Origin of the sequence: Primorskyibacter flagellatus (genome assembly GCF_900176485.1) — a bacterium.
Lineage (GTDB): Bacteria > Pseudomonadota > Alphaproteobacteria > Rhodobacterales > Rhodobacteraceae > Primorskyibacter > Primorskyibacter flagellatus.
On sequence record NZ_FWYD01000004.1, the window covers coordinates 227,749 to 285,419 of the forward strand.

Consider the following 57,671-nt stretch of genomic DNA (forward strand, 5'->3'; position numbering starts at 1 on the left):
AGCCGCCATCAATCTGATGTATGCAGGCTCTGTCGACGAGGCGCTTGGCGTATCCGAGGATTTCATCGCACCGGCGCAGAACCTGACTTTGGCGGATCAGAACAACGTGGCGTTGGTGATGGTCGGCGCGATGCCAAATCGGAACGAAGGCCATCAAAGCAAGGGACGGCTGCCCACGCAAGGATGGCGACCTGAAAACCGCTGGAACGGACGGCTGCCCTTTTCCGACAACCCGCGCTTTATCTCGCCCGCTGGCGGCATCGTCGGCAATACCAACAACAAGATCGTGGACCGGCCGTTTCCACAGCATGTCAGCTATGACTGGGGCGACAGTCAGCGCATCCAGCGTTGGGAACGCCTGATGCAGGGACGCGAGGTGCACACCCGCGACAGCTTTATCGAGGCGCAGCTTGACACGGTCAGCACCACGGCCCGCACGCTTTTGCCGCTGATAGGTGCCGATCTGTGGTTCACGACCGAAGCCGCCCCCGAAGGCACACCGGAACGCCGCCGGCAGGACGCGCTGAACCTGCTGGCCGGGTGGAACGGAGAAATGAACGAACACCTGCCGGAACCGTTATTGTATGCCGCGTGGCTGCGGGCGCTTCAGGAACGGCTGATCCGCGACGACCTTGGCCCGCTGGCGGACGAATACGACCATGTCGAACCGTTGTTCATCGAGCGTGTGTTTCGCGATGTAGACGGCGCGTCTGCCTGGTGCGACATCATCCGCAGCGCCGCGATCGAGACCTGCACGGATATTTCGCGGCTGGCGCTTGACGATGCGCTGGTCTGGGTCGCCGAGACCTATGGCACCGCGCTTGAATCCCTGCGCTGGGGCGACGCCCACGAGGCCACCCACGACCATCCGGTGCTGGGCAAAGTCGCGGTGCTGAACTATTTCGTGAACATTCGCCAATCGACCAGCGGTGGCGACAACACGCTGATGCGCGGCCGCACGCGCGGCACCGGACCGGACCCGTTTCAAAACACGCATGGCGCGGGCTATCGCGGGGTCTATGATTTTGCCGATCCCGACAGTTCGGTCTTTGTCACGGCCACCGGGCAATCGGGCCATTTCCTGTCACGCCATTACGACGATCTTGGGCAACTCTGGCGACGTGGAGAATATACCCCGATGTCACTGGACACCGATCTTGCGCGCGCGGCGGCTGTCGGCATCACGCGTTTGACGCCCTGAAATTCCGGGATTTCAGGCGTCCGCATGCCGGCCCTGACACAGCCAAATCGCGTCGCGCTCAAAGCTGGCGGTATTCTCCGGCTTGCTTGGCGCTCCAGTTGACGGTGATCTCGAACCCGTCTTCGGTCTGAAGCTCCTGGGTGACGACGCCGCGTTCATGCAGCCAAGCCCGCTGTTTGCCCGCGTCAAAGCCCAGAACAAGGTCCTCGGTCTGTTTCTGAGCGTCCAATGCCGCGCGCATCGCTTCCAGCAATGCGTCCATGCCTTCGCCCGTGATCGCCGAGACCGTGAGCACATTTTCGTCGCGTTCGGCGCGCGCGCGCAAGGCCTCGGCGTCTTCATCTGCCACCAGATCAAGCTTGTTCCAGACCTCCAGCATCGGCGTCGCATCGGTGATGCCCAACCCTTCGAGGATTTCGCGCACGTCTGCCGCCTGCTCTTCGCTGCCATCATGGCTGATGTCGCGGACATGGCAGATCAGATCGGCGGCCAGCACTTCCTCCAGCGTGGCGCGGAACGCGGCGACCAGTTCCGTCGGCAGATCAGAGATGAACCCCACAGTGTCGGACAGGATTACGTCCAGCCCGTTCTCCAGCCGCACCGCCCGCATGGTCGGGTCCAGCGTGGCAAACAGCATGTCCTTCGCCATCACCTCTGCCCCGGTCAACCGGTTGAACAGGGTGGATTTTCCGGCGTTGGTATAGCCCACAAGTGCCACAATCGGATAAGGCACCTTGGCCCGTGCGGCACGATGCAGCGCGCGGGTCCTGACGACTTTCTCAAGCTGTCGGCGCAGCCGCACAAGCTGGTCGTCAATCGCGCGGCGGTCCGCCTCGATCTGCGTCTCACCGGGGCCGCCGACAAAGCCCAGCCCGCCGCGCTGGCGCTCCAGGTGGGTCCAGGCGCGGACCAGACGGGTTCGTTGATAGGACAGCGCGGCCATCTCGACCTGCAACACACCCTCGCGCGTCGCGGCACGGTCACTGAAAATCTCCAGAATCAAGCCGGTCCGGTCGAGGATCTTGACGTCCCAGGCCTTTTCCAGATTGCGCTGCTGAACGGGGCTGAGCGGACCATCGACCAGCACAAGCTCTACCTCGGCCTCCTCGAAGACGCGCCTCAGCTCTTCTATCTTTCCGGTGCCGAACAGGCCCGCCGGTTGCGGTTTGGGCAGACGAATGACATCGGCGCCCACAACCTCCAGATCCGGCAGGGCCGCGGCCAGGGCGACTCCCTCTTGCAGCGCAGGACCGGGCTCGCGCCTCTGCCGATCAGACAGGATATCAGGATGCAGAACCCATGCGCGGGTTACATGCGTGTCATGTTCTCTCAACTGTTCTCTTCGCCATCATACAGGTTGATCGGCTGCGAGGGCATGATCGTCGAAATGGCATGTTTATAGACCAGTTGAGATTGTCCATCGCGACGCAACAACACGCAGAAATTGTCAAACCAGGTAATCACCCCCTGCAACTTTACACCGTTGATAAGGAATACGGTGACCGGAACCTTGGTCTTTCGAACATGGTTCAGGAACGCGTCTTGCAGGTTTTGCCTATCGGAAGCCATTGAAATCGCCTTTATTCTTGTCGTGTCGCGCAGTTCGGAACGCCCTCGATGCACGATTATGTATTGCTGCTTTCAGAGTTACCAGCAGAAATCCATGCTCTTTTCGCATGCGCGGCATCCTGATGCTATTCACGCCACAGATCCGGCGTGATCATCGCAATGATTGCCAGCGTTTCGAACCGCCCCAAAATCATCGCCGCGCACAGGAAAATCTTGGCCTCAGCCCCCAGCCGAACCAGATCTATCGGGGTCTCGGACGCCGAGGTAATCAACGGGCCGGTGGTGGACAGAGTCGCGATCGCCAACACCATAGCGTTTTCAAACGGCACATGCACGGCAGTCAGCGCCATTGTCACCATGGTGAAGGATAGCGCGAACAGCATGAAGAAGATCCAGGCGATGAAGGCACCGGACCGTCGGACGCGCCGGGTAAAGGCACTCGCCCGCCCCACGGAATGCGGATGCACCAGCCGCTCGATCTCTCGCATACCGTTGAGATAAAGCGCAAAAACCCGCAGCAGCTTGACCCCGCCCGCCGTCGTGGCCACGCCGCCGCCGATCAGCGAAAGACCAAGCAGGATCAGGCCCGGCGTTTGCAACCCTGACCAGTTCTGCGCCTCGTTCCACTCGGCACTTTCAAACCCCGTTGTGGTCAGAAAGGACAGCACGGTAAAGGTCGCCCCCCAATAGGCGCGCAGTCCCGCCATCAGGTTTTCTTCTTCGTTGAACTCGAACGAGGCAATCCAGTGACGCAGAAACAGCAACAGCGGCACGCCGATGACAAAGATCAGGCCAAGCCGAAACTCGGGGTCATGGCGCAGACCGGGTTGGGCGCGGTTGATCGTATCGCTGGAAAAGGTCAGCCGGGACAGCGCGAAGGCGAGAAAGAAAAACACCACCACCTCTCCGGCGAACCCGCTGGACGCATTGTCCAGCCCGCCGATCGAGGAAATGCCGCTGGTGGCCATCACCGACATGGCGTGGATCACCGCCACCAAGGGACGGTCCCCCGCCACCATCAGTGACAGCCAAAGCACTAGCGTCAGCCCCGCATAGATCGGCACCAGATAATGCGCACTGCGCCACAGCCGTCGTGTCGGGTCGGCCATATCCAGACGCGCCGCCCCTGCCGCCGAGATCTGGCCGGGCTCGCCGCCCGCCGTCACCTCGAACCCGCCCAGGGTCAGGGGCGCGAGAATGGCGGCCGCCGCGATCCACATCAGCAGCCCGCCCAGCCAGCCGACCTCGGCGCGCCACAGGTGCTGCGTTCGGGTCAGGCGGTCAGGCTCAAACAGCGTGGCACCCGTGGTGGTCAGGCTGGAAACCATCTCGAAATAGGCATTGAGAAACGTGGTCGTGCGCACCGCCTCGAAGAACGGTACAGCCAAAAGCGCGGGGATCAGCACGAACCCGGCCAAAAGCGCCGCAAGCTGGCGCAGCGCGCTCAGGCTGATGGTCCGCCCCGACATCGCTGTGGCCACCAGCCCCGACAGAACCAGCCCGACAACGCTGGTATAGAAGAAGCTGCGCGCTTCGTGAAAGCTTTGTTGGGCAAGCGCATAGGCGGCCGGAACCAGCATCGCGGCGCAGGCCAGCACTGTAAGCAACAGAAGGAACGGCAGAAGCTTCAGGCGATTAAGCAGCATGGCGTCAGAAGAAGTCGATAGAGACCTGCAACAGCCGCTCTACCTCGGGCACGTCGCTGGTCATGGCAAAGATCACGATCATATCGCCTTCGTCGATCCGCAGGCCGCCCACAGGCTTTACCACCTTGCCCTCTTTCATCACAGCGCCCACCAGCACGCCTTCGGGAAAGTCGATATCGCGTATTTTCTGCCCCGAGATCGGCGATGTGGACAGCACCTCTGCCTCGATCACCTCTGCTTCGGCATCGCCGATGGAATAAACGGCGCGCACCCGGCCATGGCGGATATGGCGCAGGATCGAACTGACGGTGGTGGCGCGCGGGTTGATATAGGCGTCAATGCCAAGCGGCCCCATCAGAGGCACCAATGTCGGATCGTTGATCAGTACAATGGCCATTGGACAGCCCGCAGCCTTGGCACGCACGGCGGCCAGCATGTTGGTCTTGTCATCATCCGTAACGCAGAGAACGGCATCTGCACGATCGATATTGGCCTCGGCCAGCAAGGTTGCATCCAGCCCGTCGCCGTGCAGAACAATGGTTTTTTCCAGCACATCGGCGGCGCGTTCGGCCACGCCGCGATTTTTCTCGATCACCTTGGCGCGGACGCGTTCGGCACGAGCCTCAAGCTGTCGGGCGACGGTCAGGCCGACATTGCCGCCGCCGATCAGAACGACCCGTTCCTGCTTCTTGACCGATTTGCCGAAAATTTCCATGGTGCGGCGGATGTCGTCCGCATGTGACATGACATAGCAATCATCGCCGACAAACAGCTGATCCCCCGGATCGGGTGCCCAAAGCGTGCCATCGCGCCTGATGCCCACCACGATCGAGCGCAGGGTGGAAAAGAGATCCGTCAACTGCCGAAGCGGCGTGTTCACGACCGGACAGCCTTCCTCGATCGTGAGACCAAGAAGATGCGCCTTGCCGTCAAGGAAGGTTTCCGTGTCAAAGGCCGAGGGTGCCGCCAGCCGTTGCAGGGCAGCATCCGCGACCTCACGTTCAGGACTGATGACCACGTCAATTGGCATGTGGTCGCGGCGATACAGGTCGGAATAGATCGCCGTCAGATAGCTTTGTGACCGCAGCCGCGCCACTTTTCGCGGGATCGCAAAGATCGAATGCGCCACTTGACAGGTCACCATGTTGACCTCGTCCGAATGGGTGGCGGCGATGATCATGTCCGCATCGCGCGCGCCTGCACGGTCAAGGATGTCAGGATAGGACGCGAACCCCGCGATACCCTGCACATCCAGCGTATCGGTGGCGCGCCGCACGAGATCGGGATTGTTGTCCACGACCGTCACATCGTTGCGTTCGCCAGACAGATGCCGTGCGATCTGCCAGCCAACCTGGCCTGCCCCGCAGATGATGACCTTCATTCCAAGCCCTTCCGGCGAAACGTTCTACGCCGGATTTGCATGACAGAAGCCCCCGCAAGGGTCAATCCGGCAGCGCCGGGGCAAGAGATTGGGTTTCGCATGCGCTGGCCGTGTCGTCACTCGACCTCGGCGTCGTCTTCGACATGGGCGATGCGCGCACCTGCCTTGGAGGACGTCACCACACCCAGGGATTTCAGTTTGCGATGCAGCGCCGAGCGTTCCATGCCGACAAAGCTGGCCGTTCGGCTGATATTGCCCCCGAACCGGTTGATCTGGGTCAGCAGATATTCACGCTCGAACGCTTCGCGCGCCTCGCGCAGCGGCAAGGTCGCCAGCGTGCCCGAAAGCACCACGCGGTTTTCATCGCCGTCCGGCACGCCACTATCCTGCGGCAACTCGCGCGCCGTGATCTCGTCATGGCCTTCGCCAAGGATCAGCACGCGTTCCACCAGATTCTTCAACTGACGCACATTGCCGGGCCAGACCATCGTCTGCATCAGCGCCACCGCCTCATCGCTGAGGGCGCGCTGCGGCAGGCCTTGGGTCTTGTGGCATTGCTCGATGAAATGCGCGGCCAGCAGCGGAATATCCTCGCGCCGCTCCTCGAGGCTGGGCACGGCAATCGGCACGACGTTGAGCCGGTGATACAGTTCCTGCCGGAACGTCCCCGCCGCAATCTCTGCCTCCAAATTGCGCGCGGTGGACGAGATCACCCGCAAATCGACGCGCACCTTGTCGGCACCGCCCACCCGTGTGAACTGCTGATCGACCATCACCCGCAGGATCTTGGATTGGGTGCCAAGCGGCATGTCGGCGACCTCATCGAAATAGATCACGCCACCATGGGCCTGTTCCAGAAGACCCGGCTCCACCCCACGATCAGACCCTTCGCGCCCGAACAGCACCTCTTCCATGCCTTCGGGCGACACGCCTGCACAATTCACGGTGATGAACGGACCCGCGGCGCGATTGGAATGGGCGTGGATATAGCGCGCGGCGACCTCCTTGCCCGATCCCGGCGGCCCGGACAGCATCACGCGGCCGTTGGATTTGGTGACTTTGTCGAGCTGGCCAATCAGTCCGCGAAACGCGGCGCTTTCGCCGATGACCTCGGTCGGGTGGCTGTCCTTGCGTTTCAGTTTCTGATTCTCGCGGCGCAGGCGGCTGGTTTCCATCGCGCGTCGGATCACCACCAGCAACTGGTCGATATTGAAGGGCTTTTCGATGAAATCATAGGCCCCCTGCTTGATCGCCGCGACGGCAATCTCGATATTGCCGTGGCCCGAGATTATGACCACGGGAACATCCGGGTTGTCACGCTTGACGGTCTTGAGGATGTCGATCCCGTCCATCTTGCTGTCTTTCAGCCAGATATCCAGGATCAGCAGCGCGGGCGGCTCGGCGTTGATCTCGGCCATCGCCTCGTTGGAATTGCCCGCCAGCCGCGTGGTATAGCCTTCGTCTTCAAGAATATCCCCGATCAACTCGCGGATATCGCGTTCGTCATCGACGATCAAAATGTCACTCATACGACCCTCGTTCCTGTTGTGGACGGCTCTGCCATCGCGGCCGCCCCCGTTTCACCAAGCGGCAGACGGATGACCGCCATTGCGCCGCGATGCGATGCGCCGTCAAACACCGGCGCATCTTCGAGGACGAGGCTGCCGCCATGCTCCTCGATGATTTTCTTGACGATCGGCAGGCCAAGCCCGGTGCCCTTGTCACGGGTGGTGACATAGGGTTCGAACAGACTGGCCCGGTCCTCGGGCAAGCCGACGCCATTGTCCATGATCCGGATCTCGGCCCGGTCACCGTCGCGTTTCAGCGTGACGTGGATCTGCGGGACAAACCCGCTTTCGACACCCTCTTCGATCCGGCCTTCAATCGCTTCACCGGCGTTCTTGATCAGGTTCGTCAAAGCCTGGCCGATCATGGTGGCGTCCAGCTCTGCCGGCATTTCGCCGCCTTCAAAATCGGTGACAAAGCGCACATCGGGTTGGCCTGCCTCCTGCAACAGCACGGCACCGCGCAACAGATCCCTCACGTCCTCGGGGCGGCGCTCTGGTTCTGGCATGCGGGCGAATTTGGAAAATTCATCGACAATGCGCCGCAGGTCGTTGGTCTGCCGCACGATGACGCCGGTCAACTGATCAAGGCTTTCGCCTGATTCCTCGTCCAACTGACGGCGGAACTTGCGCTTGATGCGTTCGGCGGACAGCTGGATCGGGGTGAGCGGGTTCTTGATTTCATGCGCGATACGGCGCGCCACATCCCCCCATGCCGCCATCCGCTGCGCGCTGACCAGCGTTGTCACATCATCAAAGGCCACCACGAAGCCTTCAAGACTGCCATTCGCGCGGCGGCGGTTGGACATGCGCACCAGCAGATGTTCCAGACGTCCTTCGCGGCTGACCTTAACCTCTTCCTGAACGGTCTCGTTTCCACCATCCCGCAGCTTCTCAAAGACCGGCCCGAACTCTGGGACCGACACGGAAATGGGCATCGACTGCTGGTCCGCGCTCCAGGCAAGCAAGCGTTCGGCGGAGCGGTTGACGAAGGTCACCCGCCCGCCTTCGTCCAGCCCCACGACACCAGATGTGACAGAGGTCAGCACGGAATCGAACAGCCGCTGACGACGCTCGATCTGGCGGGTATTGTCCAGCAACGTGTTGCGCTGGCCCTTCAATTGCCGGGTCATCTGGTTGAAGTAACGTCCCAGCATGGCGATCTCGTCATCGCCGTCCTCCTCGACAACCTGCACGTCCAGATCACCGGAGCCCACCTGCTGTGCCGCACCGGCCAAACGCCCGACCGGACGCGACAGCCGTTCGGCAAACCACATGCCCAACCAGACGGCGGCAAGGATCAGCAACATCGCAAAACCAAGATACAGCATAGCAAAATCAAACAGACGCCGTCCGCGCTCGCTTTCCTGTTGCTGGTAGAAGCGTGCGGTTTGCTGTGTTTCGTCCAACAGGTTGAGAATGGCGCCATCGACCTCGCGGCTGACATAAAGAAACCTGTCGACAAAAGCGTTCAGCGGCACCAAGGCGCGAAACTCGTTATTGTCCCAATCCGGGATCAGCGCGACGCCTTGCTCTAGCGCCTCTGCGATACGGCCAGAGGTCGGTTGTTCGTAGTCGAAAAGGTAGGACCGTTCGCCGCGTGCGCGGATTTCGCCGGCACTGTCGATCACATAAGCCTCGCGCAGCCCGCGCTGGATCTGGCTTTGCCCCGTTCCCAAGACCTGCCGGACTTCGCCATCATTCATCGCGAATGTCGCGCGCCGGTTGGCGTCAATGAAAGCCGCCAGTGCCTGGGCATCCTGGGCCAGCCCCTCGCGATGTTCCGCCTCATAGGATTCCGCCGCCTCAAGCGAGGCGCCTACAACGGCGCGCACACGGTCCGAAAACCATGCCTCCAGCCCGATATTGATGGTCAGCACCGCAAAGACAGCGACAGTCACCGTCGGCAACAACGCCATCAGCGCAAACACACCGGTCAGCCTGAGGTGAAGCCGCGAGCCCGCCGATTTGGCCCGCCGCGCCGACACCATGCGCGCCACGCGCTGTAGAACCAATGCCGCAACAAGCAGGACATAGACAAAATCCGCGAGCAGGATCAGCCGCAACGGCATTGAGGCCGCCCCCTGATCCAGCGGACCGAGAATCGCGAATGTCGCCGCCGCCAGCACCGGCCCCAGCAAGACCAGCCCCAACGTCGCCGCATTCTGGAAACGGCGTTGTCGCCGCAGCCGGTTGAACCGGGTCCAGGTCAAGGCTCGTGCCTTTAAGGCCACAGGTCGCCCTCTTCTTGATGTGCCCCGCAAGGCAGCCAACCGCCATATCTAGTGGTCCGTTCCGGAACCGAAGCACCGGGGCCACTGTTATGTTGCCCTTTTACATCAATTTGCGGCGCCGTGTCACGCTAATATCCAGATCGGTGATTTTCTTGCGCAACGTATTGCGGTTGATCCCCAGAAGATCGGCACATTTGGCCTGATTTCCGCCCGTTGCATCCAGCGCAATCTCTATCAGGGGGGCCTCTACTTCACGCAGGATTCGCGAATACAGTCCCGGCGGCGGCAACATGTTGTCGTGCAGATCAAAATAGCGCCGCAAGTGCCGCGCCACGCTGGCCGAAAGCTTTTCGACATCGCTGCCGCCGCGCAGAACAGGGCCCATTTCGGGCTGATTGCCCAGCACCATCTCTACCTCTGTCCGGCTGATTTCGTCCGAGCGGCTGGTCAGTCCCAACCGACGCACGGCGTTTTCCAACTGCCGCACATTGCCCGGCCAGCTATAGGCGCGGAACAGCTCTTCGGCTTCGCGCGACAGCCATCGCTTCGGGGCACCGTCGCGTTCTTCACGGGACAGGAAATGTTCGGTCAATAGCGCAATATCGTCCACACGCTCGCGCAACGCGGGCACTGTCAGCGTTGCACCGCACAGACGGTAATACAGATCGGGACGCACGCGGCCCTCTTCCATCGCGACCGCCAGATCGCTTTGACTGGTGGCCATGAAGCGCGGGACATGATCGCCGGGGACATCCATCATGCGGACAAGCCGCGCCTGCATCTCATCGTCGAGATTGGCGATCTCGTCGATCAGAAGCGTGCCGCCCTTGACCCGCGCCAGAACGCGCATCGGGCCTTCAAGCTCTTGCAAATCGGCCGCAGCCACCGTCACGAAAGGCAATGTGCGGCGGTCGGAGAAGTCGTGAACCGCCCGCGCGATCAGGCTTTTGCCGGTGCCGCTTTCCCCGCAGATCAGAACTGACAGATCGGTGTTCACCACCCGCGCGACCAACCGGTAAAGCGCCTGCATTGCCGCGGTCTTGCCAACCAGCGGAAGATCATCCGGCGCGTCCGTCAGATCATCAGACCGCGGTGACTGCGGCACATGGCGTCTGCTTTCCAGCGCCCGGGCGGTGCGCTTCATCAGATCCGGCAGGTCAAACGGTTTGGGCAGGTAATCATAGGCCTCGGCCTCGGCCGCCTGAATCGCCGTCATGATGGTGTTTTGCGCCGAGATCACGATCACCGGCAATCCGGGCCGGTCCTGCGCAATCCGGGGCAGCATCTCCAGCCCGTTCCCGTCAGGCATCATCACATCCGAGATCACCACGTCGCCCTTGCCCTCTGCCACCCATCGCATCAGCGTGGTCAGCGAGCTGGTCGCGTGGACCTTGCATCCGGCACGCGTCAGCGCCTGGGTCAGAACCGTTCGGATCGTGCGGTCGTCATCGGCGACCAGAACCGTGCCATCCATCAATCTTTCTCCTTGAGTTCCCGCGCCGCTCGCGGAAGCGAGATTTGAAAAACGGTGCGGCCAGGCACAGAGGTGACCGAAATCCACCCGTCATGGTCAGAGATAATCTTGTTCACCAGCGCCAATCCCAGCCCGGTGCCATTTTCGCGGCCCGAAACGAAGGGATCGAAAATATCGCCCTTGATGTTCTCCGGCAGGCCGGGACCGTCATCCGTGATTTCGATTTGCAGCGGCAGCGCCTGCCCTGACCCATCCGACCGGCGCAGACGAAAGCTGTGTTCATAGAAACTGCGAAGACGGATCGTGCCGCCCTTCGGCCCTGCTGCTTGCGCTGCGTTTTTCAGCAGGTTCAATATGACTTGCAACAATTGGTCCGGATCGCCGCAGGCCATCGGCAGGGACGGGTCGTAATCCTCGACGATCCGCATCTGCGCGCCAAACCCCAGCAAGGCAGAACGACGGGCGCGATCCAGAACATCGTGGATATTCACATCGCGGCGTTCCGGCGGCGACAGGTTTCCGAATTGCTCGACCTGTTCAAGCAGCTTTACGATCCTTCGACTTTCTTCGACAATAAGGTCTGTAAGTTCAAGGTCTTCCGTCGCGAGGTTCATGCTGAGAAGTTGCGCGGCACCGGTGATGCCCGCCAGCGGGTTCTTGATTTCATGGGCCAGCATCTCGGCCATGCCGATGGCGGATTTCGCTGCGGATTTCACCGAATGACTTTGCGTCATTCGTCCGGCCAACTCGCGCGGCGAAATCAGCATTATCATCCAGCCCGGCCTGCCCGCCACGGGCGCAAGCGACAGATTACACTGCAAGGGCGCACGGTTGCCCGGTCCCACATCGACATCATTGACGAAAAGCGGGGTGCCGTTCCTGCGCGCCCGTTCGATGCTGTCTTCCAGCGGCGCGTCGATCATCAAGCGGTCCCAGATCGGCTGTCCGGCCAGCGATTTGGACGAATTGTTCATAAACCCTTCGGCGGCGGGGTTGAGATCGGCAATATTCTCATCCTCGTCGATCAGGATTGCCGGAACGGGCAACGAGGACCAGATCGCATTGCTCAACTCGGGGGTCATGCTGCCGCGACCCCCTGCCCGTACAGCAAGGCCGGCTCCAGCCCGTCCAGCACCTCTGCGGGGGTTTTGGCGGTCAGGATGCAACGCCGCATCGGTGCCGCGGTTCCGGCCACATCCATGTACCAGGCCAGATGCTTGCGAGAGACACGCAGACCAAGATCTACGCCGTAGAAGGAGAGCATTGCCTCGTAATGCCCCGCGACCAAGGCAACCAGCGCCGACCCATGCGGGATTTGCGGCGCGGGATGCCCGTGCAGCGCAGATGCGACATGAGCCAGCAACCATGGCTGACCCTGCGCGCCGCGTCCGATCATCACCCCGTCAGCGCCCGATTGCGCCCTTGCCTGCCGGGCAGTTGCCAGATCCACAATATCGCCATTTGCGATCACCGGGATTGCCACGGCCTGCTTGACCGCGCGGATCGCAGCCCAATCGGCGCGGCCCTTGTAAAACTGACAGCGTGTCCGGCCATGCACGGTAATCATCTGCACACCCGCACCCTCTGCCCTTCGGGCAATATCCGGCGCATTCAGACAGTCGCTGTCCCAGCCCAACCGCATTTTCAGCGTCACCGGAAGGTTAACGGCCTCCACCACCGCCTCGATCAAGCGCAGCGCTTGATCCGGGTCGCGCATCAGCGCCGAACCGGAATAGCCGCCCACCACCTTCTTTGCGGGGCAGCCCATATTGATGTCGATGACCCGCGCGCCGTTGGCGGCGACCATCCGGGCAGCCTCTGCCATCCAATAGGCATCGCGGCCCGCCAGTTGCACAGAGGTATTGGCCCGGCCGAAACCAAGCTCTGCCTTCTCCCGAACGCCGGTCTTCGCCTGCACCATTTCCTGACTCGCCACCATCTCGCTGACCACCAGACCCGCCCCAAAACCTGAAACCAGCTCGCGGAACGGCAGATCCGTGATCCCCGCCATCGGCGCGAGCAATATCGGGGGATCGACAGTAATATCTGCCAGTTCGATGGCCACTTGCTTAATCCTTGTGCAGTCACCTTTGAAGTATCGCAGCGATGCCAATACTGCAATCTCGGCGGTCCCGCCTCCGCCAAACCGGCGCGCCACTGCTCATTTTTTGTGCAGTGTGACCTGAATGATTGCACAGTGCAGGGTCAGAGCCTAGACAGGCGCGACTTGGCAAAGAGGTCCGTCATGCGCACAGCCGCAATCATCGTAGCCGCCGGCCGCGGCGTCCGGGCGGGTGGCCCGCTGCCCAAGCAATGGCAGACCATTGCCGGGCGCAGCGTCGCGGGTTGGACTCTTCGAGCTTTTGAAAATGCCCCCGATATAGATGAGATCGTGCTGGTCGTGCATGAGGACGATATGACCCGCGCCCGCAGCCTGCCCGAGGCGGAGGGCGTGATGCTGGTCGTCGGCGGTGCCGACCGGGCCGCGTCGGTGCGTGCCGGGCTGGAGGCTCTTGCGCCCACGCCTCCGGACCGCGTGCTTATTCACGATGTGGCGCGCCCATGTGTGCGACAAACCCTGATTGCCGAGGTCTGTCGCGCGCTGAAGTCAGCCCCCGGCGCGGCCCCGGCATTGGCGGTCAGCGATGCGCTTTGGACCGGCACAGAGGGCTTCGTCACCGGGGCACAGTCGCGCGACGGACTCTTCCGGGCGCAAACGCCGCAAGGCTTTCACTATGTCGCGATCCGGGACGCCCATGCCGCACGGAAAACGCCCGCCGCCGATGATGTCGAGATTGCCCGCGCCGCCGGATTGCAGGTTGCCATCCTCCCCGGCTCGGACGACAATCTGAAGATCACAACCCCCGGAGATTTCGTCCGGGCCGAAAAACTGTTGGCAGGTCAAATGGATATCAGACTGGGGAACGGGTTCGACGTGCATCGCTTCGGCGCGGGCGATCACGTCACGCTTTGCGGGGTGCAAGTGCCCCATGATCGCGGCCTTCTGGGTCATTCCGATGCCGATGTGGGCATGCATGCAGTCACCGACGCAATTTATGGTGCGCTGGCGATGGGCGATATCGGCCGTCACTTCCCGCCATCGGATGAGCAATGGAAAGGCGCAGACAGTGCCATTTTCCTGCGCCATGCGGTTCATCTTGCGGGCGAACACGGTTTTGCAATCGCGAATGTCGATTGCACGTTGATCTGCGAGCGGCCAAAGATTGGCCCACACGCGCCTACCATGCAGACGGCGATGGCCGATCTCTTGCGGATCGAGGCATCACGCGTTTCGGTCAAGGCCACGACAAGCGAGCAACTTGGCTTTACCGGACGCGAAGAAGGCATTGCCGCCCTTGCAACCGCAACACTGGTGAAAACATGAACCATATGATCGCCACCTTCTTCGGCATCGGCCACATGCGCCCTGCCCCCGGTACATGGGGCTCGCTTGCGGCGCTGCCGGTTGCATGGGCCATCATTCAGCTGACGGGGTTCTGGGGATTGGCTTTGGCCACGGCGTTGGTTTTCTGGGCCGGATACCGCGCGACCGAGGTCGAGACGCGCGGTGCCGCCAATCATGACCCGTCAGAGATCGTGATCGACGAGGTCGCGGGTCAGTGGATCGCCCTGATGCCCGTTGCCTACGGCGCGGGCATGATGGGGGTGGACGTCTTGCGGCTTTGGCCGGGATGGATCGCCGCGTTTGTGCTGTTTCGCTTGTTCGACATCTGGAAGCCCGGCCCCATTGGGTGGGCCGACCGGCGCAACGACGCGATGGGCGTCATGCTGGACGATGTGGTTGCCGGGGTCTTCGCTGCAGTCATCACTATCGTGCTGGCAGCCGTGGCGCATGGGTTTCTGATGTGACCCTTGCCGAAAAAATCCTGCAAGAAGCGGTTGCCAAAGGCCTGACAATCACCACCGCAGAAAGCTGTACCGGCGGCATGGTTGCCGCCGCGATCACCGATATCGCCGGATCATCGGCGATATTCGAGCGTGGCTTCGTGACCTATTCCAACCTTGCAAAGCAAGACATGTTGGCTGTGCGGATGCAAACGCTGGAGAGCTTTGGTGCGGTTTCAGAACCCGTGGCGCAGGAAATGGCGCTTGGTGCCCGCAACGCCGCACATGCGGATATAGCGGTCGCCATCTCGGGCATTGCCGGGCCGGGCGGGTCAGAGTTCAAGCCTGAAGGGCGCGTGTGCTTTGCCACCGTGACCGCAACGGATAGCTTCGTCGAAACCATCGAATACGGTGCGCCTGGCCGGAGTGAGGTCCGCGCAGCCGCGCGCGATCACGCGCTGTCGCTGATCCTCAAAGCCATTCAGGCAGCCTAGGCCGGAACGGTGCTTTGGCGGCGATGAACGCCCTTGCATGCTTGACCTCCATGACAAGTCAGGCATTACCGACTGACCCGGAGCGGCGCTCCATCTTGCCCGATAAGCGTCAGGTCCATGCTTCGAATCGCTGTTCGGCTTGTGGCTGATCCTGCTGGATCTGGGCATAGCCACGCTCTGCCGCAGCGCTCAGTTCTGATGTGCCGTGATTCGACTGATCCTCTTCAGTGGGGGTGAGAACGATCGTCTTTGGTGCATTGCCGATGGATTCGATCATTGCCTGCTGCTGCGAATCGACCCGCGCCTGCGCGCGTGTCCGGATGAGTTGTGCCTCATCGGCGGAACGCTCGTCCGGTTGCACAATCTCCAGCCCGGTTGATTGCAGTTCGGACCTGTCTGTCCTCGAACTGATTACGAGGCCGTTGCCCGTTGCCTCGTCGCCATTTGACCCGCCGGGAACGGGCGGCGTGGCAGTCGGCCCTGCGTAGCCGTTGGTCGTTCCTGTCCCTCCGCCCCTCGTGCTTGCATCCGTGTTATCGCTATCAGAGCTTTCGCTGATGGCGGGTGGTCCGCCGGATTGAGCCGTTTCTTCGGCTGGCGGTGCCGCGCCACCTGGCCCGATGGACGGGTTCAAACCCGTTCCCGAGCCAAATAGAATCTGCGTAAGTTGCATCTGCCTCTGTCTCCTGAAATCGTTTCGAACACGTTTATTTTTGCGTCGAAATGAGACGATATCGGGGCAGATAGCCAAGTTCCGCACATCAAGGTTAACAGAACAGGTTGTTGTGACCGCGGCAAACGGAACAGGCGTCAGCCGTACAGTGCCGCGGCGCGTCGCTCAAAGGCGCGGACGATGCGCTGCATCGCTTCGTTGAAAACCACACCGATTATTTTCTGAAGCACCGCGTTCTTGAACTCGAAATCCACATGGAATGTCACGTCGCAGCCGCCTTCGGCATCGGCAAAGGCCCAGTTGGATTTCATATAGCGGAACGGCCCGTCCAGATATTCGGTGTCGATCTTCATGTCGTGGGGATAAAGGACCACACGGCTTCCAAAGCGTTCGCGGAACACCTTGAAGCTGATCACCAGATCGGCCAGCATCTCTTCGGCACCACCGCCGATGTCGTTTCGCGACCGGATGCGCGCCGCGGCACACCATGGCAGAAATTCAGGATAGGACGCCACATCGGCCACCAGATCGTACATCTGTTGGGCGGTATAAGGCAGCCTGCGGGTTTCACTATGGGTCGGCATGTCGCTCCGGTTTGGGTCGTGACAGTGGCGGTGCATGTCGTATTGTGGCGCGGAAAAATCAAGGGGATATCATGCCAGAGCGTCCATATGTCATCGACGAGATGATCTCTGCCAAGGCGATTGCCGCGCGGATCGAGGAATTGGCGGGTGAGATTCGTCACGAATTCGCCGATACCGACAAGCTGGTTGTGGTGGGTCTTCTGCGTGGATCGTTCGTCTTTATCGCCGACCTCGTGCGCGAATTGAACCTGCCCATCGAGGTCGACTTCCTTGAAGCATCCTCTTACGGAAACGCCATGCAATCCAGCCGGGAAGTGCGCATTCTCAAAGACTTGCGCGGTGCTATTGAAGGCCGCGACGTGCTGGTGGTCGAAGACATCGTCGATACAGGGCACACGCTTAACCACGTTTCTGGGATGTTGCGATCCCGAAACCCCGCCAGGTTGCGCACCATCGCGCTTCTGGACAAACCCTCGCGGCGCGAGGTCGATTTCAGGTCCGACTGGATCGGTTTCGAGATCCCAGATGAATTTGTCGTGGGTTACGGAATTGATTTTGCGCAACGCAATCGCAACCTGCCCTTCATTGGCAAGGTTCGTTTTACCGACGCCGAGGGCTGAGATGAACCCGATCTGGCTGCTGCGGTTGACCCGATGGGCGCGCAGACCTCCGGGGCGGCGGCTTCGGATCATCGTGGGCACCGTGCTTGTCGCCGCAATCTTGCTTTGGGGAATCGAGCATTTCTTCGGCTGGCCAGAGGCCCTGACCCCGGAACGCATCCCCCGGCGCATCATGCGTTAAGCGCCGGGCCCCGCGCAGAACGGTCGCTTGAATTTCATCCCTACCGTCCGCCCTGCCGACACTCCGCGCAAAGCGTCGAAGGTCACGAATTTGTGCACGCATCAGTGGCGGTTCCATCTGGATCTTTGCAAGAATATTGTTGCGGTCGTGTGAAACTACATTAGCCTCAAGCCATAGTTCGCAGTTTCAAGGAGCCCGACATATGAAGAATATTGTTACCGCTACAGTGATTGCAGGCGTTCTTGCGGGATCGGCCGCGCTTGCCCAGAATGACGGATCGGCTCAGGTCAAGGCACGACAGGGTCAGATGCGTGTCATTGCGCTGAACCTGGGTGTTCTGGGTGGCATGGCGCAGGGCAAAATCGACTACGATGCCGAAGCTGCGCAAAACGCCGCTGACTCATTGGCAGGGGTTGCGATGATCCACCAGCCGACCTTGTGGATCGAAGGCACGTCGAACGCTGATCGCGAGGGCACCAAGGCGCTGCCGGCGATCTGGGAAGACAATGCCGACTTCATGACCAAGTGGGATGCCTTTGTCACCGCTGCGAACGACATGCAGTCCGCCGCAGGCACCGGCAAGGATGCGCTTGGCCCGGCGATGGGCGGGCTTGGCGATGCCTGCAAGGCCTGCCATGAAAAGTACCAGCAATCCGACGATTAGGATACGATTTGATACGTCGATTCATTAGGCTTTTGCTGCTGGCCGCGCTTGTCGCGGCCGGTTTCGCGTTCTGGATGACCCGAGCCGTTCCGCTGGACGAAGATGCGCTGGCGGGTGTCGAAGGAGATGTGGAAAACGGCCAACGCGTATTTACGGCGGCAGGCTGCGCCTCTTGTCACGCCGCCCCGGACACCAAGGGCGATGACAAGCTGGTGCTCGCGGGCGGACAGAAATTCCCGTCGAATTTCGGCACGTTCATTGCGCCCAACATCTCGCCCGATCCGACCGAGGGTATCGGCGACTGGACAGCGGCTGAGTTCGCCAGTGCGGTGATGCAAGGCGTTTCGCCCGAGGGCCAGCATTACTACCCCGCCTTCCCTTACGGCGCTTATACCAAGATGAAAAAGCAGGATCTTGCCGATCTCTGGGCCTATATGCAGACCCTGCCCGCCTCGGACACAGCAAGTCAGCCGCATGATGTGGGCTTTCCGTTCAATATACGGCGCGCTTTGGGTGGTTGGAAACTGCTGTTTATGGATGACAATTGGGTGCTGAAAAATGCCCCGTCAGAGCAGGTCACGCGCGGCCGTTATCTGGTCGAGGCGCTGGCCCATTGCGGCGAATGCCACACCCCGCGCAACATGCTGGGTGGGATGGACACATCCCGCTGGTTGGCCGGGGCCCCCAATCCGTCCGGCAAAGGCCGCATTCCCGGAATCGCCCCCGGTGCCTTCAAGTGGACCGAAGGTGAAATCACCTATTACCTTGAAACCGGCTTCACCCCCGATTTCGACAGTGTCGGCGGGCATATGGTGGCCGTGGTCGAGAACATGGCGGAACTGACCGAAGGCGACAGACAGGCAATTGCTGCCTATCTCAAATCCGTGCCCGAGCAACCGTCAGAGTAATCTGGCATCGCAAAACAAAAAACGGCGCCGCGATCATCGCAGGCACCGTTTTTGTTGCAACCGTGCGTAACTCAGGCGCGGTTCAGCTTTGCATTGCGCGCCGTTTGAAGCCGCGCAAAATCATCGCCCGCATGATAGGACGACCGCGTCAGAGGCGTCGCGGACACCATCAGGAAGCCTTTGCCATAGGCGGATTTCTCGTAGGCGGCAAATTCGTCCGGATGCACGAACCGGTCAACCGCGTGGTGTTTCGGTGTTGGTTGCAAATATTGCCCGATAGTCAGAAAATCGATGTCTGCCGCGCGCATGTCGTCCATCACCTGCAAGACGGCCTGACGGTCCTCGCCCAGTCCAACCATGATGCCCGACTTGGTGAACATCGCCGGATCAAGCTCTTTGACCCGTTGCAACAGCCGCAGTGAATGGAAGTACCGCGCACCGGGGCGGACTTCGGGATAAAGGCCCGGTACGGTTTCAAGGTTGTGGTTGAACACATCAGGCTTGGCGGCAACGACCGTTTCCAGAACCGACGGCGCGCATTTCAGGAAATCCGGCGTCAGAATTTCAATCGTGGTGCCGGGGCTGCGGTGCCGAATGGCGCGAATCGTCTGGGCGAAATGCTCTGCCCCGCCATCCTTCAGATCGTCGCGATCGACCGAGGTGATGACAACGTGATTCAGTCCCAGCTTCTGCACGGCATCCGCGACCTTGCCCGGCTCGAACGCATCAAGCGTATCGGGACGCCCGGTGGCAATATTGCAGAACGTGCAGCCTCGGGTACAGATCTCGCCCATGATCATCATCGTGGCGTGACCTTGCGACCAGCATTCGCCTACGTTCGGACATCCGGCCTCTTCACAGACGGTGACAAGCCCATGCTCGCGCATGATCTTCTGAGTGTCGGCATAGCCTTTGCCGCCCGGAGCCTTGACCCGGATCCAGGAAGGCTTCTTCGGCTGGGCATTATCCGGACGATGCGCTTTTTCCGGATGCCGTTCGGCTGGGATATTGAGATCTCGCACGTTTTATTCCCCGCGAAGCTGTTTCGGGCTTCGCTTAGCATATGTATTTGCAGGGGGTAGTACCAGTCCCGCATGGCTGCCATGCAGTCGCGCCTTTGTTTTAACGAGTGCCCCCTGCATTTTCACGATGGAAATTAAGGAAAAAGCGCTTGCACACCGTTTTGGATGCGTCTTGGGCAAGGCATCTCAACGCTTTTCCGTAGGTCTGACGGCCATGCTATCCCGCTATGCTGCAATTGCAGCATTTCCCGATTGAGGTCGGCCCTCGATCCGCGTTAGTCCTTGTCTGATTCTTTACTTAGACGATCAGGAGAGTTCCGATGAAAGCAGGCCTTCCCCTTCCGCAAGTGACCTTCCGGACACGCATTCGGGATGAGTCGGTTGACGGTCCTAACCCGTTTCGCTGGCAGGACATGACCACTGCCGACTATTTCGCAGGCAAGCGCGTTGTGCTTTTCTCGTTGCCTGGCGCGTTCACGCCGACATGTTCGACCTATCAACTGCCCGGCTTCGAGAACAACGCCGAAACTTTCGCCAATTTCGGCATTGACGAGATTTACTGTCTTTCGGTGAACGACAGTTTCGTGATGAATAAATGGGCCGAAAACCAGGGGTTGAAAACCGTGAAGGTCATCCCGGACGGATCCGGCGAATTCACCCGCAAGATGGGCATGCTTGTCGAAAAGTCCAACCTGGGCTTCGGCATGCGCAGCTGGCGCTATGCCGCGATTGTCAAGGACGGCAAGGTCGAAACCTGGTTCGAAGAGCCCGGCATATCCGACAATCACGCCGAAGACCCCTATGGTGTGTCCAGCCCGGAAAACCTGCTGGAGTATCTTCAAAAGGAAGCGGCGGGAATCGCTGCCGAATAATCCGCAATACCCGGATAGAAAAACGCCGCTGCTCTGATCGGGGCAGCGGCGTTTGCATGTTTGGCGCTTACCCGATCAGGCCACCCCCTGCCCCCAGCACTTCGTCATAGTGCCGACGCAGCCGTTGCAGCGCTATTCGCAGTACGATCTTGCCGGACCGCGCCGACCAGCCCATCCTCTTTTCGGCCGATTCCATACCTTCCAGATAGCAGCAGCAGCGCAGAACGACATCGCCAAGCCCCGGCCCAAGATCGGACAGGGCGGTCGCGACACGATCCCGCGCCGCAGTCGGGCCATAGCCCCGCAGATCTGCGCCCTCGCCGCCTCCCCGCGCGCCTGCTGTCAAAAATCTGTCCCAGTTCTGTGCGACCCGAGGCCCCATCTGGGCAAGCTCAAAATCCTCGCGCAACCTTTCCCCGGCCGAGACCAGTTTTTCCGACAGGAAGGGCTGCCCGTCATGGTCTCGCCGTCGCGCAAGAGCGGTCAGTGGCGATTCCGCCAGTGAATATCGCATGCGCTTGCTGCGGCGGTCCCCTTCGGCCTCTTGCGAAACAGGTGCGCCGTCAAACCCCGCCTGCGCTTCGGCAAACCCCCTCGCCGAATTTTCGCTGGCCGCGATCAACCGGTTCAGCTCTGCCCGCCCCGCAGCCGTGATCTGGTAGCGCGAGATCCGTGCAGGCTCTCTGCACATGATCCAGTCCTTGAGCGCCATCGCCTGAGCGATCCCGCTATCCACAACCGCAGTCCGGGTCGATGTGCCATCGCCGGTGTCGCGGACGACAACGGCCTTGTCCATCTCGGCCGCAACCGCAAGAACCGCCCCGGTTTCACAGAGCCTGCGCAGAATGCGCATGGCTTCGCGCTCCAGCGTCTTGTCGTCGGGCGCCATGTGGGGCTCTGTCGGTAAATTGCTCATGTTTGGACGGTCCTTGTCTGACGAGATGGCCGATTTCGGGATGTGATGCCGGCCAAGCTTTCGCAAGGCGGCATCGACCAACGGGTCGTCGCGCAGCGTCTCGACCTTGCGGACCTGCCGCAGAACCGTCGAGGCATGACACCCTGTTTCCCGAGCCAGCTGTCTGATGCTTATGCCCTCTTCGATATGGTGCAGATAGTTGCGTGCGGCATCAGGAACCCATCCGGGATACCCGCCCGCAGTGCTTGTCTCTACGTTCAACCGCATGACTTTCCTCGCATTGCCGTTACCCGTCTGGATTTCCGTGGCTGGTATCCAGATCATTTGAGTCAAATTTTTCACAACCTATGCGGGTATTTATTTCTGCTTCGTTAACATGGTCATGAATTCACCATCATTGTTTCCAAAGTATAAATGCCGCTGAACCAAGCGTTCGGTGAAGGCGCGCCCTTCGCAACACCCGAAAAACTTGTGTCATGGTTTCCGTGGATTTGGAGAAAAGGACCCGACGCCATGCAAGACATTCTCAGCCTTCTGCACACGCTCAAACGCCCTCGCTTGTTGATCCGGGCAGCGCGAATCGGTGCGCAGGATTACCAACGCACCGCGCATCTTCCACGACTTCTGGGGTATGGCGCGCTGCCGCGCACCGGGCCTGCCCTCATGCGTCTGATGGAGATAGAGGCAGAGCTGAACGCCCGCCGCGAGGCAAGCGATGCAGGCTATTCCATCGCCCGCCATGTCGAATTACTGGTGGCGATGATGGGCGAGGCCCGCGTGCTGCGCAGCGCGGGCCAGACCTGAGGAAACTTACATGAAGGCGTCCGGCATCGACGCCTTCTTTTCGACGACATAGGCGTTCAGCGCCTCGTTGATCGCGGGGTCAAGCGCGGGCTGCTGATAATCGTTCAGCAGCTTTTCGACCCGCAAGGCGGCCAGCGCTTCGGAATCGCGTGCGCCTTCTTCGTCCCATGTCTCGAACGGTTTGTAATCGAAGGTCTCGGACCGCCAGAAGGCGGTCTTGAAATGCGCCTGCGTATGCGCGCAACCAAGGTAATGTCCGCCCGGCCCGACCTCGCGGATCGCATCCAGCGCCTGCGCTTCCTCGTCAACATTGACGCCCTGCGCGAACTTGTGCAGCGCGCCCAGCTGATCGGCATCCATCACGAATTTCTCGAAGCTCGACACCAATCCGCCTTCGAGCCAGCCGCAGGCATGCAGCATGAAGTTCACGCCCGACAGAAGCCCCATGTTCAGGCTGTTCGCCGTCTCGTATGCGGCCTGCGCATCCGGCAGTTTCGATCCGCAGAACGATCCGGCAGACCGGAATGGCAGCCCCAGTCGCCGCGCAAGCTGACCGGCACCATAGGTGATGTGGCTGGCCTCGGGTGTGCCGAATGTGGGCGCGCCCGAATTCATGTCAATCGACGTCACGAAAGCGCCGAAAATCACCGGCGCGCCTTTGCGGACCAACTGCGAATAGGCGATGCCCGCCAGCACTTCGGCCAGCACTTGCGTCAGCGTGCCCGCCACCGACACCGGTGCCATCGCGCCGCCCACGATGAATGGCGAGATGATCGCCGCCTGATTGTTGCGCGCATAAACCTCCAGCGCGCCCATCATCACATCGTCGAAAGTCAGCGGCGAGTTGATGTTGATGAGCGAGGTCATCACCGTGTTTTGCTGCACGAACTCCTTGCCGAACAGAATTTCGCACATGTCCACCGAATCCTGCGCGCGGCTGGGTTCGGTGACGGACCCCATGAAGGGCTTGTCCGACAGGGTCATGTGGGCTTGCAGCATGTCCAGATGGCGCTTGTTGACCGGAATGTCCGTCGGTTCGCAAACAGTGCCGCCGGAATGGTGCAGCCATTTCGACATGTAGCCCAGCTTCACGAACTTGCGGAAATCCTCCATCGTGGCGTAACGGCGGCCACCGGCAACATCGCGCACGAAGGGCGGGCCGTAAACCGGCGCCAGCACCAGCGACTTGCCCCCGATCTCGACATTGCGCTCCGGGTTGCGGGCGTGCTGGGTGTAGCTTTTCGGCGCGGTGCTGCAAAGCTGCCGGGCAAGGCCACGCGGAATGCGCACACGTTCGCCATCAATATCGGCGCCCGCCTCGCGCCAAAGCTCCAGCGCTGCGGGGTTGTTGACGAAGTTGACCCCGATTTCTTCCAGCACTGTTTCGGCGTTATGTTCGATGATCTCCAGGGCTTCGGTGGTCAGAACCTCGAAATTTGGGATGTTCCGCTCGATATAGCGGGCGGTTTCGACGCTGACTGCGGTGCGTTCTGCCCTGCGCGCGGCACCGCCACCGCCCCGTGCGCGCCTGCGACCTGCTGCTTCAACCATATCCCGCCCTCGCAAATTGCCGTTCCGGCCCATCATGGACCCACCTGTCCAAGCGTCTTACCGCGCGGACTCAGAAGTGTTTTTCCGGTTTCCGGCAGTTGTGGGGCGAAAACGACATCCATCCCCTTTCCTGACACGACCCCAAGCTTCGCCCGGTTTTCTTTGACCTCGCGACAGGCAGACTGCATCATGCCTGAAAAAGCGGCGGAACGCCTTGAATTCGGGAGGACGCGGCAATTTCTGAACCCGCACACGAACGCAAAACCCTGACATCGTCAGAAATTACCGCCGTCGCACATCTTTATCGTGGCGAGGTTTACCGCAGCACGATCTGGCGCACCCGGCTGGACACCACGACCAACTGGGCCGTCGTCACGTTGGGCGTTGCGCTGTCAATCTCTTATGCCGCGCCCGAAGCATCGCCGCTGCCGCTTGTTCTGGTCGGTGTTCTGATCATCCTGTTCCTGATGCTGGAGGCGCGGCGCTATCGCTATTTCAACGTCTGGCGCGCCCGCGCCCGCTGGATGGAGGTGCATTTTTACGCGCCCATGCTGGCCGATGGCGACCTGCACCTTGAGGAAGACTGGCAGAAGGTACTGGCAAATGATTATCTGCGCCCGCGCTACCATGTCTCGTCGATGGTTGCTGTCGGCCGACGGATCCGGCGCAACTATCTGTGGATCCTGTTGATCCAGGCGCTGGCCTATACGGGCAAACTCGTCGTGCACCCGACGCCAGCACAATCCGTGTCACAGGTCATTCAACGCGCCGATGTCGGTCCATTACCCGGCGAAGTGGTGATCGCGATCGGCGTTGTCTATGTCATCTCCTGGGCCGCCATCGCGATTTGGAGCGCCCGGCTGGACAGTCGTCGGGGCGCGATCCGCGGCACCGAACAAGCCAGTTCCATGGGTTAAGCGCGCCGTTCTGAACGCAATCACACGATCCGCGATCCACGCTCTTGCCTCGCTTGCGCCAAAGGGCTACGAGCTTGGCGCATGAGCCAGATATCGCATGACCGCCTCCTTATCATCGACTTCGGATCCCAGGTAACGCAGCTGATTGCGCGCCGCCTGCGAGAGCTGAATGTCTATTGCGAAATCCACCCCTATCAGAATGTCACCGATGCCTTTCTGCGCGACTTTGCGCCCAAGGCCGTGATTTTCTCGGGCGGGCCGGATTCGGTCACCCGCGAAGGCAGCCCGCGCCCGCCCAAATCGGTCTATGACCTTGGCGTGCCGATCCTTGGCATTTGCTACGGCCAGCAGGTCATGATGCAGGATCTTGGCGGTCGCGTTATCGGCGGCGAAGGCACCAGTGAATTCGGCCGCGCCTATGTCACGCCGGAACCGGACCGGATCGACCTGTTGCAAGGCTGGTTCATGGACGGATCGGGCCGCGAACAAGTCTGGATGAGCCACGGCGATCACGTCGCCGATCTTGCCCCCGGCTTTCAGGTCTACGCCACCTCGCCCGGCGCGCCCTATGCGATCACCGCCGATCTGGACCGCCGGTTTTATGCCGCGCAGTTCCACCCCGAGGTGCATCACACGCCCAACGGCAAGACGCTTTACGAGAATTTCGTCAAGGACGCTGGCTTTACCGGCGACTGGACAATGGGTGCCTATCGCGAGGAAGCGATCCGCAAGATCCAGCAGCAGGTAGGCGATGCGAAAGTCATCTGCGCGCTGTCCGGCGGCGTTGACAGTTCGGTGGCCGCCGTTCTGCTTCACGAAGCAATCGGCGACCAGCTTACCTGCGTCTTTGTCGATCACGGGCTATTGCGGATGAACGAGGCGACCGAGGTCGTCACCATGTTCCGCGAGCATTACAACTTGCCGCTGATCCATGCGGATGAAAGCGAATTGTTCCTTGGCAAGCTGGACGGCGTTTCCGATCCCGAGACCAAGCGCAAGATCATCGGCGGGCTTTTCATCGACGTGTTCCAGAAATACGCCGATGGGATCGAGGGTGCAGAGTTCCTGGCCCAAGGCACGCTGTATCCTGACGTCATCGAATCAGTATCGTTCAGCGGGGGCCCCTCGGTCACCATCAAGAGCCACCACAATGTCGGCGGCCTGCCTGAAAAGATGGGTCTGAAGCTGGTCGAGCCGCTGCGCGAGTTGTTCAAGGACGAGGTGCGCGCGTTGGGGCACGAGCTTGGCCTGCCAGCCAGCTTCATCGGCCGCCACCCCTTCCCCGGCCCCGGCCTGGCAATCCGCTGCCCCGGAGAGATCACCCGCGAAAAGCTGGAGATCCTGCGCAAGGCCGACGCGGTTTATATCGACCAGATCCGCAAGCACGGCCTGTATGACGAAATCTGGCAGGCTTTCGTGGCTATCCTTCCGGTCCGCACCGTCGGCGTGATGGGCGACGGGCGGACCTATGATTTCGCCTGCGCGCTGCGTGCCGTGAACTCTGTCGACGGGATGACCGCCGATTATTATCCCTTCACCCACGAATTTCTGGGCGAGACGGCGACACGGATCATCAACGAGGTCAAAGGCATCAACCGCGTCACCTATGACGTGACCTCGAAACCTCCGGGCACGATCGAGTGGGAATGAACCATGTATGCGCCGCTTCCCGACGATGTGCGGATCGCTGGCAGGTCGCTGGTTGATCGGGACGGGCTGACGCTGATCGCGGTTTTCCGGAACGAAAGCTACCTGCTTCCTGCCTTTCTGGATCACTACCGTGGGCTGGGCGTGTCCAGATTCGTGCTGCTTGATGATCGGTCGGATGACACCAGCCGCGATCTGCTTGACGATCAACCCGATGTCATGGTGCTGGAAAGCACGCGGCGCTACGGCGACAGCGTGGCCGACACCGAACGCCCGCCAACGGTGCGCAGCGTGTCAGGCTATCGCCAGATTCACCTGTGGCGCACCGCGCTGGCGAACTGGCTTTGCGACGGCAGGTGGATGATCCAATGCGACATTGACGAGTTTGCATCGCTGCCCTCGGGAGCGACGCTGGATGGCCTTGCCAATCGGTTAGAGCGGGACGGCGCGGCGGGCGCATGGGGCGGCATGATCGACCTCTACCCCGCCCATTTCGACGACCTCGCACAGGACACGCCTGCCGCCGATGACCCGCGCAACGGGCGGTGGTATTTCGACGGCGTGCGGCATTTTTCGTTGCGGCGCAACGGGCCGCCACGGCACCACTATGCGGGCGCACGGTCCAGGCTCAACCGCGCCTACCTGCCAAACGCTCGTCAGTTTTCTGCGTTCGAGATCTGGAAACTACGCGCTCTGGGGGCGCGCAAATCGCCCGCCGGGCGGTTCGTAAAGCCGCTCCTGCAAAAGTGGCGGCGCGGCGCGTGGTATCTTTCATCGCATGAAACGACGCTCCGCCTCAGCCATAGGGTTCTGATACCGCTGCTTCACTACCGCTACACTCCCGCGCTGCAAGCCAAAGTCCTATGGGCCATGCAAAGTGGCGGCTATTCCAAGAACAACTCGGATTATTTCACGATCGACCGGCTGCTCAGCGCGATGAACGAAGCCAAAGGCAGCTTTCTGGGCGATGTCTCGAAAGAATACACTGGCCACACAGATCTCGTCGCGACCAGAAATGCTCGCGGACTGACATGACCTGTGGCCGGGCAGCTTTCCGCCATCTCCCCTGGGTGTTCCGTCCAGACAAGGATTGGTTGCAGCCATAACCTCGGATTTCGTTCCAATTGGTGGCACATCTGAAGGCTGACAATGATTTCCTACGCGTCGGCGCCTATGATCCGGCTTTCAATGCACCTTCCCGTCGAAAACGCGGGAAAACCACCCTAGCCCGGCACCTCCCTAGGCTTGCCCTCATCATCAATCGCCACAAAGGTAAAGATCGCCTCGGTCACCTTTTCGCGACCCGTGGCGAGGCCCCGGCGGACCCAGGCCTCGACGTCTATGGCCATGGATGTGCGTCCGACGCGCTTTATCTCGCAATAGACGCACAGCACGTCCCCCACCTTGACCGGGCGGAGGAACTTCATCGCGTCCACGGCCACAGTGGCGACACGTCCCTCGGCGCGCTCGCCCGCGACGATGCCCGCCGCGATGTCCATCTGGCTCAGCACCCAGCCACCAAAAATATCGCCCGAGACATTTGTATCCGCGGGCATTGCCAGTGTGCGCAAGGTGACGTCGCTGTGGTGGGGCTTGTTCATCGCAGTCTCCTTGGTTGCGACCACCATATCACTGCGCGGCCCCACGCCAACCCTGCATGGGGCGGAGATTTCCCCGCCGGTGCAAAACGGCCTTGCCGTCAGAGGCAAAACCCGGTCCGGAATACCTGACTGTGGCACAGCCCCGCGATCAGGCATGATGGGGTCAGGAGGAAAGATCCCATGACAACCAAGCATGACCAACCCGCCCCCGACACATCCAGGCAACCCCAAAATGCGCCGCAGCCGCCGAAACCTTTCCGTTTCACTGACTGGGCGGCGATCTGACCCGCCCCGCGCGAAGCCGCCTGTGCAGCCGGTCTTTGCGCCCCCTTAATGACCCACCGCGCGGTGGAATCCACACTTGCGCAACCCTGATAAAGTGGCTCCCATTCGGTCAGGACCTACATGCGGAATAATTTAACTAATTGATAACAAACAAGGTTTCGCCACGAAACCATTTGACACAAACTCCGTCCTTGCCACGAATCACAAAGCCTGCCATACGCTGCCTCGCTACGTTATTCTCTATCGCTCTACTGTCTCCCTTACACGGCGCTCAGTTCCTCGATCAAGACCGACCGCGCCGGGCTGCCGCAATAAAGTGGGCAGCAAATGATTAGGAGACCACGGATATGGCTACTGGCACCGTGAAATGGTTCAACACCACAAAAGGCTTCGGCTTCATCGCACCTGACGCAGGCGGCAAGGACGTTTTCGTCCATATCTCCGCTGTTGAGCGTTCGGGCCTAACCGGCCTGGCCGACAACCAGAAAGTTGAGTACGAGCTGGAATCCGGCCGTGACGGCCGCGAAAGCGCGTCGAATATCGAGCTGGTCTAAGACCGCTTGCGGGGTGGGCCACCGGCCCATCCCAACCCTCACCGCGTCAGCTATGACAGCAAGATCGCCGTGAGATACATTCCCAAACCAAACACCGTATGGGCGATCAGCCCCATGATCCGCACCTTCCAGGGCGTGTCTGTTCGCGACGCCGCCCAGCCCAGCCCCATTCCGGGCTGTAGCAGAAACCACCCCGCCGCAATCGTGATCAGCGCAAAGATCCACACCGGCAGGAATGTCGGCGCGGCCACCCAGGCGGTCCCGACGATCAGCACGAACATCACCCCGTAGAGCACACCCACGCCGTAATGCACCCCCCATCCGAGCGCTGTTTCGGACGCGACCGGCGCGGCCTCTGCAATGCTGTCGTGAAAGAGTTTGCCGCGCAGGGTGTGGCCTGACCACCGACCGACATTCGCCCAGTTGGGCTTTGGTTGCCCGGCGAAGCGGTTCAGCACCTCCGCCCATATATCCATTGCGACAGTGCCGCCCAATCCCATCAAAGCCCCTGTTGCTATCAATTCCATGACTGCCCTCTTCCCTATCCGCCAGATCGAGATGCCCCAGGATTGGCGGCAGTACAATACGCGTCATCGTCGACCCGGCTCCCAGACATTCAGACACGAGGGCCCAACCCTGCTTTCGCGGTGCAAGCCGGCAACATTGACGGGTAACAATTCCATGAATTACCGGAACATTTCCCCCTTCACGTTGCTTTTTCCCTCAATAATGCGAAAATACGCTGTCCAGATGAGAGTATGAGCACGACCATGATTTCCAGAAGAACACTTCTCGCGACGGGTGCTGCCGCCCTCGCCACCCCGGCGCTGGCGCAACAGAACTTCCAACTTGACCCGATTTACCTTCCACAAGCCGTGCGCATCAAACAGACGCTGCAACCGCAACAGATCCTGATCGTCCCGCGCGCCCATTTCCTGTACTATGTCACAGAGCCGGGCCGCGCCCTGCGTTACGGTGTCGGCGTTGGCAAGGCGGGGCTGGAATTTACCGGCACTGCGTCGATCGACGTCAAGAAGGAATGGCCGACCTGGCGCCCGACAAACGAGATGATCGAGCGTGAACCCAAGACCTACGCCAAGTTCAAGGACAATGATTACGTCCAGCCCGGCGGTCCGGGAAACCCGCTTGGCGCGCGTGCTCTTTATCTTTTCCAGAATGGCCGGGACACCTATTTCCGCATTCATGGCACCACCTCGCCGCGGTCCATCGGACGGTCGGTCTCGAATGGCTGTATCCGAATGATCAACGAGCATGTCATCGATCTGTATCAGCGCGTTCCCGTCGGCACCAAGGTGACGGTCCTTTAGGCTCGGTGCACGGCTGCGGCCAGTCACATGCATGATGTTATCGTCATCGGCGGCGGGCCAGCCGGGGCTTCCGCCGCTGTGACGGCAGCGCGCGCAGGCCTGCGCACGGCGCTTGTGGACAAGGCCCGATTTCCGCGTGACAAGCTTTGCGGAGGCGGCTTTACCGGCCGCAGCCTAAGCTATTTTCAACAGATTTTCGACGCCCCCCGTCCGGACGCACCGATGCTTTGTCGCAACGAAATGGCGTTTTACGCGTTTGGTCAGCACCTCGGAACGTATCAGGACTGTCCGCCCCTGTATCTTGCCATGCGCCGCTCGCTGGACGCAGAGCTGTGCGCAAGGGCAATCGCGGCCGGAGCCGAGGATTTCACCGGCAGAGCCATGCAATCGCTGACGCCGGATGGCGCGGTCACGTTGGTCGACGGCACGTTGCTGAAAGCGCCGGTTGTGATTGGGGCTGATGGCGTCAATAGCCCGACAGCCCGGTCTCTGTTCGGCACAGCCTTCAATCGCCATGAAATCGGTTTTGCGCTGGAGGTCGAATGCGATACCTCGCCCGACACATTGCCGGTACGAATCGATTTCGGCGCGGCCGATTGGGGATATGGCTGGGCCTTTCCCAAACAACATGGCGTGACCGTAGGCGTGGGGGGCCTGTTACGCAGGAATCCCGACCTCAAATCCTTGCTTGAGCGCTATTTGGTGGCAACGGGACTTGAGAGTCACAGCACCGTAAAAGGACAATTCCTGCCCTTTGGTCACGCCCGCAAACAGCCCGGAAAAGGCCGGGTTCTTCTGGCTGGTGACGCGGCTGGGCTGGTCGATCCAATCACCGGGGAAGGCATTGCATATGCGATGAAAAGCGGGCAAATGGCGGCTCTGGCCGGTATTCAATCGCTTGCCAAAGGGACGCCAGAGACGGCTTTGACGCAGTATCGGCAAGATTTGCGCGCGATCACGAAAGCTATTGGACAGGCACGTTTTCTGCGCCAGTTGATGTTTCGCCCGATTTTTCGCCGGGTCTTTATAAATAGTTTCGTGCGTTCCACTCACTTGCGCCACGAATATCTGCGCCTATTGGCCGGAGAGACCGAATATTCGGGACTCAGCCGGTCAATTTCACGTCGTCTGCCGAGGTATTTTTGGCGCACTATCGCCAACACACGCTAAAGGCGAACTTTTGTCTTACTTCCGCCCCATTTTCAGGTAATAAGACATTCAGGGACAGAAACGTTCCTGATTCTAATGGGAGAAAGTGTTGGCAATCGTCGCGCTCATACTTGGTAGTCTTGCCGGTTTCATCACCGCCTGCACTGGTTGGGCATTCTTCGAATGGTCACTTTCCTATGCGTTTCTGGTCTATCTGATTGGTAGCATCTTGTCTCTCGGCATTTGCGTGGCCGCGATGTTGATATCCCCGGACTCCACGCGATAGGCACAAGTTTGCCTCCGGCTTTTTCGGCCATCGAGTTTGCGTAAAACTTCTTGAAAACTGCCGAAAGATGAGGAAAAGATAGTGTCGCGACGTTACCACTATCGACCCACTGTTGCTGTTAAATGGCTCAGTTCTCGATTCTGCACTGACTAGCCAAACTGCCGCAGTTCCGCGGGCAGGACTTTGACAGGAGATACGACGATGGCAACTGGCACCGTCAAATGGTTCAACACTACCAAAGGTTACGGTTTCATTGCGCCCGATGGCGGCAGCAAGGACGTTTTTGTTCACATTTCCGCGGTCGAGCGGTCCGGTCTGACCGGCCTTGCAGACAACCAGAAGGTGACTTTTGATATTGAACCTGGCCGTGACGGTCGTGAATCGGCTGTGAATATCTCACTGGCATAACCCGCCTCTAGATGGCCGAAAGATGCGCCCCGGACGGCCCCGCCGCCCGGGATTCTTGTTTCAGGGGCAAAGAGTTTCCCGGATCTTCTGGTGTCGCAGGGGCGTCCGCCGCGCCTGCCTTGGCGTTACGACAGAGCCACGACCTAGGCGTCTAGTTTTCGGTGCGCTCAAGCAGTTGTTCAACCGCTGGCCCGATCTCGTTGACGATGTGCCCGACCCCTTTCGCATTGGGATGTATGCCGTCGGGCTGCATGAAGGCGCTGTTATTCGACGCCGTGGCCCCGGCCTGCCGCAACCCTTCGAAGAAATCCGGAAAATAAAGCGTGTCATACTGTTTCGACAGGTCCGGATACATCGCGTCAAAGGCGGTTTTATACTCGGCCCCAAAGTTGCCGGGCGCGTATAGCCCGACCAACAGCACCTCCACCCCTTGCGCTTTGGCGACGTCCAGGATGCCCTTGATATTGGCGCGCGCCGCCTCTGGCGGCAGTCCGCGCAGCAGGTCATTGCCGCCAAGCGCCACGATCATGCCGTCCACTTCGGGCGTCAGCGACCACTTGACCCGCGACAGCCCCCCTGCGGTCGTGTCGCCGGAAACGCCCGCATTGATCACTTCGACGTCATGGCCGCGCGCGGCCAGCCATTTGCGCAGTTGCGGCACGAATCCGTCGCCCTGCGATAGTCCGTAGCCCTGCGTCAGGCTGTCCCCAAGCGCCAGAATTTGCGTCTCGGCCGCCTGTGCAACGGTCGCAAAGGTGAACCAGACCGCGACCGCGACCTTGCTCACCGCCCTCAAGAGACCATATTGAGCCTGTACCTGCATTGACTGGACCTTTCTGTAATGACCAAACCTATTCTCTCCCTCCAAGATGTCACGCTGGCGCTGGAGGGCAATGCCGGGCCGGTAGAGATTCTTCACGGTATCTCGATGGATGTGTCAGAAGGCGAGACATTGGCACTGGTCGGCCCGTCGGGGTCTGGCAAATCCTCGTTGCTGATGATCATGGGCGGATTGGAACGTGCCAGCGCCGGAAGTGTCACCGTGTTGGGCCAGGAATTGAGCGAGATGGACGAGGATCAGCTTGCCCGCATGCGCCGCGACGGAATGGGTGTGGTCTTTCAGTCTTTCCATCTGATCCCGACGATGACGGCCCTGGAAAACGTCGCCACTCCGCTGGAACTGGCAGGCCACAAGGACGCGTTCGAGCGCGCCGCGACAGAGCTGGAGGCCGTAGGGCTGGAGCACCGCGCCGACCACTACCCGGCGCAACTGTCGGGGGGCGAGCAACAGCGTGTGGCGCTGGCGCGGGCCTCTGCCCCGCGACCGCGGCTGCTGTTGGCCGATGAGCCCACCGGCAATCTGGATGCCGCCAATGGCGATGCGATCATTGACCTGTTGTTCGACCTGCGCGACCGGCATGGCGCAACGTTGGTACTTGTGACGCATTCAAACACACTCGCCGCGCGCTGCAACCGGGTGATCCGCCTGCATGACGGGCGTGTTGCAGACGCCGCCCATGACGCCTCACAGGCTGCTGCCGAATGAGCCTGCCGGTCGCGTTTCGTCTTGCCGCGCGGGAGTTGCGCGGCGGTTTGCGCGGGTTTCGCGTATTTCTGGCCTGTCTTGCGCTGGGGGTCGCGGCCATCGCGGCTGTCGGCTCTGTCCGTGCCGCGATTCAGGCGGGCCTGTCGGAACAGGGCGCGGTCATTCTGGGCGGCGACGCCGAATTGCGCCTGACCTACCGCGATGCCAATCCGGCTGAACTGGCCTGGATGCGCGACATTTCCACCGATCGGTCCAAGGTGATCGAGTTTCGGTCCATGGCCGTGGTTGCCGGGCCAGACGGGGATGAGCGCGCGCTGACACAGGTCAAGGCCGTGGACAACGCCTATCCTCTGCTTGGCACGCCGGAACTGGACCCTGCCATGCCGTTGGCGCAGGCTTTGGACGGCCGCGGGGGCACTCCCGGTGCGGTCATGGCACCGGTGCTGGCCGCCCGTCTGGGGCTGGAGCCGGGCGACAGTTTCCGGCTTGGCACGCAGGCCTTCACCCTGTCGGCCCTTCTGACATTCGAGCCGGACGCAGGCAGCGCGGGCTTCAGCCTTGGACCCCGGACAATCGTGCGTGCAGAGGCGCTGGAAACCTCCGGCCTGCTCGCCCCCGGTACGCTGTTCGAGACCAATTACCGCCTGATCCTGCCCCCCGCCAGCGATCTGGACGCCCTGAAACAAGGCGCGCAGCAGCGGTTCGCGGATAGCGGCCTGCGCTGGCGCGATGCCCGTAACGGCGCGCCGGGCGTGGCGCGTTTCGTCGACAGGCTGGGCGCGTTTCTGGTGCTTGTCGGGCTTTCGGGGCTGGCTGTGGGCGGCGTTGGCGTCTCTGCCGCCGTGCGGTCCTATCTGTCGGCCAAGACCGGCGTGATTGCCACGCTGCGCACGCTGGGCGCAGGCCGGGCGGTGATCTTTCAGACCTATTTCCTGCAAATCGGCGCGCTCAGCCTGCTGGGCATTGCCATCGGGCTGGTGCTGGGTGCCAGCCTGCCGCTGCTGCTGGCACCGATCATATCGGCCTCCCTGCCGGTGCCTGCCGATTTCTCGCTGCATCTGTCGCCGCTGGTCGAGGCCGCGATCTACGGCATGTTGACGGCGTTGCTGTTCACCCTCTGGCCGCTGGCGCGGACCGAAGATGTGCGCGCCGCCACGCTGTTCCGCGATGCGTTGGGACAGGCCAAACTGCTGCCGCGTCCGCGCTATCTGCTGGCCACCGCCCTGCTGCTGGCGGTGCTTCTGGGCACGGCTGTCGCATTTTCCGGCAATGCCTTCCTGACGCTGTGGACGGCGGCGGGTATCATGGGCGCGCTTTTGGTGCTGGCACTGGCCGCACAGGGCGTGCGGCACCTTGCGCGTGCGTCCGGCGCGCTTTCCCGTGGCCGCCCGGTGCTGCGATGGGCGCTGTCGGCGATTGGCGGTCCGGGAGAGGCCGCAGCCTCTGTGATGATCTCGCTGGGGCTGGGCCTGTCGGTGCTGGCAGCCGTCGGACAGATCGACGGCAACCTGCGCAACGCCATCGACGGAGAGTTGCCCGAGGTCGCGCCGTCCTACTTCTTTGTCGACATCCAGCAGGATCAGATGCCGGGCTTTCTGGACCGGGTCGAAAATGATCCCGCCGTATCGCGTGTCGCAACCGCGCCGATGCTGCGCGGCGTGCTGACCCGGATCAACGGACAGCCTGCGCGCGACGTGGCCGGGAACCATTGGGTTGTGCGCGGCGATCGCGGGCTGACATATGCGCAAGACCTGCCCGACAACACGACCCTGACGGCAGGAGAATGGTGGGCACCGGATTATGACGGCCCGCCGCTGGTCAGCTTTGCCGCCGAAGAGGCCGAGGAAATCGGTCTGAATCTGGGGGATACGATCACCGTCAACGTGCTTGGCCGCGACATCGACGCCACGATTGCCAGCTTCCGCGAGGTCGATTTTTCGACCATGGGCATCGGGTTCGTGATGACGCTGAACCCGGCCGCCCTGCAAGGCGCCCCGCACAGCTTTATCTCGACCGTCTATGCCGAGGAAGCCGCCGAGGCACCGATCCTGCGCGATCTGGCACAGGCCTATCCCAATATCACCGCGATAAGGGTGCGCGACGCGATTGATCAGGTCGGCACGCTGCTGATCGCGATTGCCAATGCCACGCGCTGGGGGGCGGCGGCGACGTTGCTTACGGGCCTGCTGGTCCTGATCGGTGCCGCAGCGGCGGGCGAACGCGCCCGCAGTTTCGAGGCTGCCCTGCTGAAGACATTGGGCGCCAGCCGGGGCCGCATCCTGCGCAGCTTTGCCCTGCGGTCTGCCCTTCTGGGGGCGGGCGCGGGGATTGTCGCTGTCATTGCGGGTGGATTGGGGGCCTGGGGTGTGCTGACCTTCGTGATGGAGACGGATTTCACCTTCCTGCCCGGAAATGCCCTGACAATCGTCATTGGCGGCGGGGCGCTAACCCTTGTGTCCGGGCTGGTCTTTGCGCTGCGCCCAATGGCCGCCAGCCCGGCGCGGGTTCTCAGGTCGCGCGAATAGTCACCTTGATCCCGGCGCTTCAGGCTGGCATGTGACACGCTAACGTCACCTCAGCCCCGGGATGAACAGATGACACAAACCTTGCCCATGCCGATCACTGCGCCGCTGACCCGCGCGCAGCGTACCCAGCTTGTGAACCTCGTGCGCCGCGCGTCCAAGACAGAGATCCTGCCACGGTTCCGGGCCTTGCGGGGCGACGAGATCGACACCAAATCCGGCCCCGACGATCTGGTGACAGAAGCGGACCGCAGCGCCGAAGCGATGATCGCGCGCGGACTGGCGCGGGCTTTTCCGGGCGCGCTGATTGTCGGCGAAGAAACGGTCGCCAAGAAGCCCGACCTGTGGGACGAGGTTGACGGTGCCGAACTGGCCTTCATCATCGACCCGGTTGACGGCACCTGGAACTTTGCCAACGGGCTGGCCGTATTCGGCGTGATCGTCTCGGTCACACGCTTTGGCCGTCCGGTCTTTGGCCTGCTTTACGATCCGATCCTTGACGACTGGGTGATCGCGGATGAGGAATCGCCCGCCGAGTTTGTCCGTAAAAGCCGCCCTGCCGCGCGGATTCATGTCTCGCAAGGCGGCCCGGTCGAGGGGCTTTCGGGCTATTTGCCGCTGGCCATGCTGCCCAAGGACAAGCGTGCCGCCATGGCCGCGACCTTCCCCGACTTTATCCGCATTCAGAACATCCGCTGCGCCTGCCACGAATTTCGTATGATCGCGCAGGGCAAGATGGATTTCCTTGTGACCGGGCACCTGACACCGTGGGATCACGCCGCCGGGGTGATCATCTGCCGTCAGGCTGGCGGGCATGTGGCGCTGCTGGACGGGTCCGAGTACACGGCCGGTAAGCGCGATGGCTATCTGCTGGCCGCGCCCGATGCAGCGACCTGGGGACGCCTGCGCGACCGTTTTGCCTTTCTGATCGAAGCGAAGACAGCTGAAGACACTGGCGACTAGGATCAACCTGTCCCGGACTTGATCCGGGACCTTTTGCCAAGCTCGGTGCATAAGGTCAGCGCCAGTCGCGATGCCCCGGATCAGGTCCGGGGCGGGCATCGCATCCGCTGCATGTGTTCTGGATGATCTATCGGGCCAGTGCCGCTTTCATCACAGCTTCGGGAAAGCAAGTCGCGCTCTGCCCAGTGGCTTCTTGCCAGCGACCGATGGACCGGCGGGTCTTGTACCCGGCCAGCCCGTCAGCGCCGCCCACATCGTGTCCCATCGCCTCCAGCGCGCGCTGCATCGCCGCGACATCCGAGCGATTCAGCCCTCCGACATTGCCCCAGCGCGCGGTGAAATCGCCCACGCCATAGGCGATGCGGTCGCCGACATGGCCGACGAAAAGCGCGTAGAGGTCGCTCATGTTATAGTCCTTGAGGACGTAGAAATTGGGCGTGACAATGAAGGCAGGCCCGCTGCGCCCGGCAGGCATCAGCAAGAACCCCTCGGCGCGGCTCTCATGGTCGGGAAACGCGCGGCCAGAGATCCGGGTGATGCCCATTGCCACCCAGTCACGGATCTTGCGACCCTGATCGGGGCCTTCAAGCGTGCAGGAAACACTCGCGGGCACGCTTACCTCGAACCCCCAGTCGCGCCCGGCGATCCAGCCATGCCGTTGCAGATAGCGCGCGATCGAGGCGATCGTGTCCGCCTCGGACCGCCAGATATCGGCATGGCCGTCGCCATCCCCATCGGCGGCATAATCCAGAAAACTGGAGGGCATGAATTGCGGCTGTCCCAGCGCGCCGGCCCAGCTGGATTTCATTGCCCCGGCGGGTGCGTGTCCGGCTTGCGCGATGCGCAGCGCCGCGATCAACTCGTCGGTGAAATAGGCCGCCCGCGTTGACATGAAGCCTTTGGTGCCCAGCACCTCAAAGACATTATGCGGGATCTTCACCCGACCATAGCCGCTTTCACGCCCCCAGATCGCCAGGATGATCCGCCCCGGCACACCGGTTCGACGTTCTGCCGCCGCAAGGGCAGCAGCATGACTTCGGCCCATTTGTTTCCCGACAGAGGTCGCCGCATCGACAGAGCCACGGTTGAAATATTTGCCCGGACTGCCAAACTCTGCCTGACGCTGGCGTTGCGGCGTGCGCGGCTTGCTGCCGGGCGGCACCAGATCCGGCAGATCCCAGTTCAATTTGACACCGGAAAAGGCCGCGTCAAACGTCGCGCGCGCCACGCCCGCGGCCCGCGCGCGCGGCCAGATCTGCTGTTCCAGCCAACCGCGAAACTGCCGTTCCACTGACGCACGGTCCTGTGCAAACGCCTGTCCGCACAGTCCCACAAGCAGCACGACCAGTGCCAATACCCTCATCATTGTCCCCTGCCCGTCGCTTTGGCCTGATCATAGGCCGCGCGACGGGCAGCGCAAAGGCTTACTCTGCCGCCTCGGCGTAATCCGACATCGGCGGACAGGTGCAGATCAGGTTGCGGTCGCCAAAGACGTTGTCGACGCGGTTGACCGGCGGCCAGTATTTATCCACCCGGAAGGCACCGGGGGGAAAGCATCCCTGCTCGCGGCTGTAGGGGCGATCCCATTCCTTGACGAGATCCTCCATCGTGTGCGGCGCGTGTTTCAGCGGGTTGTTCTCGCGGTCGATCTCGCCATCCTCGATGGCGCGGATCTCTTCGCGGATTGCCAGCATGGCGTCGCAAAAGCGGTCCAGCTCTGCCTTGGTTTCGCTTTCGGTGGGTTCAACCATCAGCGTGCCTGAAACAGGCCAGCTCATCGTCGGCGCATGGAAACCGCAATCAATCAACCGCTTGGCAATATCCTCGACAGTCACGCCTGCGCTTTTCTCGAAGGGTCGGGTATCAAGAATGCATTCATGTGCCACCCTCCCCGTCGGTCCTTTGTAAAGCACATCATAAGCGCCCTCCAGACGCCGCGCGATGTAGTTGGCGTTCAGGATCGCCACGCGTGTGGCCTGTGTCAGCCCCTCCCCGCCCATCATCAGGCAATAGGCCCAGCTGATCGGGAGCAGCGAGGGCGAGCCATAAGGTGCCGACGCCACCGGGCCTTCGGTGCCCCCGGTCGTGGGATGTCCCGGCAGATGCGTCACCAGATGCTGTTTTACCCCGATCGGCCCCATGCCGGGACCACCGCCGCCATGCGGAATGCAGAACGTCTTGTGCAGGTTGAGGTGGCTGACATCCCCGCCAAGATCGCCGGGGCGCGACAGACCCACCATCGCGTTCATATTCGCCCCGTCGATATAGACCTGCCCGCCATGCGAATGGGTGATCTCGCAGACCTCTTGCACGGTTTCCTCGAACACGCCATGCGTGGAGGGATAGGTGATCATGCAAGCGGCCAGCGCGTCCGAGTGTTTCTCTGCCTTGGCACGGAAATCATCCAGATCAATATCGCCATTGGCCGCCGATTTCACCGGCACGACCTTCCAGCCCACCATCTGCGCGCTGGCAGGGTTGGTCCCATGCGCGCTGGTCGGGATCAGACAGACATTGCGGTGCCCCTCGCCCTGCGCCCGGTGCCAGGCGGCAATCGTCAGCAGGCCTGCATATTCGCCTTGCGCGCCCGAATTGGGCTGCATGGAGATCGCGTCATAGCCGGTAATATCGCACAGCTTCTCCGACAGATCCCCGATCAGCTCGGCATAGCCTTCCGCCTGATCGGTCGGGCAATAAGGGTGCAGCATGGCAAATTCGCGCCAGCTGACCGGCATCATCTCGGCGGCAGAGTTCAGCTTCATCGTGCAGGAACCAAGCGGAATCATCGCCCGGTCCAGCGCCAGATCGCGATCGGCAAGCCGACGCATATAGCGCATCATCTCGGTCTCGGCCCGGTTCATGTGGAAAACGTCATGCTCGAGATAGGAGGAACTGCGTATCAGCGCCTCCGGCAAGCGATATTCCGGCGTCACATCCTCATCCCGCTGTGTCAGGCCAAAGGCGCGCCAAACGGCCTCGATCGTGTCCGAGCGTGTGGCCTCGTCCAAAGTGATGCCAACGCGGGTCTTGCCCACGGCCCGCAGGTTGACGCCCTCATCGACAGCCGATTTCATCACCGCGCGCTGCAAGCCGCCCACCTCGACGGTGATCGTATCGAAAAACGCCTCCGGCTCGACGGCAAACCCCGCCGCCTGCAACCCCTTGGCAAGCCGCACGGTCTTGCGGTGAACCCGCTGCGCAATCGCCCGCAGACCTTCAGGGCCATGAAACACCGCATAGAACCCGGCCATCACCGCCAGCAACGCCTGCGCCGTGCAGACGTTCGATGTCGCCTTCTCGCGCCGGATATGCTGCTCGCGCGTTTGCAGCGCCAACCGGTAGGCGCGGTTGCCATGACTGTCGACGGACACGCCGACGATCCGGCCCGGCATGGAACGCTTGTAGTCGTCCTTGACCGCCATATAGGCGGCATGCGGACCGCCATAGCCCATTGGCACGCCGAATCGCTGGGTGGACCCCACGGCAATATCCGCGCCCATGGCACCCGGTTCCTTGAGCAGGCACAACGCCAGCGGATCGGCACTGACCACGGCAATCGCCTTGGCCTCATGCAGAGCGGCGATCACATCGGTGAAATCGCGCACATGACCGTGGGTGCCGGGATATTGAAAGATCGCCCCAAAGACGGCCTCCGGCTCCAGATCTTCCGGCGCACCGACAATGACCTCGATCCCCAAGGGGGCTGCGCGTGTCTGCATCACCGCAATATTCTGCGGATGGCAGTTCTCATCCACAAAAAACGCCCCCGCCTTGGACTTGGCCACGCGCTGCGCCATGGTCATCGCCTCGGCGCAGGCCGTGGCCTCATCCAGCAACGACGCGTTGGCGACCTCAAGCCCTGTCAGATCGCTGACCATGGTCTGATAGTTCAACAGCGCCTCAAGCCGTCCCTGGCTGATCTCGGGCTGATAAGGCGTATAGGCAGTGTACCAGGCGGGGTTCTCGAAGATATTGCGCTGGATCGCAGGCGGGGTGACGGTGCCGTGATACCCCTGCCCGATCAACGATTTCAGAACCTTGTTCTTCGAGGCCACCTCACGCATGTGGTGCAGCAATTCGCGCTCAGATTTCGGCTTGCCGAAATCCAGCGGTTTCGCCTGTCTGATCGCGCGCGGCACGGTTTCGTCGATCAGCGCCTCCAGATCCTCGACACCCAGCCGCTCGAACATCGCTGACATCTCGGCAGGCGACGGGCCGATATGGCGCCTGTTCGCAAAATCATATGGCAAATAATCAATCGGTTCATAGCTCATGCGGCACCCTCTTTCACGCAATGCGCAGACAGTTCAGACTTCGACGCCGCCCGCTTAGCCGCCCCCGGCTTCTTCTTGGCAAAAATACTCCGGGGGAGACGCCCAAGGGGCGGCGGGGGCAGCGCCCCTTTTAGTCCGCGATAAAGGCCTTGTAGGCGGCTTCATCCATGTAATCATCCATCGTCGAGGCATCCTCGATCTTCAGCTTGAAGAACCACGCATCGCCTTCGGGGTCGTCATTGACCTTGCCGGGCTCCTCGACGAGCACCTCGTTGACCTCGACCACCTCGCCGTCGATCGGTGCCAGAATATCCGACGCTGCCTTGACGCTTTCGATCACCACGATCTCGTCGTCGCGGGTAACGCTGGTGCCTATGTCTGGCAGTTCGACGAACACCACGTCGCCCAACTGTTCGGCCGCATGGGCGGTAATTCCAACGGTGACGACATCGCCGTCAAGATCCAGCCACTCGTGTTCTTCCGTGTATTTCATCGCGCTTTTTCCTTTATCGCTATCTTTTGAATCCGGGGGCCACGAACGGCAATGTCGCCACCGTGACCGGCAGGCGCTTGCCGCGCACATCCCCAAACAGTGCCGTGCCGGGCACAGCCAGATCAGCCGAAACATAGCCCATCGCCACCGGCGCGCCGATGGTCGGGCCAAATCCGCCGGATGTCACCTGTCCAATTGGCCTATCCGCCTCTTTCGAGGCAAAAAGTTGCACACCCTCGCGCATCGGCGCGCGACCATCAGGCAGCAGCCCCACGCGTTTGCGCGCAGGCCCTTCGGCCATCGCGGTCAGCAACCGTTCGGCGCCCGGAAATCCACCTGCACGCGCGCCCCCCTCGCGGCGCACTTTTTGAATGGCCCAGGTCAAGCCCGCGTCGACCGGGCTTGTGGCGCTGTCGATGTCATGGCCGTAAAGGCATAGCGCCGCCTCCAGCCGCAAACTGTCGCGCGCGCCAAGTCCGATGGGGTTCACATCCTCATGCGCCAGAAGCGCGCGAGCAAGATCCGCCGTGGCCGCCTCGGGCACCGAAATCTCGAACCCGTCCTCGCCGGTATAACCCGAGCGCGAGACCCAGCATTCCGCACCCGCAATCGGCAACGTCTCGACATCCATGAAGCGCATGTCACGCACGCCGGGATGATGCTCTGCCAGAACCTCGACCGCCGCCGGCCCCTGCAAGGCCAAAAGCCCGCGGTTCCGGATCAGCTTTACCGTGATCTCCGGTTCCAGTGCGGCGCGCATACGCGCCAGATCCGCATCCTTGCAGGCCGCATTGACCACCACGAACAGATGATCGCCGCGATTGGCGATCATCAGATCATCCTCGATCCCGCCATCTTCATTGGTAAAATACCCATAGCGCTGACGCCCCTCGGCCAGCCCCAGCACATCCACCGGCACCAGAGTTTCCAGCGCCAGGGCCGCGTCATCCGGATCACGGGCCCGCAGCACAACCTGCCCCATATGGCTGACATCGAACAGCCCTGCCTTGGTGCGCGTATGTTTGTGCTCCGCCATCACGCCCGCGGGATATTGCACAGGCATTTCGTACCCGGCAAATGGCACCATCTTGGCACCCAGTTCGACATGCAGATCGTAGAGCGGTGTATGTTTCAGTTCTTCATCCAACGGCCCGTCTTTCCCTGTGTTCAGGATCCCGGAATTGCCCTTGTCGGAACGTACCGGCATCCGCGCATCGGTGTGATGCGGTTCGGATGCCCCCTCTGTCCTTTCGCCTGAGATCGTTATCCCTTCGGCGGATGCGGCTGTCGCGCATCTCTCTCCAGAGTTCTGTCACCCGCAAAGGTCCTTTGGGCCTGAGAGTTTCCGGGGCGGTTGCTCCTTCGGCACCGGTATGACCGGTTCTCCCTTCGCGGATTCGGTCCGAAGCTATTTGACCAATGCCGGCGAGGCAAGCGGTCTTTGGCGGGCGCGGCTGCAGGATTGCGCGGTCAGGATGTCGAACAAGGCGATATTGTCGCAAATCAGCCCGTCCAGCGTGACCGGATCAAGGGTTTCATAAAAAGCCTCTGCCGCCCGAACAAGCGCTTGCCGCAAGCGGCAACAGGCCGTCAGCGGGCAGGTATTGTCAACATCAGCAAAACACTCGGCAAGCGGGACTGGGGATTCGAGCTTGCGGAACACCTCGCCGATCACGATTTGACGGGGCGCATGGGCTAGTTGCAAACCGCCATTGCGGCCCCGCTGCGTGTACAGATAGCCCAACTGCGCCAATTGGTTGATGATCTGCGCGAGATGGTTTTCGGACGCATTGCAGCATTGCGCAATTTCCGCTTTCGTCACCAGCCGGTCAGGATTGGCCGCACAAAACATCAGCACCCGCATGGCGATGTTGGTTCGTTTGGTGATGCGCAAGACCTGCCCTCCCTGCTGAAGCCGTTGACAGCCACATTGCGCCGGAAAACAGAAAAGCGGTTTGACACAGGTCAAGGGCGTAGCACAAACATGCCTGATGAATGCATTTTTCTTCGGCTATGGCAGCCTGGTCAACACCGCCACCCATTCATATGCCGGACAGTTTCCGGCGACAGCCCATGGATGGCAACGCGCCTGGCGGTGCGTCGCCGGTCGCAAGGCGACGTTTCTGACGGTGATCGAAGCTCCGGGCATGAGTATTGACGGGCTGGTGGCCGAAGTGCCGGGCCGGGACTGGCGCGCGCTGGACGCGCGGGAGGCAAGTTACGACCGGCTGGATGCGCGCCATTGCATCGGCTCCGGTGCTTTGACGGATGTGCGCGAATTGGCAATCTATGCGATCCCACCTGACACGTTTGCGCCGCCAAGCGCGGAGAGCCCCATTTTGCTGAGCTATATTGACGTGGTTATGCAGGGCTATCTGAAGGTCTTCGGCCGATCCGGTGCCGAGATGTTTGTCGAGACCACAACCGGCTGGAATACCCCGATTTTGGACGACCGCAGAACCCCGGTCTATCCGCGCCATCAACGCCTGAGCGCGATTGAAAGCAGCTTTGTCGACGGCGTGTTGCGTGAGGTCGGCGCTGATATTCTTGACGTCACACAGCCCTGCTGAAAGGTTTCGGATCGGCTGACGCCGATCCGACCGGCGCGGGCTGTCGCCCGCGCAACACCTTTGAAACTCGATTATTCAGAAACCGAAGCGTGGCGATTGTGGCCGATGTCGGAGCGAGGGGCCAGTCCATCGTGCTCCCCGGAGTGTTTTGGCCGAGAAGAAGTTATAAGTGGGCTTAGAGGCTGCGGGCGCGCACCACTTGCAGCAAGGGCATCACGTCGGCCATTTCCGGACCATGGCTCTGGCCGGTCAGAGCCTTGCGCAGCGGCATGAACAGGCCCTTGCCTTTGCGGCCGGTGGCTTGTTTCACTTCCGTGGTCCATTTCCCCCAAGTCTCGCCGTCGAACGGTCCCTCGGGCAGCAAGGCCATCGCCTGAACGATGAAGTCACGATCCTCTTCGGCGATCTCTGGTTCTGCGCCTTCGCGGAACATCAACCACCAGCGTGCCAGATCGGCGCGCGTGGTAATGTTGTCGCGAGTCACGGTCCAGAAACGCTCTGCCAGACTATCCGGCACTCCGAGCGCCGCAATGTCAGAGGCGACCTCGGACAAATCAAGCCGTTGCAGATAATGCGCGGTCAGCGGGAACAGGTCCTGCACGTCAAATTTGGTGGGCGCGGCACCGAAACGCGAGATGTCGAACCCCTCGACAAGTTCCGCGACCGACCCTTTCAACTCGATGGGATCGGCGGAACCCAGCCGCGCCATGAGGCTCAGCAGTGCTGCCGGTTCGATCCCCTGAGAACGCAGATCGCGCAGGGACAGCGTACCAAGCCGCTTGGACAGCGCCTCTCCCTGAGGCCCGGTCAGCAACGAGTGATGCGCGAATTGTGGAACCGCGCCGCCAAGCGCCTGAATGATCTGAATCTGGGTCGCGGTGTTCGTCACATGGTCTGACCCGCGCACCACATCGGTCACACCCATTTCGGTGTCATCCACCACGGAGGCCAGAGTGTAGAGCACCTGCCCGTCGCCGCGGATCAGCACCGGATCCGACACGCTGGCCGCATCAATCGAGATATCGCCAAGGATACCGTCCCGCCATTCGATCCGTTCGTGATCCAGCTTGAACCGCCAGTGGCCTTGGCCACGTTCGGCACGCAGGTTGTCCTTCTCGGCTTCTGTAAGCGCCAGAGCCGCGCGATCGTAGACCGGCGGCTTGCCCATGTTCAACTGTTTCTTACGCTTGAGGTCCAGCTCTGTCGGTGTCTCGAAACATTCGTAGAACCGACCCATTTCGCGCAGTTTATCGGCAGCTTCTCCATAGCGATCCAGCCGCTTTGACTGACGCTCAACCCGGTCCCAGGTCAGGCCCAACCACTCCAGATCCTGCTTGAGCGCGTCGACATAGGCTTCCTTCGACCGCTCCGGATCGGTGTCATCGATGCGCAGGATGAAGCTGCCGCCAGATTGGCGAGCGATCAGGTAGTTCATCAGCGCAGTGCGCAGATTTCCGACATGAATATAGCCGGTGGGCGATGGGGCAAAACGGGTGGTGGTCATTCTGTCTCTCCTGTTGAGCGATGGAATTTCACAGACCCGGCGGTTTGTCCATATCCATGGAGGATCCCGCCTTTCCTGGCAACGTTCCAGCACGCGCCCTTCCTGTATGCCACAAATGCCAATCCGCCTCTTCTTCTTGGCTTCAATACTCCGGGGAGTGCGAGGGGCTGGCCCCTCGCTCCCACATCAGCCACCACGTATATCACGCCTGATCGCGCGAAAACGGCCCCGCGCATCGCCGGGGCCGTCTATCTTCCAAATATTCGCGATGCCCGAAAGCCGATCAGCTGACGTCCTTGTAGCTGACCTCGCGTGCGTCCGCACCGGGGCCTGCCTTGTCGCGGCGCACCAGCAATCGGTTCAGGGCGTTCACATAGGCCTTGGCCGAGGCGACGACCGTATCGGTATTGGCCGACTGGCCGGTGGCGATCATGCCGTCCTCTTCCAGACGCACGCTGACCGTGGCCTGCGCATCGGTGCCTTCGGTTACGGCGTTAACCTGATAGAGTTGCAGCTTCGCCATGTTCGGATGCACGGCGCGGATCGCCTTGAAGGTCGCATCGACCGGGCCGTCGCCTTCGCAAGTGGCAGACAGTTCCTTGCCGTCCACTTCCATCTCCAGCACCGCCTCGGCCGGGCCACCGGTGCCGCAGATCACCCGAAGGGACACGATCTGAAGCCGGTCCGCCGCATCCTCGGTCGCCGCCGTGACAAGCGCCAGAATATCCTCGTCGAACACTTCTTTCTTGCGGTCGGCCAATTCCTTGAACCGCACGAAGATGTCTTTCAGCTGGTTGTCGCCGACATCCACACCCAGATCCCGCAGCTTGGCGCGCAACGCGGCGCGTCCTGAATGCTTGCCCAGTGGCAGGGATGTGCCGGCAAGGCCCACATCTTCGGGGCGCATGATCTCAAACGTTTCGGCGTTCTTCAGCATGCCGTCCTGATGGATGCCGCTCTCGTGGGCAAAGGCATTCTTGCCGACGATGGCCTTGTTGAACTGCACCGCAAAGCCCGACACGGTCGCCACCCGGCGCGAGATATGCATGATCTTGCGGGTGTCGATGCCGGTGTCGAAGGGCATGATGTCGCCGCGCACTTTCAGCGCCATCACGACCTCTTCCAAGGCCGTATTGCCCGCGCGTTCCCCCAGCCCGTTGATCGTGCATTCGATCTGCCGCGCGCCGGCCTCGACAGCGGCAAGGCTGTTGGCCGTCGCCATGCCAAGGTCATTATGGCAATGCGTGGCCCAGACAACATCCGTGCCGCCTGGCACTTCGGCAATCAGACGTCGGATCAGATCGGCGCTTTCGCGCGGTGCCGTGTATCCAACAGTATCGGGGATGTTGATCGTGGTGGCCCCCGCCTTGATGGCGATCTCGCAAACGCGGGCAAGGTAGTCCCATTCGGTCCGCGTCGCATCCATCGGCGACCACTGCACATTGTCGCACAGGTTGCGGGCATGGCTGACCGTCTCGTGGATGCGGTCGGCCATCTCGTCCTGCGTCAGGTTCGGGATCGCGCGATGCAGGGGCGACGTTCCGATGAAGGTATGAATGCGCGGCTGGGCTGCATGCTTCACGGCCTCCCAGCAGCGGTCGATATCGGGCAATTGCGCCCGCGCCAGACCGCAAATCACCGAGTTCTTCGAGCGTTGCGCAATCTGGGACACGGCGACGAAATCACCCTCCGAGGCGATCGGAAATCCCGCCTCGATGATGTCCACGCCCATATCGTCCAGAAGCTCGGCAATCTCCAGCTTTTCGTCATGGGTCATGGTGGCGCCGGGGGATTGCTCGCCGTCGCGCAAGGTGGTGTCAAAGATCACCACGCGGTCTTTGGTAGTATCTGTCATGGGGTATTTCCTTTGGTTCTCCAAGTGTTCGGGCGCGAACGAAGCCTCCTCTGAGCGGTCGCGCCGAACGGCACGCTCAGAGGCGACTTAGGAGAAGCAGACCAGCTGACAGTGCCGCCGAAAGGCGGGCACGGGTCGCAATATGGCCTTGGGTCAACATGGGGGTGACTATACGGGTTTTGTTGCGGGGGAAAACCCCTTTTTTGACGCAGAAAATCATCATGGCCCGCAATTGTTTGAAACACCGCGTCGCGACGTCGCCGGGACTGAAACACACAGTGACCATCGGTGCGTCGGGCGGGATCGGCGCGGCGCTGGTGCTGAAACATGCGCTGCGCCTGTCGCCGAGTGATCCGCCCAGACAATCGTCCTGCAAGCGGGGTGTCATGGCGCAGCCCCGGCTTCAGCATGGGCCACGCTCTGTTTTAGGACAAGGCTGACGCCCTGCACGCAAGGTGCTGCTCGTTGGTTCAGCCGCCGTCGGCAGGGCTGTCGGTTGCGTCCTCCGCCCCCTCGGCAGGCAGTGTTTCGCCATCGGTCAGTGCGCCGTTTTCCCAACTGCCGGTCGCCTGTTCGCCGGTGGTATAGCGCATCGTGCCTTCGCCCTGACGTTTGCCGGCCTGGAACGTGCCTTCATAGATGTCACCGTTCAGATAGGTGGCCGTACCTTCGCCGCTGATCTCGCCACCGCTCCAGTCGCCTTCATATTTGAACCCGTCGGCCATCACGATCGCGCCTTCGCCTTCGCGTTGGCCATCGACGAACTGGCCGGTATACACCGTGCCGTCCGGGTAGGTCGCCGTGCCCTGCCCGTGGCGCTGACCGTCCTGCCAGTCTCCTTCGTAGCGGTAACCGTCGGCATAGGTCATCACCCCGTAGCCATGATTGCGGGCGTTCTTGAACTCGCCCTCATAGACCAGCCCGCTGGGATAGGTTGCGCGGCCCTTGCCCTCAATGACGCCATCGACCCAGTCGCCCTCGTAGGTCGACCCGTCGGGGTAGACGATACGGCCTGTGCCATTGGCCAGATCACCGCTGAATTCGCCGGTGTAGACCGAGCCATCGGGATAGACGACTTCGCCCTGCCCCTCGATCTGCCCCGCGATCCAGTTGCCGGTATATTTATAGCCATCGGCACCGATGAACGTTCCTTGCCCTTCACGCTGGTCGTCGCGGAACGCGCCCTCGTAGACATCGCCATTGGCGTAGTCCACGCGGCCCTGCCCTTGCCTGCGTCCGGCCACCAGCTCTCCTTCGTAGACATCGCCATTGGGCTGGGTCAGCTTGCCTTCGCCCTCGATCTGACCACCACGCCACATACCCTCATAGATCAGCCCGTCTTCCATCGTCAGCTTGCCCTGACCTTCGCGGGCACCATTGGCGATGCGCCCGACATAGACAGAGCCATCGGGATAGGTGATCGTGCCATTGCCTTCCTTCACGCCGTTGACCCAGTCACCCTCGTAGACATAGCCGCCGGGGCTGGTCATGGTGCCGCGCCCGTGATGCATGGCGTTTTGAAAGCTGCCCTCGTAGCGCACGCCGTTGGCATAGACCGCGACACCCTGTCCGGTGATCTGGCCGTCGACCCAAGTGCCCTCGTAAGTGCCGCCATCGGTGAAGACGATCTTGCCGTCGCCATCGGGCTTGCCCTTGGCAAAACTGCCCTCAAAGACCGAGCCGTTGGGAAAGCGTGCAACGCCCTTGCCCTTGATCTCTCCCTCGACCCACTGGCCGGTATATTCGTATCCGTTGGGCAGCCTGTAAGTGCCGGTGCCGTCCTGAAGCCCGTTCTGGAACGTGCCTTCATAGACACCGCCATCGTCATATTGCTTGGTGATGACCTCGGCGTCCTGCGCGGCGGCGCTGCCGCCCAGCACGATAAGCGTGGCGATCAGCCCCCAATGGCGTCGGTGATTGGCTGTCATTCTGCTTTTGCCCCCGGTGCGTGTCGTGCTGCCTCAAATCGCCTAGAAACTAGTTGACACCCCCGGCCAAGACAATGGCTTTTCCGGAACGCACTTTTCCTCGGGCGCCTATCTGCTAAACGGGTGGTCAAGGGCACATCTTCGAGAGGACACCCCATGGCAGACCGCTTTCGCCTGATGCTGGCGCAACTCAACCCGACGGTTGGCGATCTTGAAGGCAATGCGTCTCAGGCGCGTGACGCCTGGGAGGCGGCCAAGATAGAGGGTGCCGACATGATCGCCCTGCCAGAGATGTTCATCACCGGCTACAACACGCAGGATCTGGTGCTGAAACCCGCCTTCTACACCGACGCGATTGAGAGCGTGCGCAAGCTGGCGGCCGATTGTGCCGACGGCCCGGCGCTGGCCATCGGCGGACCGTGGATCGAAGGCACAGAACTGTATAACGCCTATTTCATCTGTCAGGGTGGCAAATTCACCGCCATCAACCTGAAGACCCATCTGCCCAACACCACTGTCTTTGACGAGGTGCGGCTGTTCACGCCCGCGCCCCTCAACGGGCCGTATTCGGTGAACGGCGTGCGCATTGGCAGTCCGATCTGCGAGGACGCCTGGTACGAGGATGTGGCCGAGACCATGGCCGAAACCGGCGCGGAGATCCTGCTGGTGCCAAACGGGTCGCCCTATTTCCGCGACAAGATGGTCGTCCGGCTGAATCACATGGTGGCTCGCGTGGTCGAGACGGGCCTGCCGCTGGTCTATCTCAACATGACCGGGGGACAGGATGATCAGGTCTTTGACGGGGGCAGCTTCGTGCTCAACCCCGGTGGAGAGTTGGCCGTGCAGATGCCGGTGCTCGACGACGCGCTGACGCTGGTAGAGTTCGAGCGGACGGATGCGGGCTGGCGGGCGATCCCCGGCAAGGTGCATACCCATCCGGACGCGATGGAGCAGGATTATAACGTCATGGTCACGGGTCTGCGCGACTATTGTCGCAAGACCGGGTTCGGCAAGGTCCTGCTGGGCCTGTCGGGCGGGATCGACAGTGCCATTGTCGCCACCATCGCCGCAGATGCGCTGGGGCCTGAGAATGTCCGCTGCGTGATGCTGCCGTCCGAATACACGTCACAAGCCTCGCTGGACGACGCCAGGGAGGTCGCCGAAAATCTGGGCTGCCGCTACGATTTCGTGCCGATCACTGAGGGGCGTCAGGCCATCACATCGACGCTCGCGCCGCTGTTCGAGGGGACGGAACCGGACCTTACCGAAGAGAATATCCAGTCGCGTTTGCGCGGGCTGCTGCTGATGGCGCTGTCCAACAAGTTCGGAGAGATGCTGCTGACCACCGGCAACAAATCCGAGGTGGCGGTGGGCTATGCCACGATTTATGGCGACATGGCGGGTGGGTACAATCCGATCAAAGACATGTACAAGACCCGCGTTTTCGACTGTTGCCGCTGGCGCAATGAAAACCACCGTGACTGGATGAAGGCCCCCGCGGGCGAAGTGATCCCACCCCGCGTGATCGACAAGCCGCCAAGCGCCGAACTGCGCGAGGATCAGAAGGACAGCGATTCCCTGCCCGACTACCCGGTGCTGGACGCCATCCTGCAAATCCTCGTGGACGCGGATGGCTCAATCGAGGATTGCGTCGCGGCCGGATTTGACCGCGCGGATGCCAAGAAGGTCGAACATCTGCTGTACATTTCGGAGTATAAGCGCTTTCAGTCGGCCCCTGGTCCGCGCCTGTCGCCCCGTGCCTTCTGGCTGGATCGGCGCTATCCCGTGGTCAATCACTGGCGCGACCAAAGCTAGGCACTCGCGTTAAGGTGGTGCGGATGAGGCAATGCGTGCTTTGCTTGCCACGCCGTGCCGCCGTTTGCACGATCCAGCGCTGTGTGGCTTGACCCGGAGGCGCACCGCTTCCCAATCTGTGGCCGTGCCGCACGCTGCTGTTGCGGCGCGCTGCCAACAATCGACGGACCCTGCTGTGCCCGGCCCGCTGCCAATATCTGTGTCTCCGGATTCCAACCTGCCCTCGGCGGTGGATGTGGTCGTGATCGGCGGCGGCATCATCGGCGCCATGACCGCGCTGGAGTTGGCGTCAGAAGGCGTTTCGGTGGCGTTGTGCGACAAGGGCGAGATCGGCTGCGAGCAGAGTTCGCGCAATTGGGGATGGGTCCGCCTGTCACAGCGCGACCCGCGTGAAATCCCCTTGATGATCGAGGCCATCCGCAGATGGGAAGGTCTGGACGCGCGACTGGGCCGCAAGACCGGCTTCGTGCAGTCCGGCATTCTGTTCACCGCCCGCAACGCCCGGCAAATGGCCCGCTACGAAGCCTTCTCCCGGCATTTGGCAGAATATCGGATCGACAGCGATGTGCTGGACGATCAGGGAATGCGGAACCTCATCCCCGAGCATGGAATGAAACTCGCCGGAGGGCTGCACACACCCTTTGACGGACGTGCAGAGCCGCAACTGGCGGCACCCGCGATTGCCGAAGCTGCCCGTGATGCGGGCGCAGCGCTTTATACCCGCTGTGCCGTACGGTCGATCGAAACCTCGGCCGGGCGCGTCTCTGGCGTGGCGACAGAACGCGGGCGCATCGCCTGCTCCAGCGTCGTGCTGGCTGGCGGTGCATGGTCGCGACTGTTTGCGGGCAATGCCGGTGTGGAGTTGCCGCAACTCAAGGTAATGAACTCTGTCCTGCGGACCACGCCGGTTTCGGACGGGCCGGAACAGGGCATCTGGGCCGACGCATTCGCACTGCGAAAGCGGGCGGATGGGGGCTATACGGTTTCCAGCGCGTCGGACAAGATCCATCATCTGACGCCCGATACATTCCGGCTGGCCCGCCAGTTCCTGCCCGCGGTTCGGGCCGAGTGGTCATCACTGCGGCTGCGATTGGGGCGCTGGCAGGAAGAGGCTTCCCTACCGCGCCGCTGGGCCGGAAACGAGCGCACGCCTTTCGAACATTACCGTATGCTGGATCCCCCTCCCGACGATCGCAGCCTGCAAAGGGCGCTGGCCGCTGCGCGCAGCGCCTTTCCGGCACTGGAAACTTGCGAAGTCGTGCAAAGCTGGGCCGGGATGATCGACGTGACGCCAGACGCGATACCGGTGATCTCGGCGGCGGATAACGTGCCGGGGCTGTTCATTTCGACCGGCTATTCCGGCCACGGATTCGGCATCGCCCCCGCCGCGGGTCGGTTGACGGCGGATCTTGTCACCGGGACCACGCCACTTGTGGATCCCGCGCCCTTCCGGCTGTCGCGGTTCTTCGATGGCAGCCCCGTCACGCTGGATGCGGGCTTCTGACCTCCAAGATCAGGCAATGCCAGATTTAATACTTGCGCGATGCAAGAGCTAGAAAGCGATCCTTACACGGTGACAGATGTCCCCGCGCACATCATGCGGACAAGGGATGAAGGGGTGGTGACGCGCATTCCTGTCCGAGGACACTGACCGGGAAGAACGGTTTCAAATGGTCCTGTCTTCCTATGGCAACCAAGTCCCTTACTGGTCTTTGAACAGCCCCTCTTTCAAGGCGAGTTCGACCAGTTGGGCAACAGAGGTCACGTCCATCTTTTCCAGAATGCGTGCGCGGTGATGGTCTACGGTGCGCGGACTGATGTCGAGATGGCGGGCAATGTCCTTGGATGAATTGCTTCCCGGCTTGCTGACGATCAGGCGGGCAATTTCGTCCTCGCGGTCGGTCAGGCTTTCGAAGCGGATCCACATTTCGGACGAACGTTGGGTCGCATCGCGCCGCTTCCGGTCAATTTCCAGCGCGGCGTCAATTCTTTCGATTAGCACCGACTGCTTGAAGGGTTTTTCCAGAAAATCCATTGCGCCCATCTTCATTGCCTGAACCGATTCCGGAATGCCGCCATGGCCGGTGATAAAGATAATCGGCAACTTGATATTGCGTTCTGACAAATGTCGCTGCAATTCCAGTCCGTCCATCTGGGGCATCCCGTAATCCAGGATCAAACAGCCAGCGGACGTCTTCTCATACGCGTCCAGGAATGCCTGAGCCGACTCGAACGCCTTCACCTCATAGCCGCGCAGCCCCAACGCCCGCGCCAGAGACGTGCGGATATTCACATCATCATCGACAAGAAAAACACAGGCCGCCTGCACCACATCTTCTTTCATAGCTTTCGTCCCTCTAGCGGCAAGGTAAAGCTGAAACGAGCCCCCGACGCAGACCTCTCATACCAGATAGTGCCGCCGTTTGCCTCGATCAAGGACCGGCTGATCGACAGGCCCAGCCCCATTCCACCGGCTTTTGTCGTCTCGAACTGGGCAAACAGTTCAGTACCTTCCGCAACCCCTGGCCCGGTGTCTTCGACATCAATTTGCAAACGACCGTCGATCTCTCTGGTCAAAACGGTGACCCGCCGTTGCGGGCTGCGGCCTTCGGCCATGGCTTCGATCGCGTTACGCAGCAGATTAACCACCACCTGAGCGACCTGCACCCGGACGGCATTTACACGGACTTCCGGGCTTTTGCGGATCACGATCTCGGTCGAATGCTGGCGGGCTTCGGACAGGACCAGCCGACGTGCCTGTTCAAGAAGTTCACGAATGCCGAAGGTCGTTGTGCGGTTACCGTCTTTCCGGACAAAGCCGCGCAGCGCACGGATAATATCCCCGGCCTGATGCGCCTGTTGTTCAATCTCGGCCAGAAGCTCGCTCACCTCGGTGCCGCATTCCTTGCGGTTCGCCACCAAAAACTGCGCAGCGTCGGTGTTCTGGGTGATCGCGGTCAGAGGTTGGTTCAGCTCATGCGCCAGCCCGGTTGCCAATTTGCCCATCACCTGCTGGCGCGACACATGCGCCACCTCGCGGTTCAGCGCCTCGATGGTTTCTTCATAGGCACGCGCCTGCGTGACGTCGTCAATCGTGGCAACCACATAATCCGTGCCCGCATGTCCTGACGGAATGAACACCCCGCTGAAGCTGATCCAGACGGGCTTTCCATCCTTGCGCTGCGCTTGCGCTTCCAAACTGAATGCGGTGTGTTCGGCGATATTCCTGCCGAATTCATCCATGATATCCGGTTCGTCAGCGTTCAGCAGCGATTGGAATGCCATGCCGTCAAGCTCTGCCTGTGTGTATCCCAATATTTCGGCAAATCGCGCATTCACCCGTAACAGCCGCCCGGTGGACGCATCAATATACACCATCCCCCGCGACGCCATGTCGAAGGTCAGGCGGAATTCTGTTTCCGTCTGCTTTCGTTGCGAGATCTCATTGACCAGTGCCGTGTTGGCATTCTCCAGCTCCTTGTAGGTGCTGGGCATAGGCGCGTCCGACTCTATTTCGCCTTGCGAGATCAGCGCGGAACGCACGGCGAAAGCACGCACCGGCGCGTGTATCCGGTTGGCCAGTGCAAGACCCAGCAGCCCGGTCGCGGCTGCCACACCGATCGCGATCAACGTGTTTTGTGACCGGTTGGCCTTGATCGTGCCGATAAAGTCATCTTCCGGCGCGTAGACGACAATCGTCCAGGGAATGTCGCCCAGACCAAACGGCATCAGCAAGGATACATAAGGGACGCCATCATGCACGAAATCTGTCCGGATCTCCCGGTCGACGGCGACACCGTCCTTGGTCAGCCGATCGCCAAAGGCTGCGCGCGCGATCGGATCGTTGAGTTGATCTATTGACGGGAAGGTCAGCGTTCCCCCCTCTCCGACGGTCATCAGAAGATTGGGGTTGGGATGCGCGATCACGTCGCCGTTCTGGTTCAATACGAAAGCGGCACCATTCTTGCCGATATTCAACTGTGCAAGGAAGTTCGAGATCTCCTTGATCTCGATATCCACCCCTACAGCGCCCTGAACCACGCCGTCAAAACCGACAACCGGCGTCGCCGCTGTGATACCGGGCGATCTGGAGGTGAAGAAGATATACGGATCTGTCCAGATACTGAGCAGTTCCTTGCGCGCTGACATGTACCAGGGCCGCACGCGGGGATCAAAGGTATCTGTCGGATCGATCCTTTCGCTTTTCTTGACAAAATTCTCGTTGCGCTGGATGAACACTGTTCTGGGCTCCGACGCGACATTAATGACCTTGGTCTGGTATTGGTCCGGCCCATTGCGCTGCACAAAAACAAAGTTGCCCTGCTCATCGCCATAATAGACGGCGGCAAATTGCGGGGCTGAACGCAATTGCTGAAACAAGAGCCCTTCCAGAAGTGCTCTTTCTTCGCGGCGCACGATCTGATTCTCGGCCAAGGCGGTCGACAGTTCCGCCGCACTGCGGGCAGGTGACAAAAATCCCTTGGTATGCTGGATCACGTTGGTGCCGACATCCGCCAATTGATTGCGCGCGTGTTCCAGCAAGGCCCGTTCGGACGTGAAATAGGACGAAAACACCACAAGCGTGACGGCAAAAAGCTGGAGCCCGGCCAGCGCAAGTGCAAGGATGACACCAAGTGATTTCATCAGTCTCGTTCGAACCCGTATCCGTTTCGAATGGCCAGGCTCATGGCAGGCCCTTCCGGAGTAACGTGGATTGAGGAGATATACACCCAGAAAGTGCCATGGCGCAAAACGTAAAAACGCGCTCTGCCACAACGGGCAGAGCGCTGATTGGCACTCAAATAAATTAAATACTGGTTACGCGCCAAAATTACTCGGTACAAGCGCGCGTCGGCTTGGGGATGCACGACAGAACACGTCCTTTCTAGCCTATGCGGAATTTTCAGACTATTCGTATGATTGCCTAGGGGAGATTACCCATTATCTTTCGCGACCAACGACCCGATCAGCAGTCTGCCATCTCGTTCCAGAGCAATACCGTATCGGGCGGCCAAGGCGATCTGTGTTTCCGATGCTGGGCAATAGGACGGGAATTCGTTGCGCAGACGGCGTGCGACCTTGGGGCGCGATCAAAGGCGCGTCGTATTGCATATCGAACCCGTTGTGTCCGGCCAGATCAACCGCCCTCGGGCCACTGCACCCATGTTCTTTATGCGCTTTCATCCGCGCATCGCAGCTCAGGCAACCGATGCCGCGCAAACTGAAAACAAAAAAGGCCGCCCGAAGGCGACCCTGTCAGCGATGCCGGCGGGTGACCGGCGATATATATATTGGAGCGGGCGAGGCGATTCGAACGCCCGACCCTAACCTTGGCAAGGTTATGCTCTACCCCTGAGCTACGCCCGCCTCCTATATATTTCCAACTGGAGCGGGCGAGGCGATTCGAACGCCCGACCCTAACCTTGGCAAGGTTATGCTCTACCCCTGAGCTACGCCCGCAATCAGTTGGGTGTCAGGCATGTAGAACCAAGCCCGGCCGGCTGCAAGGGGAAAAATGCAAGTTCCCCGAGTTTTCCCGCTTCAACAGCCTCAAATACCTGATCCGATGGAAATCAACAGCTTCGAGCTGCGCCTCCTCCAACGTCTTCTTTGTCCAAGGCTTGTGGCTGCACTGCGCGCAAATGTCGGGTTTGGTGAAATCAGCTTGAAAGATAATAAGTTGGCAACAACCAGCCGTTTCACAGGCGTTTAAGTTCCGCGACGACTCGATCTGACATGTCGGCACAACGCATGCCATCAAACGGGAAGATTGCGTCGAAACCGCCCTGGATACGTTCTTCGAGTGCTATGCGCAGGCGAC

At 61.1% G+C, this 57,671-nt stretch carries 52 protein-coding genes, 2 tRNA genes and 1 riboswitch (2 of these 55 only partly in view); of the genes, 24 read left to right on the plus strand and 30 right to left on the minus strand.

Translation table 11 applies throughout. The features are described 5' to 3' along the window. Positions 1-1,201, plus strand: partial view of a penicillin acylase family protein gene (locus B8991_RS09105; protein ID WP_084352656.1) — the 3' end only. The gene continues 1,259 nt to the left of window position 1, outside the view; only the last 1,201 of its 2,460 coding nucleotides appear in the window; the start codon falls outside the window, past its left edge; it ends in the stop codon at positions 1,199-1,201. A 58-nt stretch (positions 1,202-1,259) separates the two neighbouring features. Here the strand turns inward: B8991_RS09105 and hflX are convergent, their stop codons facing one another. The 9 genes from hflX to dusB all read right to left on the minus strand — a co-directional run bounded on the left by hflX (position 1,260) and on the right by dusB (position 13,135). Further along, positions 1,260-2,534 carry a GTPase HflX gene (hflX, locus tag B8991_RS09110; RefSeq protein WP_084352658.1) on the minus strand — a complete coding sequence of 425 codons (1,275 nt, stop codon included), beginning with the start codon at positions 2,532-2,534 and terminating at the stop codon, positions 1,260-1,262. Further along, entirely contained in the window at positions 2,531-2,770 is a 240-nt protein-coding gene (gene hfq, locus B8991_RS09115; protein WP_084352660.1) for an RNA chaperone Hfq, read from the minus strand. Before hfq ends, hflX begins: the two co-directional genes overlap by 4 nt. A 125-nt stretch (positions 2,771-2,895) precedes the next feature. Beyond that, complete coding sequence (locus B8991_RS09120; protein ID WP_084352662.1) at positions 2,896-4,416, minus strand: TrkH family potassium uptake protein; 1,521 nt, start codon at positions 4,414-4,416, stop codon at positions 2,896-2,898. A 4-nt stretch (positions 4,417-4,420) separates the two neighbouring features. Then, complete coding sequence (gene trkA, locus B8991_RS09125; RefSeq protein ID WP_084352664.1) at positions 4,421-5,797, minus strand: Trk system potassium transporter TrkA; 1,377 nt, start codon at positions 5,795-5,797, stop codon at positions 4,421-4,423. Positions 5,798-5,913: 116 nt separating this feature from the next. Beyond that, entirely contained in the window at positions 5,914-7,326 is a 1,413-nt protein-coding gene (gene ntrX / locus B8991_RS09130) for a nitrogen assimilation response regulator NtrX (protein WP_084352665.1), read from the minus strand. Beyond that, on the minus strand, positions 7,323-9,575 hold the full coding sequence (locus B8991_RS09135) for a sensor histidine kinase NtrY-like (RefSeq protein ID WP_328588491.1): 2,253 nt from the start codon (positions 9,573-9,575) through the stop codon (positions 7,323-7,325). The genes ntrX and B8991_RS09135 overlap by 4 nt, the downstream gene beginning before the upstream one ends. A gap of 121 nt (positions 9,576-9,696) precedes the next feature. Continuing rightward, positions 9,697-11,070, minus strand: coding sequence for a response regulator (locus B8991_RS09140; protein WP_084352667.1), 1,374 nt, complete (start codon positions 11,068-11,070; stop codon positions 9,697-9,699). Beyond that, positions 11,070-12,152, minus strand: coding sequence for a two-component system sensor histidine kinase NtrB (locus tag B8991_RS09145; protein ID WP_084352668.1), 1,083 nt, complete (start codon positions 12,150-12,152; stop codon positions 11,070-11,072). The genes B8991_RS09140 and B8991_RS09145 overlap by 1 nt, the downstream gene beginning before the upstream one ends. Next, positions 12,149-13,135: a tRNA dihydrouridine synthase DusB gene (dusB, locus tag B8991_RS09150; RefSeq protein WP_084352739.1), complete on the minus strand. Its 987-nt coding sequence runs from the start codon at positions 13,133-13,135 to the stop codon at positions 12,149-12,151. The genes B8991_RS09145 and dusB overlap by 4 nt, the downstream gene beginning before the upstream one ends. Positions 13,136-13,315: 180 nt before the next feature. Here dusB and B8991_RS09155 point away from each other — a divergent pair, with 180 nt between their 5' ends. Genes B8991_RS09155 through B8991_RS09165 form a run of 3 tightly spaced genes read left to right on the plus strand, consistent with a single transcriptional unit; the run spans position 13,316 to position 15,410 of the window. Further along, entirely contained in the window at positions 13,316-14,455 is a 1,140-nt protein-coding gene (locus tag B8991_RS09155) for a bifunctional 2-C-methyl-D-erythritol 4-phosphate cytidylyltransferase/2-C-methyl-D-erythritol 2,4-cyclodiphosphate synthase (protein WP_084352669.1), read from the plus strand. Beyond that, positions 14,452-14,940 (plus strand): phosphatidylglycerophosphatase A family protein, encoded by a 489-nt coding sequence (locus tag B8991_RS21870; protein WP_084352670.1) that lies wholly within the window; start codon positions 14,452-14,454, stop codon positions 14,938-14,940. Before B8991_RS09155 ends, B8991_RS21870 begins: the two co-directional genes overlap by 4 nt. Further along, the gene (locus B8991_RS09165) at positions 14,937-15,410 is read left to right on the plus strand and encodes a CinA family protein (RefSeq protein ID WP_235866585.1); all 474 of its coding nucleotides are present in this window, start codon (positions 14,937-14,939) and stop codon (positions 15,408-15,410) included. The genes B8991_RS21870 and B8991_RS09165 overlap by 4 nt, the downstream gene beginning before the upstream one ends. Positions 15,411-15,519: 109 nt before the next feature. Here the strand turns inward: B8991_RS09165 and B8991_RS09170 are convergent, their stop codons facing one another. Both B8991_RS09170 and B8991_RS09175 read right to left on the minus strand, forming a co-directional pair. Then, positions 15,520-16,083 carry a hypothetical protein gene (locus B8991_RS09170; protein WP_084352672.1) on the minus strand — a complete coding sequence of 188 codons (564 nt, stop codon included), beginning with the start codon at positions 16,081-16,083 and terminating at the stop codon, positions 15,520-15,522. A gap of 137 nt (positions 16,084-16,220) precedes the next feature. Next, positions 16,221-16,667, minus strand: a complete 447-nt coding sequence (locus B8991_RS09175) for a type II toxin-antitoxin system RatA family toxin (protein WP_084352673.1) — start codon at positions 16,665-16,667, stop codon at positions 16,221-16,223. A gap of 71 nt (positions 16,668-16,738) precedes the next feature. On the opposite strand from B8991_RS09175, the gene hpt reads away from it, so the two are divergent. From hpt to B8991_RS09195, 4 genes are all read left to right on the plus strand, one after another. Further along, positions 16,739-17,287, plus strand: coding sequence for a hypoxanthine phosphoribosyltransferase (gene hpt / locus B8991_RS09180; protein ID WP_084352674.1), 549 nt, complete (start codon positions 16,739-16,741; stop codon positions 17,285-17,287). 1 nt (position 17,288) lies between these two features. Further along, the gene (locus B8991_RS09185; RefSeq protein ID WP_084352675.1) at positions 17,289-17,468 is read left to right on the plus strand and encodes a hypothetical protein; all 180 of its coding nucleotides are present in this window, start codon (positions 17,289-17,291) and stop codon (positions 17,466-17,468) included. A 202-nt stretch (positions 17,469-17,670) separates the two neighbouring features. Next, a complete protein-coding gene (locus B8991_RS09190; RefSeq protein WP_084352676.1) occupies positions 17,671-18,132 on the plus strand; it encodes a c-type cytochrome in 462 nt (153 codons plus the stop codon). An 11-nt stretch (positions 18,133-18,143) separates the two neighbouring features. Beyond that, the gene (locus B8991_RS09195; RefSeq protein ID WP_084352740.1) at positions 18,144-19,040 is read left to right on the plus strand and encodes a cytochrome c; all 897 of its coding nucleotides are present in this window, start codon (positions 18,144-18,146) and stop codon (positions 19,038-19,040) included. Between the two features lie 71 nt (positions 19,041-19,111). Here B8991_RS09195 and lipA read toward each other — a convergent pair whose 3' ends face one another. Continuing rightward, positions 19,112-20,062 carry a lipoyl synthase gene (gene lipA, locus B8991_RS09200; RefSeq protein ID WP_084352677.1) on the minus strand — a complete coding sequence of 317 codons (951 nt, stop codon included), beginning with the start codon at positions 20,060-20,062 and terminating at the stop codon, positions 19,112-19,114. Between the two features lie 320 nt (positions 20,063-20,382). On the opposite strand from lipA, the gene B8991_RS09205 reads away from it, so the two are divergent. After that, complete coding sequence (locus B8991_RS09205) at positions 20,383-20,934, plus strand: peroxiredoxin (RefSeq protein ID WP_084352678.1); 552 nt, start codon at positions 20,383-20,385, stop codon at positions 20,932-20,934. 67 nt (positions 20,935-21,001) lie between these two features. Here B8991_RS09205 and B8991_RS09210 read toward each other — a convergent pair whose 3' ends face one another. Further along, positions 21,002-22,117 carry a DUF6456 domain-containing protein gene (locus B8991_RS09210; RefSeq protein WP_084352741.1) on the minus strand — a complete coding sequence of 372 codons (1,116 nt, stop codon included), beginning with the start codon at positions 22,115-22,117 and terminating at the stop codon, positions 21,002-21,004. A 246-nt stretch (positions 22,118-22,363) separates the two neighbouring features. On the opposite strand from B8991_RS09210, the gene B8991_RS09215 reads away from it, so the two are divergent. After that, positions 22,364-22,654 (plus strand): DUF6477 family protein, encoded by a 291-nt coding sequence (locus B8991_RS09215; protein WP_084352743.1) that lies wholly within the window; start codon positions 22,364-22,366, stop codon positions 22,652-22,654. Between the two features lie 6 nt (positions 22,655-22,660). Here the strand turns inward: B8991_RS09215 and B8991_RS09220 are convergent, their stop codons facing one another. Then, positions 22,661-24,205, minus strand: coding sequence for a trimethylamine methyltransferase family protein (locus tag B8991_RS09220; protein ID WP_084352742.1), 1,545 nt, complete (start codon positions 24,203-24,205; stop codon positions 22,661-22,663). Positions 24,206-24,486: 281 nt separating this feature from the next. Between B8991_RS09220 and B8991_RS09225 the strand changes: the two genes are divergently transcribed. The 3 genes from B8991_RS09225 (at position 24,487) to B8991_RS09235 (ending at position 27,804) form a co-directional block, all read left to right on the plus strand. Next, entirely contained in the window at positions 24,487-25,122 is a 636-nt protein-coding gene (locus tag B8991_RS09225; protein ID WP_084352679.1) for a DUF2270 domain-containing protein, read from the plus strand. Between the two features lie 81 nt (positions 25,123-25,203). Next, a complete protein-coding gene (guaA, locus tag B8991_RS09230) occupies positions 25,204-26,772 on the plus strand; it encodes a glutamine-hydrolyzing GMP synthase (protein ID WP_084352680.1) in 1,569 nt (522 codons plus the stop codon). 3 nt (positions 26,773-26,775) lie between these two features. Continuing rightward, positions 26,776-27,804, plus strand: a complete 1,029-nt coding sequence (locus B8991_RS09235) for a glycosyltransferase family 2 protein (protein WP_084352681.1) — start codon at positions 26,776-26,778, stop codon at positions 27,802-27,804. Between the two features lie 188 nt (positions 27,805-27,992). Here the strand turns inward: B8991_RS09235 and B8991_RS09240 are convergent, their stop codons facing one another. Beyond that, a complete protein-coding gene (locus B8991_RS09240) occupies positions 27,993-28,370 on the minus strand; it encodes an acyl-CoA thioesterase (protein WP_143514528.1) in 378 nt (125 codons plus the stop codon). Between the two features lie 632 nt (positions 28,371-29,002). Here B8991_RS09240 and B8991_RS09245 point away from each other — a divergent pair. Continuing rightward, positions 29,003-29,209 (plus strand): cold-shock protein, encoded by a 207-nt coding sequence (locus B8991_RS09245; protein ID WP_084352683.1) that lies wholly within the window; start codon positions 29,003-29,005, stop codon positions 29,207-29,209. Between the two features lie 50 nt (positions 29,210-29,259). Here the strand turns inward: B8991_RS09245 and B8991_RS09250 are convergent, their stop codons facing one another. Then, positions 29,260-29,736, minus strand: coding sequence for a DUF2938 domain-containing protein (locus B8991_RS09250; protein ID WP_084352684.1), 477 nt, complete (start codon positions 29,734-29,736; stop codon positions 29,260-29,262). Positions 29,737-29,979: 243 nt separating this feature from the next. Between B8991_RS09250 and B8991_RS09255 the strand changes: the two genes are divergently transcribed. The 3 genes from B8991_RS09255 to B8991_RS09265 all read left to right on the plus strand — a co-directional run bounded on the left by B8991_RS09255 (position 29,980) and on the right by B8991_RS09265 (position 32,380). Next, positions 29,980-30,537, plus strand: coding sequence for a L,D-transpeptidase (locus B8991_RS09255; protein ID WP_084352744.1), 558 nt, complete (start codon positions 29,980-29,982; stop codon positions 30,535-30,537). Between the two features lie 27 nt (positions 30,538-30,564). Further along, complete coding sequence (locus tag B8991_RS09260; protein WP_084352685.1) at positions 30,565-31,707, plus strand: NAD(P)/FAD-dependent oxidoreductase; 1,143 nt, start codon at positions 30,565-30,567, stop codon at positions 31,705-31,707. A gap of 466 nt (positions 31,708-32,173) precedes the next feature. Continuing rightward, positions 32,174-32,380, plus strand: coding sequence for a cold-shock protein (locus B8991_RS09265; RefSeq protein ID WP_084352686.1), 207 nt, complete (start codon positions 32,174-32,176; stop codon positions 32,378-32,380). 151 nt (positions 32,381-32,531) lie between these two features. On the opposite strand, the gene B8991_RS09270 is transcribed toward B8991_RS09265, so the two are convergent. Beyond that, entirely contained in the window at positions 32,532-33,203 is a 672-nt protein-coding gene (locus tag B8991_RS09270) for an arylesterase (protein ID WP_084352687.1), read from the minus strand. A gap of 18 nt (positions 33,204-33,221) precedes the next feature. Here B8991_RS09270 and B8991_RS09275 point away from each other — a divergent pair, with 18 nt between their 5' ends. The 3 genes from B8991_RS09275 (at position 33,222) to B8991_RS09285 (ending at position 37,411) form a co-directional block, all read left to right on the plus strand. Continuing rightward, positions 33,222-33,926, plus strand: coding sequence for an ABC transporter ATP-binding protein (locus tag B8991_RS09275; protein ID WP_084352688.1), 705 nt, complete (start codon positions 33,222-33,224; stop codon positions 33,924-33,926). After that, entirely contained in the window at positions 33,923-36,451 is a 2,529-nt protein-coding gene (locus tag B8991_RS09280) for an ABC transporter permease (protein ID WP_084352689.1), read from the plus strand. Before B8991_RS09275 ends, B8991_RS09280 begins: the two co-directional genes overlap by 4 nt. A 69-nt stretch (positions 36,452-36,520) precedes the next feature. Beyond that, positions 36,521-37,411: an inositol monophosphatase family protein gene (locus tag B8991_RS09285; RefSeq protein WP_084352690.1), complete on the plus strand. Its 891-nt coding sequence runs from the start codon at positions 36,521-36,523 to the stop codon at positions 37,409-37,411. Between the two features lie 127 nt (positions 37,412-37,538). On the opposite strand, the gene B8991_RS09290 is transcribed toward B8991_RS09285, so the two are convergent. The 5 genes from B8991_RS09290 to B8991_RS09310 all read right to left on the minus strand — a co-directional run bounded on the left by B8991_RS09290 (position 37,539) and on the right by B8991_RS09310 (position 44,072). Next, positions 37,539-38,777 carry a lytic murein transglycosylase gene (locus B8991_RS09290; protein ID WP_143514529.1) on the minus strand — a complete coding sequence of 413 codons (1,239 nt, stop codon included), beginning with the start codon at positions 38,775-38,777 and terminating at the stop codon, positions 37,539-37,541. 58 nt (positions 38,778-38,835) lie between these two features. After that, positions 38,836-41,685 carry an aminomethyl-transferring glycine dehydrogenase gene (gene gcvP / locus B8991_RS09295; RefSeq protein ID WP_084352692.1) on the minus strand — a complete coding sequence of 950 codons (2,850 nt, stop codon included), beginning with the start codon at positions 41,683-41,685 and terminating at the stop codon, positions 38,836-38,838. 130 nt (positions 41,686-41,815) lie between these two features. Next, complete coding sequence (gcvH, locus tag B8991_RS09300; protein ID WP_084352693.1) at positions 41,816-42,178, minus strand: glycine cleavage system protein GcvH; 363 nt, start codon at positions 42,176-42,178, stop codon at positions 41,816-41,818. Positions 42,179-42,197: 19 nt separating this feature from the next. Then, positions 42,198-43,385, minus strand: coding sequence for a glycine cleavage system aminomethyltransferase GcvT (gene gcvT / locus B8991_RS09305; RefSeq protein ID WP_084352694.1), 1,188 nt, complete (start codon positions 43,383-43,385; stop codon positions 42,198-42,200). A 105-nt stretch (positions 43,386-43,490) separates the two neighbouring features. Beyond that, positions 43,491-43,577, minus strand: a riboswitch (glycine riboswitch). A 9-nt stretch (positions 43,578-43,586) separates the two neighbouring features. Then, a complete protein-coding gene (locus B8991_RS09310) occupies positions 43,587-44,072 on the minus strand; it encodes an RrF2 family transcriptional regulator (protein WP_084352695.1) in 486 nt (161 codons plus the stop codon). 97 nt (positions 44,073-44,169) lie between these two features. Between B8991_RS09310 and B8991_RS09315 the strand changes: the two genes are divergently transcribed. Beyond that, entirely contained in the window at positions 44,170-44,748 is a 579-nt protein-coding gene (locus tag B8991_RS09315; RefSeq protein ID WP_328588492.1) for a gamma-glutamylcyclotransferase family protein, read from the plus strand. 175 nt (positions 44,749-44,923) lie between these two features. Here the strand turns inward: B8991_RS09315 and gltX are convergent, their stop codons facing one another. Both gltX and B8991_RS09325 read right to left on the minus strand, forming a co-directional pair. Further along, positions 44,924-46,252: a glutamate--tRNA ligase gene (gene gltX / locus B8991_RS09320; protein WP_084352696.1), complete on the minus strand. Its 1,329-nt coding sequence runs from the start codon at positions 46,250-46,252 to the stop codon at positions 44,924-44,926. 283 nt (positions 46,253-46,535) lie between these two features. Continuing rightward, a complete protein-coding gene (locus B8991_RS09325) occupies positions 46,536-48,107 on the minus strand; it encodes a 2-isopropylmalate synthase (RefSeq protein WP_084352697.1) in 1,572 nt (523 codons plus the stop codon). A 221-nt stretch (positions 48,108-48,328) separates the two neighbouring features. On the opposite strand from B8991_RS09325, the gene B8991_RS09330 reads away from it, so the two are divergent. Continuing rightward, positions 48,329-48,547 (plus strand): hypothetical protein, encoded by a 219-nt coding sequence (locus B8991_RS09330; RefSeq protein ID WP_143514530.1) that lies wholly within the window; start codon positions 48,329-48,331, stop codon positions 48,545-48,547. Between the two features lie 30 nt (positions 48,548-48,577). On the opposite strand, the gene B8991_RS09335 is transcribed toward B8991_RS09330, so the two are convergent. Continuing rightward, positions 48,578-50,035, minus strand: a complete 1,458-nt coding sequence (locus B8991_RS09335) for an MORN repeat-containing protein (RefSeq protein ID WP_084352699.1) — start codon at positions 50,033-50,035, stop codon at positions 48,578-48,580. A gap of 156 nt (positions 50,036-50,191) precedes the next feature. Here B8991_RS09335 and B8991_RS09340 point away from each other — a divergent pair, with 156 nt between their 5' ends. After that, the gene (locus B8991_RS09340; protein WP_084352700.1) at positions 50,192-51,850 is read left to right on the plus strand and encodes an NAD+ synthase; all 1,659 of its coding nucleotides are present in this window, start codon (positions 50,192-50,194) and stop codon (positions 51,848-51,850) included. Positions 51,851-52,025: 175 nt separating this feature from the next. Next, on the plus strand, positions 52,026-53,354 hold the full coding sequence (locus B8991_RS09345; protein ID WP_084352746.1) for an NAD(P)/FAD-dependent oxidoreductase: 1,329 nt from the start codon (positions 52,026-52,028) through the stop codon (positions 53,352-53,354). A 198-nt stretch (positions 53,355-53,552) separates the two neighbouring features. On the opposite strand, the gene B8991_RS09350 is transcribed toward B8991_RS09345, so the two are convergent. From B8991_RS09350 to B8991_RS09375, 5 genes are all read right to left on the minus strand, one after another. After that, the gene (locus tag B8991_RS09350; RefSeq protein ID WP_084352701.1) at positions 53,553-54,194 is read right to left on the minus strand and encodes a response regulator transcription factor; all 642 of its coding nucleotides are present in this window, start codon (positions 54,192-54,194) and stop codon (positions 53,553-53,555) included. Next, complete coding sequence (locus B8991_RS09355; protein ID WP_084352702.1) at positions 54,191-56,494, minus strand: sensor histidine kinase; 2,304 nt, start codon at positions 56,492-56,494, stop codon at positions 54,191-54,193. The genes B8991_RS09350 and B8991_RS09355 overlap by 4 nt, the downstream gene beginning before the upstream one ends. Before the next feature lie 648 nt (positions 56,495-57,142). Continuing rightward, positions 57,143-57,217, minus strand: a tRNA-Gly gene (locus B8991_RS09365). 18 nt (positions 57,218-57,235) lie between these two features. Then, positions 57,236-57,310: transfer RNA gene (locus B8991_RS09370), tRNA-Gly, on the minus strand. Positions 57,311-57,549: 239 nt separating this feature from the next. Further along, a protein-coding gene (locus B8991_RS09375) for an RNA polymerase sigma factor (protein ID WP_084352704.1) crosses the window boundary here: on the minus strand, positions 57,550-57,671 show its end. The gene runs 577 nt beyond the window's last position; only the last 122 of its 699 coding nucleotides appear in the window; its start codon lies beyond the right edge, outside the window; its stop codon occupies positions 57,550-57,552.

Bases quoted from the DNA above. Each gene is read 5' to 3' on its own strand.
- B8991_RS21870 (WP_084352670.1), top strand. From the start codon at position 14,452: ATGAACCATATGATCGCCACCTTCTTCGGCATCGGCCACATGCGCCCT.
- B8991_RS09290 (WP_143514529.1), bottom strand. From the start codon at position 38,777: ATGATGAGGGTATTGGCACTGGTCGTGCTGCTTGTGGGACTGTGCGGA.
- gcvH (WP_084352693.1), bottom strand. From the start codon at position 42,178: ATGAAATACACGGAAGAACACGAGTGGCTGGATCTTGACGGCGATGTC.
- B8991_RS09265 (WP_084352686.1), top strand. From the start codon at position 32,174: ATGGCAACTGGCACCGTCAAATGGTTCAACACTACCAAAGGTTACGGT.
- B8991_RS09260 (WP_084352685.1), top strand. From the start codon at position 30,565: ATGCATGATGTTATCGTCATCGGCGGCGGGCCAGCCGGGGCTTCCGCC.
- B8991_RS09140 (WP_084352667.1), bottom strand. From the start codon at position 11,070: ATGGATGGCACGGTTCTGGTCGCCGATGACGACCGCACGATCCGAACG.
- B8991_RS09120 (WP_084352662.1), bottom strand. From the start codon at position 4,416: ATGCTGCTTAATCGCCTGAAGCTTCTGCCGTTCCTTCTGTTGCTTACA.
- B8991_RS09330 (WP_143514530.1), top strand. From the start codon at position 48,329: ATGGCCCGCAATTGTTTGAAACACCGCGTCGCGACGTCGCCGGGACTG.
- B8991_RS09240 (WP_143514528.1), bottom strand. From the start codon at position 28,370: ATGAACAAGCCCCACCACAGCGACGTCACCTTGCGCACACTGGCAATG.
- guaA (WP_084352680.1), top strand. From the start codon at position 25,204: ATGAGCCAGATATCGCATGACCGCCTCCTTATCATCGACTTCGGATCC.
- B8991_RS09325 (WP_084352697.1), bottom strand. From the start codon at position 48,107: ATGACAGATACTACCAAAGACCGCGTGGTGATCTTTGACACCACCTTG.
- B8991_RS09175 (WP_084352673.1), bottom strand. From the start codon at position 16,667: ATGCCGACCCATAGTGAAACCCGCAGGCTGCCTTATACCGCCCAACAG.
- B8991_RS09215 (WP_084352743.1), top strand. From the start codon at position 22,364: ATGCAAGACATTCTCAGCCTTCTGCACACGCTCAAACGCCCTCGCTTG.
- B8991_RS09250 (WP_084352684.1), bottom strand. From the start codon at position 29,736: ATGGAATTGATAGCAACAGGGGCTTTGATGGGATTGGGCGGCACTGTC.
- hpt (WP_084352674.1), top strand. From the start codon at position 16,739: ATGCCAGAGCGTCCATATGTCATCGACGAGATGATCTCTGCCAAGGCG.
- B8991_RS09155 (WP_084352669.1), top strand. From the start codon at position 13,316: ATGCGCACAGCCGCAATCATCGTAGCCGCCGGCCGCGGCGTCCGGGCG.
- B8991_RS09270 (WP_084352687.1), bottom strand. From the start codon at position 33,203: ATGCAGGTACAGGCTCAATATGGTCTCTTGAGGGCGGTGAGCAAGGTC.
- B8991_RS09245 (WP_084352683.1), top strand. From the start codon at position 29,003: ATGGCTACTGGCACCGTGAAATGGTTCAACACCACAAAAGGCTTCGGC.
- gcvP (WP_084352692.1), bottom strand. From the start codon at position 41,685: ATGAGCTATGAACCGATTGATTATTTGCCATATGATTTTGCGAACAGG.
- B8991_RS09255 (WP_084352744.1), top strand. From the start codon at position 29,980: ATGATTTCCAGAAGAACACTTCTCGCGACGGGTGCTGCCGCCCTCGCC.
- hfq (WP_084352660.1), bottom strand. From the start codon at position 2,770: ATGGCTTCCGATAGGCAAAACCTGCAAGACGCGTTCCTGAACCATGTT.
- B8991_RS09205 (WP_084352678.1), top strand. From the start codon at position 20,383: ATGAAAGCAGGCCTTCCCCTTCCGCAAGTGACCTTCCGGACACGCATT.
- B8991_RS09355 (WP_084352702.1), bottom strand. From the start codon at position 56,494: ATGAAATCACTTGGTGTCATCCTTGCACTTGCGCTGGCCGGGCTCCAG.
- B8991_RS09185 (WP_084352675.1), top strand. From the start codon at position 17,289: ATGAACCCGATCTGGCTGCTGCGGTTGACCCGATGGGCGCGCAGACCT.
- B8991_RS09335 (WP_084352699.1), bottom strand. From the start codon at position 50,035: ATGACAGCCAATCACCGACGCCATTGGGGGCTGATCGCCACGCTTATC.
- B8991_RS09315 (WP_328588492.1), top strand. From the start codon at position 44,170: ATGAATGCATTTTTCTTCGGCTATGGCAGCCTGGTCAACACCGCCACC.
- B8991_RS09275 (WP_084352688.1), top strand. From the start codon at position 33,222: ATGACCAAACCTATTCTCTCCCTCCAAGATGTCACGCTGGCGCTGGAG.
- B8991_RS09350 (WP_084352701.1), bottom strand. From the start codon at position 54,194: ATGAAAGAAGATGTGGTGCAGGCGGCCTGTGTTTTTCTTGTCGATGAT.
- B8991_RS09170 (WP_084352672.1), bottom strand. From the start codon at position 16,083: ATGCAACTTACGCAGATTCTATTTGGCTCGGGAACGGGTTTGAACCCG.
- B8991_RS09190 (WP_084352676.1), top strand. From the start codon at position 17,671: ATGAAGAATATTGTTACCGCTACAGTGATTGCAGGCGTTCTTGCGGGA.
- B8991_RS09210 (WP_084352741.1), bottom strand. From the start codon at position 22,117: ATGCGGTTGAACGTAGAGACAAGCACTGCGGGCGGGTATCCCGGATGG.
- ntrX (WP_084352665.1), bottom strand. From the start codon at position 7,326: ATGAGTGACATTTTGATCGTCGATGACGAACGCGATATCCGCGAGTTG.
- gcvT (WP_084352694.1), bottom strand. From the start codon at position 43,385: ATGCCGGTACGTTCCGACAAGGGCAATTCCGGGATCCTGAACACAGGG.
- gltX (WP_084352696.1), bottom strand. From the start codon at position 46,252: ATGACCACCACCCGTTTTGCCCCATCGCCCACCGGCTATATTCATGTC.
- B8991_RS09220 (WP_084352742.1), bottom strand. From the start codon at position 24,205: ATGGTTGAAGCAGCAGGTCGCAGGCGCGCACGGGGCGGTGGCGGTGCC.
- B8991_RS09145 (WP_084352668.1), bottom strand. From the start codon at position 12,152: ATGACCCCCGAGTTGAGCAATGCGATCTGGTCCTCGTTGCCCGTTCCG.
- B8991_RS09340 (WP_084352700.1), top strand. From the start codon at position 50,192: ATGGCAGACCGCTTTCGCCTGATGCTGGCGCAACTCAACCCGACGGTT.
- trkA (WP_084352664.1), bottom strand. From the start codon at position 5,797: ATGAAGGTCATCATCTGCGGGGCAGGCCAGGTTGGCTGGCAGATCGCA.
- B8991_RS09285 (WP_084352690.1), top strand. From the start codon at position 36,521: ATGACACAAACCTTGCCCATGCCGATCACTGCGCCGCTGACCCGCGCG.
- B8991_RS09280 (WP_084352689.1), top strand. From the start codon at position 33,923: ATGAGCCTGCCGGTCGCGTTTCGTCTTGCCGCGCGGGAGTTGCGCGGC.
- B8991_RS09235 (WP_084352681.1), top strand. From the start codon at position 26,776: ATGTATGCGCCGCTTCCCGACGATGTGCGGATCGCTGGCAGGTCGCTG.